Origin of the sequence: Skermanella sp. TT6 (assembly GCF_016653635.2) — a bacterium.
GTDB lineage: Bacteria > Pseudomonadota > Alphaproteobacteria > Azospirillales > Azospirillaceae > Skermanella > Skermanella cutis.
This window is the reverse complement of record NZ_CP067420.1, coordinates 175,172-229,888: the sequence shown is the minus strand read 5'-3', so window position 1 is coordinate 229,888 and position 54,717 is coordinate 175,172. Positions and strand designations below refer to the sequence as shown.

At 68.5% G+C, this 54,717-nt stretch carries 60 protein-coding genes and 3 pseudogenes (1 of these 63 running past the window's edge); 35 read left to right on the top strand and 28 right to left on the bottom strand.

Features of this window, described 5'->3' with window-relative positions; translation table 11 throughout:
- From IGS68_RS01080 to IGS68_RS01060, 5 genes are all read right to left on the bottom strand, one after another.
- On the bottom strand, nt 1-316 hold the 5' portion of the coding sequence (locus tag IGS68_RS01080; protein ID WP_201076691.1) for a TrbC/VirB2 family type IV secretion system protein. The gene continues 5 nt to the left of window position 1, outside the view; 316 of the gene's 321 nt are visible here — the first part of the coding sequence; it begins with the start codon at nt 314-316; the stop codon falls past the left edge of the window.
- 80 nt (nt 317-396) lie between these two features.
- On the bottom strand, nt 397-1,356 hold the full coding sequence (trbB, locus tag IGS68_RS01075; protein WP_201076689.1) for a P-type conjugative transfer ATPase TrbB: 960 nt from the start codon (nt 1,354-1,356) through the stop codon (nt 397-399).
- Nucleotides 1,353-1,709: a hypothetical protein gene (locus IGS68_RS01070; RefSeq protein ID WP_201076687.1), complete on the bottom strand. Its 357-nt coding sequence runs from the start codon at nt 1,707-1,709 to the stop codon at nt 1,353-1,355. The genes trbB and IGS68_RS01070 overlap by 4 nt, the downstream gene beginning before the upstream one ends.
- On the bottom strand, nt 1,706-3,700 hold the full coding sequence (locus IGS68_RS01065; protein ID WP_201076685.1) for a type IV secretory system conjugative DNA transfer family protein: 1,995 nt from the start codon (nt 3,698-3,700) through the stop codon (nt 1,706-1,708). Before IGS68_RS01065 ends, IGS68_RS01070 begins: the two co-directional genes overlap by 4 nt.
- Nucleotides 3,701-3,716: 16 nt before the next feature.
- On the bottom strand, nt 3,717-4,880 hold the full coding sequence (locus IGS68_RS01060) for a relaxase/mobilization nuclease domain-containing protein (RefSeq protein WP_201076683.1): 1,164 nt from the start codon (nt 4,878-4,880) through the stop codon (nt 3,717-3,719).
- Nucleotides 4,881-5,677: 797 nt separating this feature from the next.
- Between IGS68_RS01060 and IGS68_RS01055 the strand changes: the two genes are divergently transcribed.
- The 3 genes from IGS68_RS01055 to IGS68_RS35870 all read left to right on the top strand — a co-directional run bounded on the left by IGS68_RS01055 (nt 5,678) and on the right by IGS68_RS35870 (nt 7,243).
- Nucleotides 5,678-5,953, top strand: coding sequence for a type II toxin-antitoxin system Phd/YefM family antitoxin (locus IGS68_RS01055; RefSeq protein ID WP_201076681.1), 276 nt, complete (start codon nt 5,678-5,680; stop codon nt 5,951-5,953).
- 21 nt (nt 5,954-5,974) lie between these two features.
- Nucleotides 5,975-6,400 (top strand): PIN domain-containing protein, encoded by a 426-nt coding sequence (locus tag IGS68_RS01050; RefSeq protein WP_371821898.1) that lies wholly within the window; start codon nt 5,975-5,977, stop codon nt 6,398-6,400.
- Nucleotides 6,401-7,114: 714 nt separating this feature from the next.
- Nucleotides 7,115-7,243, top strand: coding sequence for a hypothetical protein (locus IGS68_RS35870; RefSeq protein WP_256445745.1), 129 nt, complete (start codon nt 7,115-7,117; stop codon nt 7,241-7,243).
- A gap of 15 nt (nt 7,244-7,258) precedes the next feature.
- On the opposite strand, the gene IGS68_RS01045 is transcribed toward IGS68_RS35870, so the two are convergent.
- The 3 genes from IGS68_RS01045 to IGS68_RS01035 are packed head-to-tail and all read right to left on the bottom strand — an operon-like array spanning nt 7,259 to nt 10,229.
- On the bottom strand, nt 7,259-7,633 hold the full coding sequence (locus tag IGS68_RS01045) for a response regulator (RefSeq protein ID WP_201076679.1): 375 nt from the start codon (nt 7,631-7,633) through the stop codon (nt 7,259-7,261).
- Nucleotides 7,630-9,822 (bottom strand): CHASE domain-containing protein, encoded by a 2,193-nt coding sequence (locus tag IGS68_RS01040; protein WP_201076677.1) that lies wholly within the window; start codon nt 9,820-9,822, stop codon nt 7,630-7,632. The genes IGS68_RS01045 and IGS68_RS01040 overlap by 4 nt, the downstream gene beginning before the upstream one ends.
- Nucleotides 9,816-10,229, bottom strand: coding sequence for a response regulator (locus tag IGS68_RS01035; RefSeq protein WP_201076675.1), 414 nt, complete (start codon nt 10,227-10,229; stop codon nt 9,816-9,818). Before IGS68_RS01035 ends, IGS68_RS01040 begins: the two co-directional genes overlap by 7 nt.
- 557 nt (nt 10,230-10,786) lie before the next feature.
- Between IGS68_RS01035 and IGS68_RS01030 the strand changes: the two genes are divergently transcribed.
- The 6 genes from IGS68_RS01030 to IGS68_RS01005 all read left to right on the top strand — a co-directional run bounded on the left by IGS68_RS01030 (nt 10,787) and on the right by IGS68_RS01005 (nt 14,713).
- Complete coding sequence (locus tag IGS68_RS01030) at nt 10,787-11,761, top strand: competence protein CoiA family protein (protein ID WP_201076673.1); 975 nt, start codon at nt 10,787-10,789, stop codon at nt 11,759-11,761.
- Nucleotides 11,762-11,926: 165 nt separating this feature from the next.
- Nucleotides 11,927-12,154: a dihydrofolate reductase family protein gene (locus tag IGS68_RS01025; RefSeq protein ID WP_201076671.1), complete on the top strand. Its 228-nt coding sequence runs from the start codon at nt 11,927-11,929 to the stop codon at nt 12,152-12,154.
- Nucleotides 12,151-12,462: a dihydrofolate reductase family protein gene (locus tag IGS68_RS01020; RefSeq protein WP_201080974.1), complete on the top strand. Its 312-nt coding sequence runs from the start codon at nt 12,151-12,153 to the stop codon at nt 12,460-12,462. Before IGS68_RS01025 ends, IGS68_RS01020 begins: the two co-directional genes overlap by 4 nt.
- Before the next feature lie 593 nt (nt 12,463-13,055).
- Entirely contained in the window at nt 13,056-13,424 is a 369-nt protein-coding gene (locus IGS68_RS01015) for a hypothetical protein (RefSeq protein WP_201076669.1), read from the top strand.
- Nucleotides 13,425-14,186: a hypothetical protein gene (locus IGS68_RS01010; protein WP_201076667.1), complete on the top strand. Its 762-nt coding sequence runs from the start codon at nt 13,425-13,427 to the stop codon at nt 14,184-14,186. It abuts the gene before it with no gap.
- Nucleotides 14,183-14,713, top strand: a complete 531-nt coding sequence (locus IGS68_RS01005; protein WP_201076665.1) for a hypothetical protein — start codon at nt 14,183-14,185, stop codon at nt 14,711-14,713. The genes IGS68_RS01010 and IGS68_RS01005 overlap by 4 nt, the downstream gene beginning before the upstream one ends.
- Before the next feature lie 103 nt (nt 14,714-14,816).
- On the opposite strand, the gene IGS68_RS01000 is transcribed toward IGS68_RS01005, so the two are convergent.
- A complete protein-coding gene (locus IGS68_RS01000; RefSeq protein WP_201076663.1) occupies nt 14,817-14,984 on the bottom strand; it encodes a hypothetical protein in 168 nt (55 codons plus the stop codon).
- 100 nt (nt 14,985-15,084) lie between these two features.
- Here IGS68_RS01000 and IGS68_RS00995 point away from each other — a divergent pair, with 100 nt between their 5' ends.
- The 9 genes from IGS68_RS00995 to IGS68_RS00955 all read left to right on the top strand — a co-directional run bounded on the left by IGS68_RS00995 (nt 15,085) and on the right by IGS68_RS00955 (nt 20,357).
- Nucleotides 15,085-15,438 carry a P-loop NTPase family protein gene (locus IGS68_RS00995; protein ID WP_201076661.1) on the top strand — a complete coding sequence of 118 codons (354 nt, stop codon included), beginning with the start codon at nt 15,085-15,087 and terminating at the stop codon, nt 15,436-15,438.
- A 71-nt stretch (nt 15,439-15,509) separates the two neighbouring features.
- A complete protein-coding gene (locus IGS68_RS00990; protein ID WP_201076659.1) occupies nt 15,510-16,391 on the top strand; it encodes a hypothetical protein in 882 nt (293 codons plus the stop codon).
- Between the two features lie 556 nt (nt 16,392-16,947).
- Nucleotides 16,948-17,286, top strand: coding sequence for a hypothetical protein (locus IGS68_RS00985; protein WP_201076657.1), 339 nt, complete (start codon nt 16,948-16,950; stop codon nt 17,284-17,286).
- 67 nt (nt 17,287-17,353) lie between these two features.
- A complete protein-coding gene (locus IGS68_RS00980) occupies nt 17,354-17,617 on the top strand; it encodes a hypothetical protein (protein WP_201076655.1) in 264 nt (87 codons plus the stop codon).
- Nucleotides 17,618-17,620: 3 nt separating this feature from the next.
- Nucleotides 17,621-17,848 carry a hypothetical protein gene (locus tag IGS68_RS00975; protein ID WP_201076653.1) on the top strand — a complete coding sequence of 76 codons (228 nt, stop codon included), beginning with the start codon at nt 17,621-17,623 and terminating at the stop codon, nt 17,846-17,848.
- On the top strand, nt 17,833-18,333 hold the full coding sequence (locus IGS68_RS00970) for a hypothetical protein (RefSeq protein ID WP_201076652.1): 501 nt from the start codon (nt 17,833-17,835) through the stop codon (nt 18,331-18,333). Before IGS68_RS00975 ends, IGS68_RS00970 begins: the two co-directional genes overlap by 16 nt.
- A gap of 5 nt (nt 18,334-18,338) precedes the next feature.
- Complete coding sequence (locus IGS68_RS00965) at nt 18,339-18,584, top strand: hypothetical protein (RefSeq protein ID WP_201076651.1); 246 nt, start codon at nt 18,339-18,341, stop codon at nt 18,582-18,584.
- Between the two features lie 62 nt (nt 18,585-18,646).
- Nucleotides 18,647-19,684 (top strand): hypothetical protein, encoded by a 1,038-nt coding sequence (locus tag IGS68_RS00960; protein ID WP_201076650.1) that lies wholly within the window; start codon nt 18,647-18,649, stop codon nt 19,682-19,684.
- Nucleotides 19,685-19,688: 4 nt separating this feature from the next.
- Entirely contained in the window at nt 19,689-20,357 is a 669-nt protein-coding gene (locus IGS68_RS00955) for a hypothetical protein (protein ID WP_201076649.1), read from the top strand.
- Between the two features lie 203 nt (nt 20,358-20,560).
- Here IGS68_RS00955 and IGS68_RS00950 read toward each other — a convergent pair.
- The 9 genes and pseudogenes from IGS68_RS00950 to IGS68_RS00910 form a co-directional block, all read right to left on the bottom strand.
- Nucleotides 20,561-20,713 (bottom strand): annotated as a pseudogene (locus IGS68_RS00950) (IS3 family transposase); the annotation flags it as partial.
- Between the two features lie 81 nt (nt 20,714-20,794).
- Nucleotides 20,795-22,430: pseudogene (locus IGS68_RS00945) on the bottom strand (ISL3 family transposase).
- A 59-nt stretch (nt 22,431-22,489) separates the two neighbouring features.
- Complete coding sequence (locus tag IGS68_RS00940) at nt 22,490-22,840, bottom strand: hypothetical protein (protein WP_371821897.1); 351 nt, start codon at nt 22,838-22,840, stop codon at nt 22,490-22,492.
- A 180-nt stretch (nt 22,841-23,020) separates the two neighbouring features.
- Nucleotides 23,021-23,125: a transposase gene (locus tag IGS68_RS00935; RefSeq protein WP_201076647.1), complete on the bottom strand. Its 105-nt coding sequence runs from the start codon at nt 23,123-23,125 to the stop codon at nt 23,021-23,023.
- Between the two features lie 228 nt (nt 23,126-23,353).
- Nucleotides 23,354-23,680: a hypothetical protein gene (locus tag IGS68_RS00930; protein ID WP_201076645.1), complete on the bottom strand. Its 327-nt coding sequence runs from the start codon at nt 23,678-23,680 to the stop codon at nt 23,354-23,356.
- A 65-nt stretch (nt 23,681-23,745) separates the two neighbouring features.
- On the bottom strand, nt 23,746-23,925 hold the full coding sequence (locus IGS68_RS00925) for a hypothetical protein (protein ID WP_201076643.1): 180 nt from the start codon (nt 23,923-23,925) through the stop codon (nt 23,746-23,748).
- Nucleotides 23,926-24,072: 147 nt separating this feature from the next.
- Nucleotides 24,073-24,713: pseudogene (locus IGS68_RS00920) on the bottom strand (IS6 family transposase).
- Nucleotides 24,714-24,894: 181 nt separating this feature from the next.
- Nucleotides 24,895-26,112 carry a hypothetical protein gene (locus tag IGS68_RS00915; protein WP_201076641.1) on the bottom strand — a complete coding sequence of 406 codons (1,218 nt, stop codon included), beginning with the start codon at nt 26,110-26,112 and terminating at the stop codon, nt 24,895-24,897.
- A 272-nt stretch (nt 26,113-26,384) separates the two neighbouring features.
- On the bottom strand, nt 26,385-27,284 hold the full coding sequence (locus tag IGS68_RS00910) for a 3'-5' exonuclease (protein WP_201076640.1): 900 nt from the start codon (nt 27,282-27,284) through the stop codon (nt 26,385-26,387).
- 448 nt (nt 27,285-27,732) lie between these two features.
- Between IGS68_RS00910 and IGS68_RS00905 the strand changes: the two genes are divergently transcribed.
- Complete coding sequence (locus tag IGS68_RS00905) at nt 27,733-28,068, top strand: hypothetical protein (protein WP_201076639.1); 336 nt, start codon at nt 27,733-27,735, stop codon at nt 28,066-28,068.
- 6 nt (nt 28,069-28,074) lie between these two features.
- Nucleotides 28,075-29,481, top strand: coding sequence for a DUF6745 domain-containing protein (locus IGS68_RS00900; protein ID WP_201076637.1), 1,407 nt, complete (start codon nt 28,075-28,077; stop codon nt 29,479-29,481).
- A 199-nt stretch (nt 29,482-29,680) separates the two neighbouring features.
- Here the strand turns inward: IGS68_RS00900 and IGS68_RS00895 are convergent, their stop codons facing one another.
- Entirely contained in the window at nt 29,681-30,088 is a 408-nt protein-coding gene (locus IGS68_RS00895; protein WP_201076635.1) for a hypothetical protein, read from the bottom strand.
- Nucleotides 30,089-30,509: 421 nt separating this feature from the next.
- Nucleotides 30,510-30,956, bottom strand: coding sequence for a hypothetical protein (locus IGS68_RS00890; RefSeq protein WP_201076633.1), 447 nt, complete (start codon nt 30,954-30,956; stop codon nt 30,510-30,512).
- An 824-nt stretch (nt 30,957-31,780) separates the two neighbouring features.
- Between IGS68_RS00890 and IGS68_RS00885 the strand changes: the two genes are divergently transcribed.
- Nucleotides 31,781-32,740 carry a hypothetical protein gene (locus tag IGS68_RS00885; protein WP_201076631.1) on the top strand — a complete coding sequence of 320 codons (960 nt, stop codon included), beginning with the start codon at nt 31,781-31,783 and terminating at the stop codon, nt 32,738-32,740.
- A 461-nt stretch (nt 32,741-33,201) separates the two neighbouring features.
- Here IGS68_RS00885 and IGS68_RS00880 read toward each other — a convergent pair whose 3' ends face one another.
- The 4 genes from IGS68_RS00880 to IGS68_RS00865 form a co-directional block, all read right to left on the bottom strand.
- Nucleotides 33,202-33,441, bottom strand: coding sequence for a hypothetical protein (locus IGS68_RS00880; RefSeq protein ID WP_201076629.1), 240 nt, complete (start codon nt 33,439-33,441; stop codon nt 33,202-33,204).
- The gene (locus IGS68_RS00875; RefSeq protein WP_201076627.1) at nt 33,438-33,995 is read right to left on the bottom strand and encodes a hypothetical protein; all 558 of its coding nucleotides are present in this window, start codon (nt 33,993-33,995) and stop codon (nt 33,438-33,440) included. Before IGS68_RS00875 ends, IGS68_RS00880 begins: the two co-directional genes overlap by 4 nt.
- Nucleotides 33,982-34,188, bottom strand: coding sequence for a hypothetical protein (locus IGS68_RS00870; RefSeq protein ID WP_201076624.1), 207 nt, complete (start codon nt 34,186-34,188; stop codon nt 33,982-33,984). Before IGS68_RS00870 ends, IGS68_RS00875 begins: the two co-directional genes overlap by 14 nt.
- Before the next feature lie 472 nt (nt 34,189-34,660).
- Nucleotides 34,661-35,077, bottom strand: coding sequence for a hypothetical protein (locus IGS68_RS00865; RefSeq protein ID WP_201076623.1), 417 nt, complete (start codon nt 35,075-35,077; stop codon nt 34,661-34,663).
- Between the two features lie 781 nt (nt 35,078-35,858).
- Between IGS68_RS00865 and IGS68_RS00860 the strand changes: the two genes are divergently transcribed.
- The 3 genes from IGS68_RS00860 to IGS68_RS00850 all read left to right on the top strand — a co-directional run bounded on the left by IGS68_RS00860 (nt 35,859) and on the right by IGS68_RS00850 (nt 37,857).
- The gene (locus tag IGS68_RS00860; RefSeq protein ID WP_201076622.1) at nt 35,859-36,095 is read left to right on the top strand and encodes a hypothetical protein; all 237 of its coding nucleotides are present in this window, start codon (nt 35,859-35,861) and stop codon (nt 36,093-36,095) included.
- 178 nt (nt 36,096-36,273) lie between these two features.
- Nucleotides 36,274-36,765, top strand: coding sequence for a hypothetical protein (locus IGS68_RS00855; protein ID WP_201076621.1), 492 nt, complete (start codon nt 36,274-36,276; stop codon nt 36,763-36,765).
- A gap of 111 nt (nt 36,766-36,876) precedes the next feature.
- Complete coding sequence (locus IGS68_RS00850) at nt 36,877-37,857, top strand: 5'-nucleotidase (protein ID WP_201076620.1); 981 nt, start codon at nt 36,877-36,879, stop codon at nt 37,855-37,857.
- Nucleotides 37,858-38,344: 487 nt separating this feature from the next.
- Here IGS68_RS00850 and IGS68_RS00845 read toward each other — a convergent pair whose 3' ends face one another.
- The gene (locus IGS68_RS00845) at nt 38,345-38,935 is read right to left on the bottom strand and encodes a hypothetical protein (RefSeq protein ID WP_201076619.1); all 591 of its coding nucleotides are present in this window, start codon (nt 38,933-38,935) and stop codon (nt 38,345-38,347) included.
- Between the two features lie 396 nt (nt 38,936-39,331).
- Here IGS68_RS00845 and IGS68_RS00840 point away from each other — a divergent pair, with 396 nt between their 5' ends.
- Nucleotides 39,332-39,622, top strand: a complete 291-nt coding sequence (locus IGS68_RS00840; RefSeq protein ID WP_201076618.1) for a hypothetical protein — start codon at nt 39,332-39,334, stop codon at nt 39,620-39,622.
- On the opposite strand, the gene IGS68_RS00835 is transcribed toward IGS68_RS00840, so the two are convergent.
- Complete coding sequence (locus tag IGS68_RS00835; RefSeq protein ID WP_247881117.1) at nt 39,562-39,708, bottom strand: hypothetical protein; 147 nt, start codon at nt 39,706-39,708, stop codon at nt 39,562-39,564. The genes IGS68_RS00840 and IGS68_RS00835 overlap by 61 nt on opposite strands.
- A gap of 471 nt (nt 39,709-40,179) precedes the next feature.
- On the opposite strand from IGS68_RS00835, the gene IGS68_RS00830 reads away from it, so the two are divergent.
- The 4 genes from IGS68_RS00830 to IGS68_RS00815 are packed head-to-tail and all read left to right on the top strand — an operon-like array spanning nt 40,180 to nt 45,326.
- Nucleotides 40,180-41,535: a 3' terminal RNA ribose 2'-O-methyltransferase Hen1 gene (locus IGS68_RS00830; protein WP_201076616.1), complete on the top strand. Its 1,356-nt coding sequence runs from the start codon at nt 40,180-40,182 to the stop codon at nt 41,533-41,535.
- Nucleotides 41,526-44,045 carry a polynucleotide kinase-phosphatase gene (locus IGS68_RS00825; RefSeq protein WP_201076614.1) on the top strand — a complete coding sequence of 840 codons (2,520 nt, stop codon included), beginning with the start codon at nt 41,526-41,528 and terminating at the stop codon, nt 44,043-44,045. Before IGS68_RS00830 ends, IGS68_RS00825 begins: the two co-directional genes overlap by 10 nt.
- 11 nt (nt 44,046-44,056) lie before the next feature.
- Complete coding sequence (locus IGS68_RS00820) at nt 44,057-44,452, top strand: hypothetical protein (protein ID WP_201076612.1); 396 nt, start codon at nt 44,057-44,059, stop codon at nt 44,450-44,452.
- Nucleotides 44,445-45,326, top strand: coding sequence for a hypothetical protein (locus IGS68_RS00815; RefSeq protein ID WP_201076610.1), 882 nt, complete (start codon nt 44,445-44,447; stop codon nt 45,324-45,326). Before IGS68_RS00820 ends, IGS68_RS00815 begins: the two co-directional genes overlap by 8 nt.
- Nucleotides 45,327-45,612: 286 nt before the next feature.
- Here the strand turns inward: IGS68_RS00815 and IGS68_RS00810 are convergent, their stop codons facing one another.
- Nucleotides 45,613-45,930: a hypothetical protein gene (locus tag IGS68_RS00810; RefSeq protein WP_201076608.1), complete on the bottom strand. Its 318-nt coding sequence runs from the start codon at nt 45,928-45,930 to the stop codon at nt 45,613-45,615.
- Between the two features lie 317 nt (nt 45,931-46,247).
- Here IGS68_RS00810 and IGS68_RS35290 point away from each other — a divergent pair, with 317 nt between their 5' ends.
- The 6 genes from IGS68_RS35290 (at nt 46,248) to IGS68_RS00785 (ending at nt 53,936) form a co-directional block, all read left to right on the top strand.
- The gene (locus IGS68_RS35290) at nt 46,248-47,462 is read left to right on the top strand and encodes an RNA ligase RtcB family protein (RefSeq protein ID WP_247881116.1); all 1,215 of its coding nucleotides are present in this window, start codon (nt 46,248-46,250) and stop codon (nt 47,460-47,462) included.
- Nucleotides 47,459-48,082: a peptide chain release factor H gene (gene prfH / locus IGS68_RS00805; RefSeq protein ID WP_256445744.1), complete on the top strand. Its 624-nt coding sequence runs from the start codon at nt 47,459-47,461 to the stop codon at nt 48,080-48,082. Before IGS68_RS35290 ends, prfH begins: the two co-directional genes overlap by 4 nt.
- 107 nt (nt 48,083-48,189) lie before the next feature.
- The gene (locus IGS68_RS00800) at nt 48,190-48,711 is read left to right on the top strand and encodes a hypothetical protein (RefSeq protein WP_201076604.1); all 522 of its coding nucleotides are present in this window, start codon (nt 48,190-48,192) and stop codon (nt 48,709-48,711) included.
- Between the two features lie 286 nt (nt 48,712-48,997).
- On the top strand, nt 48,998-52,426 hold the full coding sequence (locus IGS68_RS00795) for a TM0106 family RecB-like putative nuclease (RefSeq protein WP_201076602.1): 3,429 nt from the start codon (nt 48,998-49,000) through the stop codon (nt 52,424-52,426).
- Nucleotides 52,427-52,461: 35 nt separating this feature from the next.
- The gene (locus IGS68_RS00790; protein ID WP_201076600.1) at nt 52,462-53,013 is read left to right on the top strand and encodes a hypothetical protein; all 552 of its coding nucleotides are present in this window, start codon (nt 52,462-52,464) and stop codon (nt 53,011-53,013) included.
- A 566-nt stretch (nt 53,014-53,579) separates the two neighbouring features.
- Nucleotides 53,580-53,936, top strand: a complete 357-nt coding sequence (locus IGS68_RS00785; RefSeq protein WP_201076598.1) for a hypothetical protein — start codon at nt 53,580-53,582, stop codon at nt 53,934-53,936.
- A 118-nt stretch (nt 53,937-54,054) separates the two neighbouring features.
- Here IGS68_RS00785 and IGS68_RS00780 read toward each other — a convergent pair whose 3' ends face one another.
- Nucleotides 54,055-54,597, bottom strand: a complete 543-nt coding sequence (locus IGS68_RS00780; RefSeq protein ID WP_201076596.1) for a 3'-5' exonuclease — start codon at nt 54,595-54,597, stop codon at nt 54,055-54,057.
- Nucleotides 54,598-54,717: the final 120 nt, after the last annotated feature.

Here is a 54,717-nt window from a genome sequence, read left to right as displayed (position 1 = left end):
ACACCATCCCGGCGGTCAGGCCGAACAGGCCCATGAAGAACAGCAGGCCGACCCCGACGATCGATCCGGCGAAGATGATGCCGGCGAAGGTCCGCATGCCCTGGCCCGCGGCGAACGCCATCGTCAGACCCGATGCCACGATGGCGATGGCGATGATCGACCCCGCGACCGGACCGGTGATGGAGTTCGCGACCTGCGACAGCGGGTCTTCCCAGGGCATGCCGCCGCCAGCGGCCCGGGCGGGAGCCGAGGCCATCGAAGCCAGTCCCGACAGCGCGAAGGTCCTGGCGGTGAGAGCGATTTCGCGAAAGCCCATGTCCATCTCCTGTCTTGCCGCTGTGCCATATAGTGACATAGTGTCATAAAGTATCACAAACGGGCAGTCCCATCCAGCCCTCAGGAGATGAGCTCGGTCTGGAATTCCCCGTCCTTATACCCGGTCGGCTTTCGGATCTCGGTCACCCGCCGCACGCCTTCCTCTGTCCGCTCGATGAACACGGCCACCTTGACGGATCGCATGATCAGGCGGTGCTGGGGACAGGCGGTGACTTCTCCGACAAGCTCCTCCAGCCGGTTGAAGATCTCCGCGGCGCTGTCAGCATGGATGGATCCCAGGCCGCCGGGGTGGCCGGTGTTCCAAGCCTTCAGCATGGCCAGGCAGGGTGCCCCTTCCCGGACTTCCCCGATCACGATCCGGTCCGGGCGCAGGCGCATCTTGGCCTTGATGATGTCGTGCACGGTGACGACGGGATCCATCTCGCGCGCCAGCAGGGATGCCATGTCCGGCGCCGAGCACTGGAGCTCGTCCCGGTCCTGGCCGATCAGGATGCGGTGCCGGGTGAACCCGGGAAGCGCCAGCAGCGCGTTCAGCAGCGTCGTCTTCCCGCTGCCGGTCGACCCCCCGACGATGATGTTGATGCGCCGGTCGACGGCATCTTCCAGGACATCGGCCTGCCGCCGGGTCATGATGCCGTCCCGCACGTAGTCGGCCAGCGTGAACACGACCGGCGGCTTCTTCCGGATGGTGAACATCGGCGCCCGCGAGACCGGCGGCAGAATGGCCTGGAAACGCTCTCCCGTCTCGGGAAGGTCGGCCGACAAGAGCGGCCGGTTCCAGCCGATCCCGGTCTCGCCGACATGGTCGGCCACCAGGTCGATCACCTGGAGCGCGTCCTCCGGGTCCATCGTCTCGCCCGTGCACGCCCTGCCGCCGGTCAACCGGTCCACCCAGATCCTTCCATCCGGGTTCAGCATGACCTCGACCACGTTGGGGTCATCCATGGCGCCGCGGATCGTGCCACCCAGCGCGCGCCGGTAGGCCGCCAGCGTCCGGCCGGACGCGATCTCGTTCCTCATCCCGCGTCCTCCGCCAGTTCGGATTTCACCTTGTCGACGGCGGCCAGGAACGCGTCGAACTTCCCCTGGCTGCCGCATATCGTCTGCGCCAAGGTATCCAGGTAAGCCCGGACCTCCAGCAGCTCCCACATCATCCGGTCCTGTCCGACAGTCAGGGCCGCGACCCGCTCATGGATCGTCTCGACGCCGGCCTGGGTGTCTTCGGCGTAGATGAAGCGCTCGACCGCGGCGACCAGTACGGCGGTCCGGGTCGTGCCGGCCCTGGTGGCGATCTTCTGCACCTTCGTGTCCAGGTCGGCCGGCAGCCGAAGATCAAACCGGGCTTTGGGAGTGCCCGCCTTCTGCCGTTTCATGCGCCGTCTCCCTTGATCGCCAGGATTCTCTTCCGCCGCGGCCTGGTCACCGGCACGACGGTTTCAGCCGGCGGCGCTCCGGGTTCCGCCGCCCCGTCCTGCGGGTCCGGGAGATCCCGGGGCGCCGCCCGGGGCTCCTTCGTCCCCGGCCGCTTCCTTGTCGGTGCATCCTCCGGCGGCTTCTTCGGATCGGCCTTCCTGGGCATCGGCGGGCAGGACGCCTGCATGCCAAGCCATCCGATCCCGACCTTCCCGGGGAGGTCGGGGTAGTTGCCCGCGCCGTCGCCCACTTCGGCCGCCGGCAGCAGGCGGTCCCGGAACACCGGCTCCTCGTCGTACCGCACCTTCTTCGCCCTGAACTTCGGATAGCCGGTGACCAGCAGGTACTCGTCTCCCGGCTCCAGCTCGCGCACATCGCCGGGAGACACGATGTCCCGATGGACCTCGTTGGTGACGATGGACTTGTTGCCGAGCATCACCCCGAACCGGCTCCCCTGGAGGTTCTCCATCTGCCGGTACTCGGTGTCCTTCCCCAGCATCCCCGACAGCTGCTTCTGCGTCGTCGGATCGGCGGAGGCGAAGATCACGGTGACGTGGCAGTTCTCCCGGATCGTGTTGTAGCGGGTATAGGCAGCGTCGATGTCGTTGAAGCTCTGGACAGTCTTGAACGACTTCACCCCGTACTGGGCGAACCGTTTCATCAGCAGCTCGTAGCTTTTCATCCTCTTCAGCGCCGGGAACTCGTCCGCGACGATCAGGCAGTCGTGCTTCTTCTTGCGCCCCCGGTTGTCCCGGCTGAGATGGCGCATGTTCACGGTCAGGAACTGCTTCATCATGACCCGAAGCAGGACGATCAATGTCTCCTCGTCCGAAGCCGGCATGGACAGGTAGACCGAGACCGGGTGATCACTGCACATGACGTCGCCCATGGACCACTGCGACGTCTGGGTGGTCCATTCCACGACGGGGTTGTCGAACAGGCTCAGGTGCGAGTCCGCGGTCGCCAGGACCGACGAGAGGTAGCGATCATTCCCCTTCGCCCGCTCCAGCAGCGCCTGTGCCGCCCGCTCGACGACGGGATGCGGACGATCGCCCAGGTGCCGGGTATTCCGCATCTCCCAGGACAGGTGCTCCATCGGCCGGACGAGCTGCCGGCGGACGCCCGCCAGGGTCTTCTCCGGGTCCGGGGCGGCGTAGAGCTGATGCAGGATCAGGCCGGTATAGAATTCCCGGGTTGCCCGGTCCCAGATGTCCGGCTCGTCGCGAACCCCGGCAGGATCGGTCAGGATCGCCGCGATGGCCTGGGCATCCCCGACCTCGTCCTCACCCTTGCGGACTTCGAACAGCGGGTTGAACCGCGCCGACCGCCTGTCCAGGGGATTGAAGTAGATGCAGTGGGAGAAGGACTTGCGCCAGCCGCTGGTGCCCTCGAACCTGTACTCCTCGTTCTCCGTCCCGAAGAACAGCTCCTCCTTGGTGTCCAGGATGAACGCCGACCCCGGGTGCGACAGCAGGGTCGGAACCACCGTGCCGCGCCCCTTGCCCGACCGGGTGGCGCCCGACACCAGCACCGCTTCCGCCCCGTGATGGGTCAGCAGTCGGCCGTCCAGCTTGCCCAGGACCACGCCCCTGTCATCGAGGAGCCCGGCACGCTTCGCATCCTTCAGCGTGCCCCAGGTGCCGGCGCCGAATTCCGGCGGCTGTGATGCGCAACCACCCGCCCTTCCCAGGCGGGCCAGCAGCAGACTGAGCGTCAGCCCGGCCAGCATCGTCCCGCCGGCTATCGCGAAGGGCGTCTGGTGGACCTGGCCCCACTGGCCGGCCCAGGCCACCAACTGCCCGGGCCAGTACACCGGCACCCCGAACGGCTTCCAGCCGCCCAGCGCCGAATGGAAACCGAACCGCGACGCCAGCCAGTATGTCGGCCCCCAGGTAGCCGCGGCGATCCCCAGCACGCTGGCCGTGCCGACAAGCTTGTCCCTCAGTGTCATTTTATATCACTCCTCTTCAGTATCTGTGGCCCATCCCCCGCTGCAGCTCCCGAAGCTTCTCCAGCGCCCGGACCCGTTCCGATCCGGCGTAGAACGCGCCGTACCGCTCCATCAGCTTCGCGTCCGCCGCCGCGCGCAATCCATCACGCAGGGCGACCCGCTCCGCTCCCCGCAACCCGCGCAGGTCCCGCGCCGCGTTCCGCTCCAGCGGCAGGCCCTTCACCGTCCAGTGGGTGAAGTCCCGGTCCCCCTGCGGCTCGAAGGCGCCCCACACGGGCCCGGACAGACGCACGTCGTCGCGGGCGATCTTCCCTGTCGGGTCGCGGAGCCGCTCGCCGAAGGCCGCATCCAGCTCGCGCGCCACCCTGACCGCGTCGTCGTATGGGCCGACGCTGACCGTCAGGCGCTTCGCCTTGTCCGCCGCGAAGTGCATCTGGTACGGCAAGCCACGGTCGGCCAGATCGGCCAGGACGGCCTGGGTCGTCGGATGCCACCGCTCAGCCGGGACGTTCAGGTGAAGCTGCCAGCCGGCCGCCTTCCCAAGCCCCTCCGCCTGCCCGATACCGGCCTCCGGAGCGCGCCGGCGCTTCTCCGAAGACGCGGCGATTTCCTGCGCTGACCGCAAGCCCAGCTCCTTCGTCGCGACCTCCATCGCCCGCGTCCTCATGCCGTGCCGGATGTACTCCCGGTCGATTACCAGATCACCGCCCCGATCATCCCGCCCGCGGATCAGGACATGAGCATGGGGGCGTCCGGTGTCATAATGTATCACAGCGCACCATGTTAGTCTGGAGCCCAGATCCCGCTCGTACCGGGCCATCACGTCGCGGACGTAGCGCCGCATATCGAGCCGGTCGCCCCGTTCCGGCGAGATGATCGTTTGGAAATGATGCCGATCTTCCGACCACTCCTCGGCCAGGCCCTTCGGGTCGACATCATCCCCGGTCGCCGTGAAGCCGCGCGCGTCCTGGCCGTCAAGGCCCGCCGCTCGCTTCTCGAGGTACCGGGCATGGGCCGCCGCCTTCGCCGCCGGCTGGATCTTCGTCTTGACCGTCACGCGCTGCTGGGAAGCTGCCGCCGGCCGGACATAGGCCCACCGCCCGCGTCCCATGATCGTCGGGGCTTTCAGCCGGCTGGCACTCGCCTCCATCGCTCCATCGACCGGCTTTCGCATATGCATGCGAGGCTCGATCCCGTCCTCGTCACGCTTGAAGAAGTATCGCGACCTTCGGCTCATCGGCACCTCAAGACCTCCCCTGTCATATCTGGAACCCATCCGGATCAGTGTACGGATTTTTTCTGGACGGCCCGCCGTCACACAGGCGATCACCCGCGTGATCGCACGGTTTCCTGCTGTTTGGTCCGGATTGGCTTTCCTTCTTGCTTATGCTCCCTCATGCCCCCCGGGTTCCAGGTCCCCGCTCGACGGTTCCGGCCCGCCGGCCGCCGCGCCCTGCCCCGTTCCGGCGCGGCCACCGGACCGCCTGGCGTGCCCGGCACGGAACGTCCTGGTCGGATTATCGGCCCTGCGCCGCCGGCCGCAACTTTCTTGTCGGCCATGGAACGGATCTGGACCGCGATTCCGCATCGCCGTTCCCCGGGCTCGGCATGCCGGCGCTTTGGCTGGCCGGAGATCTCGCCGGCCCCGGGCCGGGCATCGCGGACCGATCGGGCGCCATGTGGCCGCATCCTGGACGTAGGTTCGACGGCACCGTCGCGTCTGTGTCACGCCCTTGTCGCGTCTGTGCCACGCCTTCGTGACGCTGTGGCGACGCTGCGTGTCGCATTACTGTAGCGCTTCCGCGACTTGATCGCTGGCAGCGGGCGGATGGGAACTGGTTTGGTGGGGATCAGGGTGGCCGGCCCCAGGACCTTGCCATTTCCCGCATCGGGACGAAGTCCCGCTCCCCGAACGCGCTTCCCTCTCCAAGGCGCAGGCCTTGATGTAGTGTAATCATCTACACTTTCGAGGCCGGCATGAAGACGATCACCGCGGCGGAGGCGAACCGCCGGTTTTCCCATCTGCTCCGCGAAGTCCGCGACGGGACATCCTATCTCGTGACCTCGCATGGCGCGCCGGTCGCGACGCTGGCACCGGCGGATGGCGAGTTGCGGACGAGGATGCGGGCGCGCGACGCCCTGCTGGCCCGTCCGCGGGGGCAGCCGGCAACCGACATCGGCCGCTGGAACCGGGACGAACTCTATGACGACGATGACGAAGGCGCGGCGCCTCCCGGCGGGACCGAAGCGTGAAGCTGGCCCTGGACACCGACCCTGGCCTACGCCGAGGGTGTCGACGGATCGGAAGCCCAGGCACGGGCCGCCGCCCTGGTCGCGGCGCTGCCGCTGGTCAACGTCGTCGTTCCCGTGCAGGTTCTGGGCGAACTGTTCCGGGTGCTGACCCGCAAGGCCAGGCGTCCGGCCATCGAGGCGCGGGCGTCGGTGCTGGCGTGGCGGAACGGTTTCGCGACGCACGACACCACGGCGGCGGCGCTGGCGTCGGCCATGGATCTGGCGGCGGACCACGGCGTTGCCGCGTGGGATGCCGTGATCCTGGCGGTCGCCGCGGACGCTGGCTGCCGCCTGCTGCTGTCGGAGGACCTGCACGACGGCTTCACGTGGCGCGGCGTCACGGTCACCGATCCCTTCTCCGCGCAGCGCCATCCGCTTCTGCTCGCCGTTCTCGACGCCGAACTCTGAACCGGCGTTCCATGGGTTTCACAGACACCGTGCCCGGGTGCTGAAGCCTGTTCCGAACTCTGCGGATCTGACAAGCCTGTCCCCTCGGGCATGGCGGCGTAGAGCTCGCGACACGCTCCAGAAATCCGACCTTAGCAGGTGCGATGCAGCCGTATGGCGTATGTCTGATGAGTCCCTGACGGTTCCCGGACACGTCCTTCTACATTGTTTCGACGCTGGCGAGACAGGTGACCGATGCCGCGGCGCGAGGATGCCATGGCCGAACTGCGGGCGGCGCTTCCCGCGGCGCCGGGGATCCGGTCGTCACTCCACCAGTGGATGCGCGCGCACTACGACGACGTGTCTACGCTTCTGGTTCTCCCGCGGTTTGCGTGGAAGGCCCTGAAGTGGGGCTGGAGTTCCTTCGGGAGGAGCAACATATAGTGGTACATGCATGAGCTCCTCCCAATCCCGGACTGCCGCATCGACAAGGTGAGGCAGGCTGGCCCGGCTGACCTTTGCGTTGCCGTTCAGGGAACGTGATCCGGTGCGTCGTGTCCGGACTGCCGCACCGCCAGCCAGGCTGTCCACAGATACCGTGTGATCGGGAACGGGATCACCGCTAGATCCAGCAGAAACTACACCGGACGATGCTTGTCCAAGCTTTCCCAGATCACGCGCACCGGCCCGGTCTGGACGGACAGATCCGCCGTAGTTGAGATAGGCGCTGCCAGGATGACGGCGCCGGCCTATGCAGTAGGCGACAATACGGTTCAGAGCGTCTCCGGTATCCATCTCCCGCTGGCCGACGACGGCGAGACGGTCGACATGATCTTCACCTTCGTCGCTTACCGGACGACCTGATGAGTATCTGCTCGTTCAGGAAGCTCGTCCGACCGCATTCGCCAGTGCTGCTGCGAGGGTAGCATCCAGATACGGCTTCTGAAGAACGGTGCTCAAGGGAAAGACACCGTCGATTCCGCCCATGCCATATCCGGTCGTGAACACGACCGGCACGCCTCGGGACGTCAACGCCTCGGCCACGGGAAACACGCGCTCGCCTGCAATGTTGACGTCGAGCACGGCCGCATCGAGTTCCGCTCCTACCAGCTCCATGGCACGCCGCACCCGCCCGACCGGTCCGACCACGACACACCCGAAGCGTTCCAGTGTTTCCTTGACGGCCATGGCGACCAGTACCTCGTCCTCGACGACAAGGACCCTGAGCGCCTGCAGGCTCTGCACTGCGGTCATCCCGTTGTGTTCCCCACGAAAGGGAAATCGATCACGCACCTGGCGCCCGTGGGTGGGAAATCCAGAATGACGTTGCCGTCCAACTGATTGGCCAACCCATCCCCGATGAGCTGCGATCCGAACCCTCGCCGCGCCGGCGGCGTGACCGGAGGTCCGCCAACCTCCTCCCACCTGACCCTGAGACGGCATTCTCCCGTTTCATCGACGATCGACCATCCGAGCCGCACCTGCCCGTCCGGTACGGATAAGGCTCCGTACTTGGCGGCATTGGTCGCCAGTTCATGGAAGGCCATGCCCAGGGCAACCGCATCCTGGGGCGGCAACCACACGGCGGGGCCGTCGATTACGGCACGGCTACGGCCATAGGGCGCCAGTTCGGCCTGGGCGAGTTCGACCAGCGGCGCACCCTCCCAGTTGCCGCGCGTGAGCAGGTTATGGGCATTCGACAGGGCCAGCAACCGCCCCTCGAAGGACTGGACGAACGCTGCTGGCGTGGAGCACGACCGCGAGGTCTGCCGGGCGATCGACTGTACCGCGGCCAGGGTGTTCTTGACCCGGTGGTTGAGCTCGTTGATCAGCAGCTTGCGGTGCTCGGCCTGCTTCTGCACCGTGCCGAACAGCCGGGCATTGTCAACCGCCACGGCCGCCTGGGCCGCAAGACCGACAACCAGCCGCTCGACGCGGGCCGTGAAGACACCGGGCTCGCCGTGTCCGAGGATGACGCCGCCCAGCGTCTCTCCCGACCGGGAGATCACGGGTACCGCCAGGTAACTGCGGACCGGGGGGTGACCAGGGGGCATGCCACGATGCGGCGCATTGCGCCCGTATCGCGGGTCCTGGGTGATGTCGTCGGATCGGACGGTCGTCTCGCCCCGGAAGGTCGGGGTGAACAAGGCTGTTTTGCGGGGCATGGGGTACCCGGCGAACATGGCGGTACCTGGGCCTGACAGGGCGTGCAGGGTGTAGGCCTCACCACGCTCGCCGACCACGTTGTAGAAGAAGGCTCCGATCTGGGCGCCGGCCAAGCGGGTGGCACCGTCGGTGACGGACTGAACCAGTTGGTCCAGATCCAGTTGCGCCGAAACCTCGGTCCCGACGGTGTTGATGGTCTCAAGCTCCTGGGCCCGCAGCCGCTCGGCTGCCGAGGCGCGCTCCGCATCCACGCGCGCCCGCGCCTGGGCCCAGGCGGCGGCGGATACCATGCCGGTCGCGAGAAGACCGCCGGCCGCGACGACCCACACCAGCTCACGTCCCGAGGTGCCGTCCAGGCCATCCCCTGCCGCGTAAGCCACGGTCCAGTGCCGGCCCGCGACTTCCAGCGGGCGCTCTGTCCGATACTGCGCCCCGCCATCAACGCTCCAGCCTTCGGAACGGTGCATCACGGCTCCCGCGGCCGGATCGCCGTCGTGGATCTCCAAGGCGACGCTGGGCTGTACCCCGCCAAGGAGTTTGCCGAGCAGGTCGTCGGCCCGAAACGGAGCATAGGCATGCCCGAGGAGAAGGCGCCGGCGCTCCTCGACGGTGTCCGGGACATCGCGTCCCCGGTACACCGGCACATAGATCAGGAAACCTGCCTGGGCATGCTGCCCGATCTCCTGTACCAGCCGGACCTTGCCGGAGGCGGCGGGTTCACCGGAGTCGCGTGCCAGTTCCATGGCCGCACGGCGCACCGGATCGGTCGCCATGTCAAAGCCGGTGGCCGCCTTGTTCCGGCTGTCGAGCGGCTCCAGGAACACGATCGAGTGGATCTCGCTCCGCGGAGCGGCAGGCCAGATGCGAAACCCCTCAAGCCCCTGCCGCTGCATATCCGCTTCCAGACGCTCGACTTCATCCGGCGACACATGCGCACTGAAGCCGAGGCCCTGAATTCCGGGGTAGCGCTCCGGAAGGTTCAGCCGCGTCGCGAAGGCAGCGAACTCGGTCCGGGTCACGTCGTCGCTCGCCGCGAACAGGGCAGCCGTGGCCCGAAGGACCGCAACGTAGGTTTCCATGCGGTCTTGGATGGCGGCGTGGGTTTGCTCAACCTCCTGGAGAAAGCGATCCTGGCCCTCGAGGTCCATCGCGCGCCAGGATCCAGCTGCCGCGACAGCCGTGGCGAGGCTCCCCATGGCCATGACCATCACCGGCCAGGTATGGCGCCTCCGCATCAGTCCTCGCAGCGCTGAAGCGACGACAGAAGCGGTCAGCATTGTCGTCCTGGCTGCAGGACGGAAGCCACGGCTTCCAGGATGACTCCATCGGAAACAGGCTTGATCAGGATGTCCGCCGCGAACTCCCTGCCGTCAAGGCAGGCCCGCTGGTAATCGCCCGTCAGGAAAATCACGGGCACTGCCCGCGATGCGAGTTCGGCCGCGACCGATATGCCGTCGATCGCTCCCCGAAGACCGATGTCGACAAGCGCCAGATCGGGTGGATGGTGATCCGCTTCCACCAAAGCTTCCGTGCCGGTACAGACAGGCCCGACAACGACGTAGCCGCTGGTCTCCAGGACTGCCTGGAAGTGCAGGGCAACTACCGCGTCATCCTGACAAAGCAGAATGCGTGAGCTGCCTGCGGTGGACGACATCGCCAGGGGATCCTCAGCCAGGTACATCATGTTCCTTGATCACGAAGAAGCTGGGGAACATACGGTGCATATGGTTAATAAATAGTTAAAATTTATAACCTGGTGTACTTAGGGGGTCCGGGGGGCCGCCCGCCACGCAGCGATGGTGTCCTCGGTGAACCGGATCGTCAGCGAGCCGCGCTGCCACGTAAACAACGTTTGCGCTGACAGCGTCAGGCGGAGCGAAGCTCCGCTGAGAGCTGCCAGAGCCCGCCCTTCATGAGCTTGCCAGTCGGGAACCATGTAGCGGCGCTTCGGGACCCGGTGGCGGCGGTCGGCAGTGTACGTGTGCGGCATGGGCAGGCGGTTGATCAGCACGGGACCCGCCCTCTATCCCGCATCCTTTCCGAGGGCGATCGCAGTATCCGTGCCCCAAGCCACCGTCGGCATGGTAGTGTGGCCGACGGCAAAGTCATCGCATGCCGTGCCAGTAACCCTGATGCCTACCGGAAATCATTTACCCGCCTGATGTCATGCCGCTGCTTGCTTATGGAGTTGACGAAGCCGCTTATCACGCTTGGGCAATGTCGCCCTCTGCTTGGGAGGAATTGAAGGCCAGCTATCGGGATCTGGGGCTCACTACCCCATGCTGCGGGGCGGCAGTCATCCCCGTCCGCTCACCGACCGGCTGGCAATTCTTCCGCCATAAGCCGAACACGGTCTGCACCATTCGCGAGAGCTTGGCGCACATCGCCTGCAAATCGATCATGGCGCGTGCGGCAGCCCGGCTCGGTCTGGACGTCACCACGGAGGCGCGTGCGGACGACGGAACCTGGGTCGCCGATGTGCTCGTGCGGCATCCGGATTGGACGGTGGCTCTCGAAGCCCAACTCTCCCGCATTCCGTTGGCGGCCATTGAGGATCGCCAGGAGCGTTACCGGGAAGCCGGTATTCGCGGCGCGTGGCTGGTCGGCTACGACATCGCCAGGCTTGGGGCCCGGCGCGACCTTCCTCTGTTCCGCCTGGAGGTGAAGCAGGCCGAGCGCCTCGCACCGGCGGTGATCGAGTCCGCGCCGGATAGGGCACCAGCACGAACTGATCTGGCGACGTTCACTGAGAAACTGCTGACCGGGCGCGTCCGCTTCAAGGGACCACCTTCCCGGGCCGGTGCTCCATCGGTAGCGACCGTGCCATCGGTATGCTGGAAATGCTGCCGCGACATTGATCTGGTCGTGGCCCTCGTCAATTTTCCGGCGCATACCGTTTTCGCGCCGCACGGCATCCTGCCGGCGTGCGATCTTGGCAAGCTTCCCGAGGCGCTGGCCGTCTACCAGAGAGCCATTTCCACGCTGCATGGAGCGTGCGAGTCGCTCACCCCGCTGCGCCGTCCGCCGCCCTCCCGCATCGCGACCGGCATGCGCGCGCACTGTCCTTGGTGTGATGCAGCCATTTCCCTGCAGAGGGTTCCCGAAACAACCCTGGCATCTTGCAGATGGCATCTCTGCTGGACACTCGCCGGCAAACCCTGGGCACCGTCGAAGCTGCACTCCTCACGCTGGACCTGGAACGGGTCAGCGGACTGAGGCAGGATGATCCGGGTTTTTCTCGGTTGCCGGCCGTGCGCCGCTTCGGCAAGAGCGGCTCGATGCGGGTCCATTCGCAGTCGGTCAGCACATGACGCGTCATGGGAGCTCCCCGCCAGATTCGCCCTGGAGTCTTCAAGTGGATGTGCAATGGAGGGCAGTTTCATGGATCGCACGATCTGGCATTGCCACATCGCCATCTCCCTGGACGGCAAGATCGCCCGCCCCGATGGGTCTGTCGACGACTGGCTGGCGGCGGATTACCCGGCTGAGCACTTCGGTTTCGACGCCTTTCTCGCTGGCGTCGACGCGATCCTGATGGGCCGTGGAACGTACGGCGCCCTCCGTCGCTTCGGGGCTGGCCGTACCCCGGCAAGCCCGCAGTTGTCCTGACGACACGGCCGCTGGACGACCCGCTACCGGCCGGCGTTGAAACCCGCTCCGGTGACATAGCCGCCGTCGCCGCCGAGTTGGAGGCCTGGGGCTATCGCCGCGTCTGGATCGAAGGCGACGGCCAGGTCGTTCGGTCCGTGATCGGGATCGGCAGGATTGACGTGCTCGAGATGGCTGTGATCCCCGTCATTCTGGGAAACGGCATTCCGCTCTTTCCGCAGGGCACCGGCGAGCTGAAACTTCGGCTCGTCAAGTGCGAGACCAGGGCAAAGAGCGCCCTGCATCTGGTCTACGAGCGCGCGGACTGACCCAACATAGAAGCGACTTTGAAACCGGGGTCTGGGACGGCCGTGGTCACGTGGCTGGGACTGGTGGCGGTGGCACTGGTCCTCACGGATCGGATCGCCGCGCTGACCGACGGGGACTGTGGGAGATCAGCGTCATCCGCTTCTGGTCTCCGTTCTCGACGCCGAACTCTGAACCCGCGTTCGATGAGTATCACCGACACTGTGTCCTGGCACTGAAACCTGTTCCAGATTCCGCTGATGGCGGGATTGCCTGTCACCAGTCCGTGCCGTCACCCGAGTACCCTGGAGGCGCCGGTGGCAACGGGTCCTTCAGCGACGACGGCGCGGAGCTGGGTGGCGGCCGACACCGGTTCGGACGGGAGAGGCCGTTGGGGTTCAGGCCGGTCAGTGCCGGTTTCCGGGATCTCCTGGACGCGGTGGAAGACTGACGAGCATTCTCTTGCGGATAGGGAGTGCTGTAGCGCTCGCGACACGATCCCGTGACGCAACCTCGACAGGTGCGATGCAGCCGTATGGCGTATGTCTGATGAGTCCCTGACGGTTCCCGGACACGTGCCTCTACACTGTTTCGACGCTGGCGAGACAGGTGACCGATGCCCCGGCGCGACGATGCCATGGCCGAACTGCGCGCGGCGCTTTCCGGGGCGCCGGGGACCCGGTCGTCACTCCATCAGTGGATGCGCGAGAACCACGACGACATGTCGGTGCTTCTGCAGGAGGTCCGGCCCAACTGGCGGAGGCTGGCCGACGCATTCACCCGCATGGGTTTGACCGACGGAAGCGGCAAGCCGCCCCGGCCGCAGACCGCGCGCCAGACCTGGTGGCGCGTCCGGCGGGCGACGGCGCAGGGACGGCCCGCGCCGCGCGCGGAGGCGCGGGGTTCTCCGGCGGCATCCGATGCCGGTGACGTCCTGGCACGGCTGGTGGCCGAAATGAACGAGCGGAGCGGAAGGAGGAACTGAATGGCGAACGGCGATGATCAGGGAACCGCCCCCACTCCCGTCCCGGTCCTCGCGGTGGGTCTGGGCCGCGGGTTCGGCGGCAAGTCCACCGGGCTCGCCGAGCTGGTCTGGCGCGCGCGGCATCAGGGCCGCGACGTGATCGTGGCCGACGGCGACGTGCGGTCGAGGACGCTGGCCGGCCTGTTCCCGGACGAGGCGCTGGCCCCGCCCACCGGGGAACTGCCCGACATCAAGGCCTGGCTGACCCGGATGCTGAACCGGATGATCCGCGAAAAGCGCTCGGCCGTGCTCGATCTCGGCGGCGGCGACCGGGTTCTGCAGGAGTACGGGCGCGACCTGCGGCTGGTCGAGTTCTGCGCCCGGCGCGGCATCGAGCCGCTGGCGCTGTATTTCCTGGGGCCGGAGGAGGAGGATCTGCGGCACGTCCTGTCGATCTGGGAGGCGGGCTACTTCCGTCCCGCGCGGTGTCTGCTGGTGCTGAACGAGGGCGTGATCCGGGAAGGCCGGACGGTGGCGGGCGCGTTCGAGCGGACGGTCGGCGATCCCGGCTTCAAGGCGATGGTCGGCGCCGGCGCCGTGCCGCTGCTGATGACCCGGCTGGCGTGCATGGACGCGCTGAGGACGCTCGGCGCCGGCTTCTACCGGGCGGCGGCGGGCGACGGGATCGAGATCGATCCGGTCGAGCAGTTCATGGTCGAGGACTGGCTGGCCGACCTGGAGGCCAAGCGCGCCCGGGTGGGCGCCTCGGCCTGGCTGCCGTGACCGGCGGCGCCGTCGGGCACGTCGAGGAGTATTGCGCCCGGGCGGGAATGCGGCCGGACAGCCCGCTCCGCCTGGCGCTGCTGACCGCGACGCGGACGGCGGAAGCGGCGCGGGAGGCGGTCGGCGGGGCGCGCGGGCTGACGCCGGAGGGCGAGGCCGAACTGATCCGCCGGGTCTGCGAGGCCTCGGCGGCGAGCACCGCCGCCGAGGCCGGCCGGATCGTCCGGCGCCTCGACCTTGGCATGGTGCTCGGGGCGGCCGGACTGCTGGTGATCTGTGCGCTGCTCGCCTTCGCCGGCGGGTACTGGGCGGGGCGGGGCGAAACGGCGGCTCTTGGGGCGGAGATTTCGGTGATCCTGCGCAATGACGCGGACGCGGCGAAGGCGTGGCTCCCCCTGATGCGGAACAATGACGTGAAAGCCGCTTTGGAGAAATGCCGCGGTGCAGCGCTCTGGGTCAGCAATGGTCGAAACGCCTGCCTCGTGCCGCTCTGGCTCGATGGACCGGGCGCGGCTCCCAAACATTGACCGACACGTTGGTCGTGATGGCCCATAGCTACAGGGTAGAAACCAATAAGATCTCAGCCAGCACATTTGCAGCTTCAGAAAGAAAAATCCGTAAGCCGAGAGCCTATTTAGGAAGGTAGCCCTTTTCTTTAAGATCGGCCAGCAGGACCCGCTCGACGTAATGAGCCATTGGCCGTCCATCATCAGCGGATGCTTTTTCAAGAGCGTCGCGAACTTCCTGTGAAAGCCTGAGTGTAATTCCCGGCCCCTTCGGCGCCGATGCTTTTGGCATATATCCTCCGAGATGCTTATAGATGCTATAAGATGCTGACAGATGCTGTATAATGGCTACATCATCTCGCGGCGTTTCATCGTTTGCAAAGGAAGGCAATGTGCAGCACATCGTCAACCTCGAAGCAGAGCCCATCGATGCTCCGCTGGCTTCCATTGGTGAAGACAACCGATACGTGGCCTTCGATTTCCACATGCTAAACTCCGGCCTGGTCGAACTCCGCGCCGTTTACAACGATTACTCACCCGATACCGGCCGTTACGGCTACGAGGAGATCGACCGCAAGGTCGTCGATCCCGAGGACGCCATCGACTTCGCGGTTGACATGGAGCGCGACGCCGTCGGTTTCCTCGCCGAAATGAACATCGGCAGCCACGCCGACGGCCGTTTCGCCGAGGGTGTCGAAAATGCTCTCCGTCGCCTGATGTCGGCCTCCCTCACCGCCGCCGCCTGAACCATCGAACCCGGCACCGGGGAGTGGGTCAAGCACTCTCCCGGCTTTCGCCTGACACCGGAGTTCCCGCGATGACCCGCAAGGAACATGACATCATCTATCGCCTGGGCAGCGTCGGCGCAACAGCGAGGACAGGAGCACCAACGGTCCTGGAGGAGGCAACCTCTGGACCGGCGGGTATCGGCCCATCCGGACTGCCGCCCACAATCGCCAGTGCCATCTTCGAGATCACCGCCTGGGTAAGATTGCAATACAGTTCCCAACCCAATGCGGTTGCCGGCTACCGGTTGGCCGGCATCGACGCCGTCGTGACCGCAACAGGTCCCCTATACAGTGAAGCCGGAATGATTAAGGCGGGGAATGTGGAGGCGGCCGAACCGGGCGACCCTGGCGGCAGGAAGTCGTTGCGTCCAGCCTCCGGCTTCGACTTGGAGCGCGGCCCTGACACGTTGCATCGGCGCGTCCTGTACCGTATTGGTGTGCTGCCGATGGAGGACGCGCGGGCATTCGGGACTGAGCCAGGCCTTGCGCCCCGACGGATCGTCGCCGCACCCTTCAAGGCCACCGTGGCAACCTCCCCGTCGACACCGCGTGAGGACTCGGTCGATGGTGCCGCTGCGGAGACCCGGCTGGCGATGGTTGCCGATGCCGATGGCCACCCGCTGATCGGTGCCTGGACCCGGTTGGCCGTCGCCGAACTGACGGCCTTGCCGACGGCGGAGGCGCGCGAGTGTTGGCTTGCCTGCCACGGGGCGGAACTGCGACAGGTCCGGGAGGCCGATCCGGGACACGCCGCGGCCATCGAGCGCACGGCTGCTGCCGGGAAGCTCCGGCCGCCTTTGGCCCGTGCTGCACCCGACGACGGCCGCCTCGACCCCGGCGACGCAGACCGGCGATACATCAAGGCGGCTCGCGCTGAACTGGACCGACTCCTGAACCGGCTTCCCCCATAGCCTGCCGCGAACGTTGAGGCTGAAAGCCGGTATCGGGATCCCGCGACATGCCGGCTGACGACCGTGCTCTCCCGCCCTCACCGGGGCACTCGGCGGCGCTGGCCTTCGAAGCCCCCTTGATCGACCACTTGGCGCGCCGGCCAAGCCGGGCCCGGAATCAACTCGGGGTGATGGAAGCGACATCGGACGGCGCGGCCCGTACCGAAGCCCTGTCCGCCCACGAGGACACGGCCATGCAAGTGCCGTTGCTTGGCAAGGCGTCCGTCATCGGCGTCGACATCGCGGACAGTGAGGAGCGCCAACGGGCCAAAGCCCTGGTCATGCGCTTGATCGCCACCGGTCCGACGCGCCTGCCCGAGGCCGGCGACGTGTGGGCGGACCCGACGCCACTGGAGGCGATGTTCCCAACCGATCTCGGGCGCAGGCCTGAGGGAGGCTCTCGGTGGGGGCGGCCAATGGTTTCGGCAGGCTGGACAGGGCACCGACGCCGCCCCCCGCGGAGAAACCGTATTGGCAGAGTCAATCAAAGAGACTAGTATTCACAAAGATCACGAAGATGAGTACAAATAAATACGCCTATGTACGCCCGGCTAACCTCATGCATGACGTTCCAGAAAGTACTTTTCTGAGTTTTGTCATGATGCAGATCCTCAACTATGGTGGCGGGTCCTGCATGGAGATGACAATGAACGGCATCGACAGTACAGGCAGCTTCGATACATCCATCGGTTCTCCCATTGCCCGCGGGAACGGCGTCGCGCCGCCCGCGGGCCGGCGGGGTGAGAGGATCGCCGCGGTTTCGGAGCAAACCGTCCGTTCGGCTCATGAGGTCCGGGTCGCCGGAGAGGAGGCCATCGACACCGCCCGCACGGCACCCCGCGTCCCAGCCGCATGATCGACCGGCCGGTGCGGGATGTGCTGCGAACACACCCCGCTCCGGTCTTCCAACCGGAGTTCCCCACGTGCTCAACGCGATGAACACTCCCAGGTACCGCACACGCCCGTTCCTGTCCAGGCCGTGCCGCCCGCCCGGCGGCAGCCTCACGGGGACCGCCGCCGATCCTCCGGCCCTCAGTGTCGTCTACGTCCCCGTCGCACCCGGCAGCCGCTGGGACGAGGTCGCCGCTGACCTGCGCGCCGCAGGTTTCGATGTCCGCCCCGCTCCGATGCCCGCGGTTCGAAAGGCCCCTCCCCTGCCCGTGATCCTCCATTCCAGGGAGGGGTGACCCATGGTCCGACCCGACTTCGGCACGACCGTGCCGGCATCGGCAGGGTCCGGCCGCCAGGGGCAGGGAGAGCGACGCTGTCTCTCGTGCGGCCATCCGTTCGCCAGTACCGGCCCCGCCAACCGCATCTGCCGGAAATGCAAGGACCGCGACATGTGGAAATCCGGCGTCCGCGATTTCGTCGCCGACGGGACGTCCTGGCCGGAGGATTCGCCATGGCACATCGCCTGACTTGCGCGCAGCGCCGCCTCCTGGCCGACGGCGTGCGTGCCGGGCTGGTCGGCTGGCTGCTGACCTGCCCGGTCGCGGGCCGGCACTGTCTCGTGCTCCGGGCCCGCTCCACCACCATCCTCGGGTTCTCCTTCAGCCGGTTCGTGACCGCGGCCGCGAACCACTTCGGCCGGGACTACCACCCCCGCTCGCCGGGAGCGGCCGGCACCTTTCCCCTGTCCATCGAGGAGGCGTGCGCGCTGGCCAACGATGTCGAGTTGGAGCTGGCGACCGGCGACGAGATCCAGGCGGCGGCGCTGGTCGTGGCGCACGCGCCGTTCGCCCAGCCCGGGATCGGGGGACCGGACTGGCATCCCTACACCACCATGCTGGACCGGCTCGGCATCGACATCCTGGACGGCGATCCGGCCTGGAAGAACCGGGTCAGGGACCGCCTGCGCGCTTTCCGGCGGCATGTCGCCGCCGTTCACGCCGCCGCGGAGTGACGACGATGGAGAACATGTATCCCCTGCTGAACGTCGGCGGCAAGGCCCGGATGGGCTGCTACGCGGCGTTCCCCGGCACCGGCCCGCAGGGCGCCCGCTGTTCCGGCTGCGCCCACCGGTCTCCCGACGGGTCCCGCTTCGTCTGCGCGAAGTACAGGGCGCTGACCGGGCGCAAGGGCAGCCCGATCGATCCCGGCTCGCCGGCCTGCCGCTATTTCGCCGCCCGGCCGGCGTCCGGCGCCCGGCGATGAGTTCCCCACCGCGCGCCCGCCCGGATCCCGCGCGGCAGTCCCCGAACCGCACGGAGGTCACCATGCCGACCGACCACGCCGACATCTCCGCCCCGGCCGCTGCCGGACGTTTCGCCCGGGTGCCCGCACGGTGGCTCGAGGACCCCGGCGTCGGCGTCGACGAACTGGCGGTGCTGACAGTCCTCGCCGTGCATGCCGGCCCGGACGGCGTGTGCGTCGTGCGCCAGCGCACGCTGGCCGGCCTGCTCCGGCGCTCGCGCGAGTGGGTGTGCCGCGTGCTCGCCCGGCTGTGCGGGCCCGGCGGGCCGGTCGAGAAGGAGTACCGGGCCGACCGCGACGGCTGGAACCTGGCCTGCCGCTACCGCCTGCCCGACCTCGCCGCCTTGGAGGACGGTGCAGCCGATATCTCCGGCGAGCCGAGTCCCGGTCCCTCCACCGGCGGCGCGCGGGGTGCTGCGCGCGATGGCGGCCAGGACGCGGCCGTGGCGGACGATCCGCCACCGCCCGGGCCCCCGCCGGCGGAACCCGCGGCGCCTGAAGTGACCGGGCCGATTAAGCCCGCACCGGCGGCTGTGATCGTTCCGACACCAGCCGGTGTGACGGAGGACACACACCGGGAACAGACTCTCCTGAACAAGGATTCCTCCAGCGACGCCAACTTGCGGTGCGCGGGCTGTCACTGCCGGGAGCGGACACCGGGCAGCGTCACGGTGCCGAACGGCGGCGACGACCGGAACTGTCCGGTGCCGGCCGACTGGCAGCCGGGCGACGGCGACCTCACATGGCTGGCGGCGCACCGGCCCGACCTGGACGCCCGGTACATGACCGAGGTGTTCGTCTGCGGATCGCGGGCGCGGGGCCTGCGTTATGCCGATCCCTCGGCGGCGTGGCGCCGCTGGGCGCTGGCCGAGCGCGCGCCGGGCCGCCGTCCAGTCGCCTCGGCCGTGCCGCCCCGCGAAACCCGGGCGCCGCCGCTGCGGTCGGCGCCGCGCGGCTACTACGCGGAGCAGCGGGAGCGCAACGCTTCGCTCGGCCGCGAGGTGCTGGCCAGCATGATGGCGCGCCGGGGCGACGCCGTGGATGGCTGGATGGAGGGCTGACGCGGTGGGCGATGTGATCCCCCTTGCCCCTGGCACGGCGCCGGCCGGCGATGCCGGCGCACCACCGGCGGAGGACGTGGACGCGTTCGCCGCGCGGACCGCGCGGGAACCGTTCTGGCTCGACACCGTGGCGATCCCGGAGACGTTCCGGGAAGCACTCGGGGTGGCCGTGGCGGAGGCGCGCCGGGACCTGGAGCCGGGCCGCCCGGCCGAGATCGTGGATGCCCTGGTGACCCTGGCTGACCGCCACCGGCTCGATCTGCTGGACCGGCGCGCGCTGGAACTGGACGCCGAGGTCATGGCGGCGTGGCCGCGCGACCTGTGGATGCGGGCGTACCGGACGATCTGGGAGCGCTGGGCGTGGCGGCGGATGCCGACCGTCGGCGATTTCCGCGGCCCTCTCGGCGACGCGATCGAGCGGCGGCGCCGACGCTACGACCTGCTGACGACGCTGGACGCCAGGCTGCGCGCCCGGGCCGGACCAGGATCGCTGCCGGAGTGCATCGCGGCGCTGGAGCGGGCAGGACCGGGTGTGCGGCAGACCTGGTTTCGGGCGGCGCTGCGGCGCGATCCCGGCCTCACCCCCGCGGACCGCCACGACCTGAACCGCTGGGTGCCGGTCGTCGCCCGGCGCATTGCCGAGGTCGGGCTGTTCGGGTCTCCGGAAGCGTGACCGGGCATCGGCGTCAGTCCGGGCTATACCAATCCCCGGTCCCGCAGCACCCAGACCTAACCTATACGAAAGGACCCTTGGTCTCCGCGAGTTCCTCAAGCGGCGCCAGTCGCTTGTGCAACTCCCTGCCGGCTATCACGCTTTGATCGAGGGCACTGCTATAGTGAACCGCGCCGGGTTTACCGGAGGCCGGGTTGGTTGAGTCACGCCGCCATGGCGACGTCCTCGGTTTGAGCATAGTAGCGCGCTTCGGCCTCGGCGGGCGGGATATTGCCAATGGGCTCGAGCAGGCGCCGGTGGTTGAACCAGTCGACCCATTCCAGGGTGGCGAACTCGACGGCCTCCAGGGTGCGCCATGTGTCAGGCGTCATGGAAAACTGGGTTCTTCGTTCTTTTGTGTGCACAGCCTATGGAGGAAGTCCAGGGTATATTTTCACCTAAGCAGCTGCCATGACGCGGCTGCGTAGGAGATCGAAACTGGCGCGGCCGTACATGGTGCGCTTTACGACTTTCAGCCGGTTGATCTGGCCCTCCGGTGCTCCAGGGTAGCGTCAAGGCGGCGTGGACGGCTTCGACATCCTGACGGAGGCTCCGGGCAAAGCCTTTGAAGCCGCCTTCTTCGGCGGCGCTGATCCAGCCGTCGAGCTGGCCGGCCAGACCCTGCTTGATCATAGTCGAGAATGCCTTCGCCAGATCGACCGCCTGGGCGATCGGCGGCGACAGCTCAAGCAGCGCCGTCGTGAACCGGCGCTCCTCCGCATCCAGCTTGTCCGGTTCGCTCATCAGCATCCGCGCGGCTTTGCGCGTCGTGGGCGGCGGTGCCGGCTTCGCCGAGGACTTGGCGGGAGAAGTCCGTTTGGCAAGCTGATCCTCCCGGCGGCGCCGGGCGGCCCATTGCTTGACGACACCGTCCTGTCCGGCGAAGCCCCGATCGCGGATCTCCCGCCATAGCCCGGCGCCGTTGCGGTATCCGGCATCCCAGCGCGTCTCCAAGTAATCCCGGAACGGGTCGAGAATGCTCCGGCCCCGGTCGGCGTGGAGCCAGGTCGGAGCCCGCCCGGCGCGCAGCCAGCGCCGGACCGTCTTGCGCTCGACGCCGAGCATTCTGGCCACCGCCTTGATCGACATCCCCTGCGCGCGCAGCCGAACCGCTTCCTCGAAGCGGGCCTCTCGCCGGCCACGCGCCTCCAGTGACCGACGTTCAGCTTTGTTGGGAGACGACATCCCGACTCCATCCGCGCCATCGGCACAATTGTCGTTGGCGACCGTCTCGACCGGAGCCGACATTGCCGCGACGCGGGCGGCTTCGGTCAGATGACGGTGATGGTGATCGAGCACTCCGCGCAGAGCATCACCGCTGTTGCGCAGGAGATGCCACCGGTCCGCAACCTGAACGGCCCGAGGCGCTCCTTGACGAGCCCCGTCGGCATAGGCGCCGGCGCGGTCGCGCACGATGATCTCGACGCCGGGGTGGCGCCGCAGCCAAGCCGCCAGGGTCACCGCCTTGCGGTCAGGCAGCAGGTCGATGACGCGGCTCCGTTCCAGATCGCACAGGATCGTGCCGTAGCTCTGGCCTTTGCGCCAAGCCCAGTCATCGACGCCGAGAACACGGACTTCCGGCGCCGGATCGGGAACCGCCTCGCGGATGCGGCGCAGCAGCGTCGTGGCGCCGACGGGGATCGCCATCGTACCCGTCATGCGCGCTCCGGCATTGCCGCCCAGCGCCAGGGCGACGGCATAGTGCAGGGCACGCAGGCGATCAGTGTGGCGAGCCCTGGGGCGGGCAATCACCGCCAGACGCTCGGCGAACGTCTGTTAGCGGCAGGCGGCGTTGACGCAGCGGAAGCGGCGGATGCGCACCAGCAGAATGAGCGGACGTCCGAAACAGGGGACGTCGGCGAGACTGCGCCAGTAATGGCTGTGGTTCCGCGCCGACCGGGCGCCACATGCCGGACAGGCGGCGTCCACATGGTCCAGTTGCACCCGGAGCGTCATTCGGGGGCGGTGAGGATCGATCCGATCGATGATGTGGAGGCTTGGAAAGAACTCGGAAAAGTCGAGGGTAATCAACAGAAAACAGCGTCATTGTTGAGAGTGCCATCTTCATATAAGACGGCCAGTGCACCATGGCATCAGCCCCTGCTAGTTCGCTGGCTTAAGCCGTTGATACAACTCCAGGACGTGCACACAAAAGAACGAAGAACCCAGTTTCCCATGACGCCTGACAAACCCGAGGTGCCGGCGATCCGGCGGACGATGATCAGTGTCAGGTCGAGCAGGAAGCAGGCGAGCAGAACCGGCAGTCGGTTGTAGATGCTGTGGGCGAAGATCGCCTTGAGCCAACGGTACTGACCCTTGATCCGCGTCAGCAGATCGCCGGCGTTGTCGGCATCCTGGATATTGGCGGCATGGACGAGAACACCGAGCAGGAAGCCGGAGGTATCGACCGCGACGTGACGCATCGATCGCGGGGCTTCAACGATCCATCCCTTGATCCTCTTGGCCGCATCGTAGCCGCGCGGCCCCCCTTTTCCGTCGTCCTGACGGTTCGTGTATCGAGGATGGGCACCGCCGAGCTTGGCTCCCGCCCCTCCTCCCGCGGCAGTGTCAGCAGATGATGGCGCATGGTCTCCCAGACGCCGGCCTGCAGGAAAGCGCGGAAACTAGAGATACACCGTAGGCCATGGCGGAAAACTGGGCGGCGGCCGATGCCGCCACTGGCAGCCGGTCCGCACGACGTAGAACAGGCCGTCCAGTAACTGCCGCATGTCATCGTTCGAGGCCGCCCGCCCGGCTTCGCAGGCGGAATGAACGCCTCAAGCAGGCGATACTGGTCACAGCTCAAGGCTTGGCCGGAGCCAAAATCCCCAACCAGCGCGCGATCTTCGGGCGTCCACATCGGCAGCCTCCACCATCAGGATTGCCCTCGTGAACAGTCGTACCGCAACCCCATCGCCGACGCTCGCAGACCTGCGCCTTACTTTCGAAACGGGCAGTCAGCCATCTGCTTGGCCCAGCCCTGCTGGAGCGCCGCCGAAATACAGGTCGAGGGCTGCCAGGATTATCGGCGTTCGCCGTAGTCCGGTCACGGCGCTGATCCGGTCGATCGCTTCAACCGTTTCCGGCGTCAGCCACAGCTTCTTGGATACCCCCACCTTCAGCGTCGGCCGGTAATGGATGTCCCGGCCGGCGCTTCGTGCTTCGACCAGCATCGGAATCGCCTTTTCCACGATGGCCCCCGGCTGATCCTTTATCCGCTCCCAGCAGGCCGGCGAGATCCGCCCAAAATGGATACCGACATCTCTCTCGCCGCGTTGGGGCATTTCCGCTTATCTCCCCGGTCCTGAACTCGTCCATCAGCACGTGCTGCGCGAGAACGATGCTGATCTCACGCGGCGGCACCGGTATCCCCACCCAGCTGCACCTTCCCGCGATGCTCGGCCTTCGGTTTCCCAAGGCCGGGCAGGTAAACCCGACCCGCCGACGACCCGCCGGCCTTCGGCGCCGACCTGAGCCACTGCTCGATCAGCGCATCCTTGGCCTTCGCCAATGGCACCTTGAAAGCCACTTCCACCCCCTCGCGAAACAGACTACTGTTCCGCTGAAGTCTACCCCACGTTAGGGACACGCACCAGCAGCTGGGGACACCGAAATGGCATTGTCACGTTAACTCGGATTTGCCGTGCGAAGACGTCAGCGGTCGGTAAGTCGGCCTTTATGCCGTCATCCGGACGCAGGTTTCCTGCTTCCAGACCTCGAACGCGTTGGTACGGTAGGCGCGGTACTCGGCAGCACTCATAAGATGCCGACGGGGATGGCTGTGCTGGTGAATGGGACCGTGGGCGGACAGGAATTGCTGGGCCTGCCGGGGTGACTTGAACCGCTTCATCCGCCGTTCGCGCTGGCGGGTCAGCTGATGCGAGTTCTCGGCGCGATTGTTCAGGTAGCGGCTTTGCCGGTGTTCAACGTGTGGGATGACCTGGCGCTTGGCCGCGGCGTCGCTTTTCAGCTGATCGGTGACCACCACCCGCGGCACATAGCGCAAGCCCTCAGCAGCTTCTTGAAGAAGCGCTTGGCCGCCCTGGTGTTGCGCCGGCTCTGCACCAGCACGTCGGGCGCCACGCCGTCCTGATCGACGGCACGCCAGAGGTAGTGCTGGACGCCGTTGATCCGGATGAACACCTCATCCGAATGCCAGTGATCGCCCGGCCTTGGTCGGCGCCGCCGCAGTCGGTCGGCGAAAGTCCGGGCGAACTTCCGACACCAGCGCCGGATCGTTTCGTAGGAGACTACTACGCCCCGCTCCGCCAGCATCAGCTCGATGTCCCGGAAGCTGAGACAGAACGTGTGGTACAGCCAAACGGCGTGACTGATGATTTCGGCTGGGAAGCGGTGACGATGATGAGGATCAAGGACGCGTTTCATTCCGCCACCGTGCCCCACCCGAACATCAAATGCCACCTCAGTCCGTTAACGTGACGATGCCGGGTTAAGAGCCGGCGACGCACCTGTTGATGAGCCAAATCGCTGATGGCGCTCAGAGGACGGGAACCGTCAGCGCCCGTGCGGCTCGGTCAAGCAATGCCATCAGCTCATCCAGTTGATCGCGACCGGAATGAAGATCGAGCCGGCTGAGCATTACCGAGTCCGTCGAGGAGGCAATCTGGTCGGGGCCGAAGCCGCACTGCCGGCATGCCGCGACATCGGCAAGAACCTCGCACCTCAGCCGCTGGCTCCGCGGCTGCCATTTCATGGTCAACAGCGTCCGTGCCCTGCGGTCCGGCACGCTGTACCTGATCCGCAAATCGGCTCCTCCCGCCGCCGTGAAGTAGACCTCCAAATCATCCGACCGGGTATCGCAACACTCGCGCAGTTGACCAACGAACCCTCTGGCCCACGGATCAAGAACGTCAAGGAAACGCTCCTCATTGCGGTCAAAATCGTCAGGACTGATACTCATCCCCTCCGAGGACGGATGATTGCCGCCGTCTCGACCGCCTTCCGGCCTCAACCGTCCCGCGGACTCCGGATCTTCACCCCTGAGAAGTGCTTTCCGCAAAACCTCCTGAATGCGACCGGCTACAAGACTGGCCGGAATGGCTTCATATGGATAGGTTCTGTCGCTCTCATTGTTACAAACCGGAAGAAATTCCCGGATGAGCGTCGTTTCCGCAGCGGACACAGCCGCACGGATCTCCTCCGTGTTTCCAGCCGACAGGTCGGGGCTCGGAAGCACCCGCACATAGACGGCCGTAAACCGGGCAAGCGTCTCTTTGCCCAACCGGGAAAACGCCTGCCAGTTTTCGAGTGCGAAGCGCACCCGCTTGAACCCCGCCACCATACCGCGATCCCGCTCGATCGTCTCGGGGGCGCCCCGGCCGATCTGATCGATCAGGTCACCACTGAAGGTGGCCAGTACCCGCTCGAGCACGGTCGGCGGCAATGATACGTTGCGGCCGCGCATCGTGAAGGTACCAAGATGCTTGTCCCACCGGAACCGCGACACATCGCCGGAAAAGGGATTGTTTTTCCTCCCACGATACTTCCCGATATAGATCAGGCCCTCATCGAAGAACAAAGCATAGATGCCGGGACCCGCAAACGAGGCAGTATCATCAAGGTGCTTGAACCGGATAACCGAATCGAACGGCGAGGGGTTGCCGGGCCAGGGCTTCTTTTCTACCAGATCGAAGAGATCGGTCCAGGAATAGTTTTGTACCTGAAGCATATGTTTCCCCAGCTTGGACGCGGCCATCTTGGGTATCACGACGCATTACGGACACCATGGCTGAGAAATAGTTGAGTCGAAGTTAATGGCTTGACCAGGAACCGGGTCCTAGACTTCCTTCGAACGTCCGGGGTGGAGAGGCTCCGCCGATGGATCCAGGCTCGCTGTCGAAGTGGTTCAAGCGGCCCCCATTCATCCGGCCGGCGTGGCCGGGCGGGTGCACCGACAAGAAAGAGGATTGGCCGCTTCCGCCCGCCGGCAGGCTGGGACCATTGCGCCGCGCTCGATTGCCTCCTCGATCAGGGGATCAGCATCGCCCTCGCGGCATGGCGGTCCCGCGCCGTCAGCCGGACCGGAACGCCTGTGCAGCCGGCATTCGCTCTCAGCCACTCCAGTTCGGCATCCGCACCATCCTCCTGCAGGTCGCGGAACCATGTCCTGGCGCTGCCCGGGATCGATCCGTCGTTCCACCGGTATCCGCGCCGCTTCAGCGCATCCTTGGCGTCGAACGGGCTGCCGATCGCCCACACCCTTGAGGTCGGCGTCCGTGCCCGCGCCAGCAGGCTCGCCATCGCGAGCGTTCCCGTCACCGCCAGCGTCCGGCTCAGAACCTCGACGCCCGCCAGGCAGTCGACCTCGCCGCGGTGGGCCCCGGCGAAGATGAAGCCCATGCGGAAGGCGACATAATCGAGTTTCGCCGAGCCGATGCCTTCGGCCTTCCAGTCGATCTCGGCCGCCGTGCAGGCCCAGGGCTTCGCCGCGAAAGCCGGCAGCCGCGCCTCGAGCTTCGGGCGGTCGAAGGACGCGTTGTGCGAGACCACCAGGTTCGACGCGGCCAGCAGGTCCAGCACGGCCGCGTCGTCGATCCGCTGCCCGGCGACCATGTCCGTGGTGATGCCGGTCAGCGCGGTCACTTCCGCCGGCACTTCGGCGCCGCCGGCCGGCTGCTCCAGCCACGAACGGGCGGCCAGGATCCTGCCGAGCCTGCCGGTCGACGGGTCGTATTCCACCTGCACGGCCGCCAGTTCGATGATCTCGGCGTCGTGCTCGAGGCCGGTCGTCTCCGTGTCGATGTAGAGCAGCCGGCAGACCGTCGCATCCGGCGGCAGGTCGCCGTACCCGTCCGTCTGCCGGTAGACGTCGAAGACGCGGTAGCGGCCGGTGTCCTCCAGGGCGGCGGCCATTTCGGCCGGGGTCATGGCAGCGCTCCTCTCTGTGCCGGCTCACGGGCCGGATGCATCCGGCCGTCGTTCAACCAGCAACCAATACACGACCGAACATCGCATATGGAGCATGAATACTTGGTTGAACCCGCGCCGTCCAGGGCAAGCCGGCGGGGTCTGCGCCGAGCCGGCGCTCTCACGTCCCGTCCGGCTGTCCTGCGACGCCTGCCGCTCTCCCCTTGCCCACAGGCTTCCGTTCCCCGAATATCGGATTCGCCGTCCCCAGCGGAACGCCGCCGTCCCCGAGTCGCCCGCCGCACCTGACCGGTCAGCCATCCGGCCGGCTGGTCACGGGACATCGACACCAGGTTCCAACTGCCGTGCCGGCCCGGCCTGCTCCGGCCCGCCTATACGATCGATACCTCGCGGCGATCGGACGGCCGGCGGTAGGATGATCGGCCAGGACTCCGGGAAAGGATGCCGCATGCAGTTCCGACAGGGTGACGTGCTTCTTGAACGCGTCGATGCCGTGCCGGCGAACGCCATGCCAAAAAGGTCGCCGGCCGGGCGGCCGCTGCTCGTGGCACCCGGCCGCGGTGGAACCCGGTCGCACGTCCTGGCCCCGGGTTCCGATGTCGCCGCCTGGAGCCTCGCCGCCGTGCCGGACGAAACCCCGGATTATCTCGTGGTCGGGCTCCACGGCGCGCGCCTCGTCCACGAGGAGCACGCGCCCATCGATCTTCCGCAGGGAACCTACCGGGTCGTGCGTCAGCGCGAGTTCGACCCGGGCCTCGCTGCCGTCCGTCCCGTGCTGGACTGAACGGCCTTGGCACTCCTGATGGACGGCACCCGATCGGCGGCCGGAGCGCCTGACGACGCGGTTCGGCGCCTTTACGCGGCATGCCACCTGAAGCCTCCCGTCGTCGTGACCGCCCGCAACGCCGCCGAGTTCAGCGTGGTCTGCGCCGCCGCGACCGCGCGCACCGGTCCGCGGCGAAGCCTGGCGATCGTTCATCTGTTCGCGCTGTGCTTCATGTTCGCGGTCACGGCCGCCCTCGCGGCGACGGCTTTCTCCGGCCCGGAGGAGAGGATCGGCCATGTTCTCGATGGCGGCACTCTCCTGATGTCCCTGCCGATGCTGATCTTCATCGCCCTGATGCCGGTGCAGACCGAACACAGGAGGACCGAAGCGACGCCCGGCATCGCCTGGCGCCTTGCCGCCCTGCTCCTCTGCCTCGGTGCGACCGTGCCGCCGTCGCTCGCCTTCGTGCCGGGGCCGGTCACCGCGGCCCTGGCGGTCGCCGCCATGGCAAGCCAGGCGATCGTGATCGTGGTTCTCCTCGGCATCGTGCTCTGGCCGTGCTGGCGCCGTCGCGAGATCGCCGCCGATCTCGGCGCTCCGGTGCCGCTGCGCGGCGGCGAGCCGGTTCTCGGCATGGTGGAGCATCGGCTGGCCTCGGCCCTGGTCTCCGTCGACACTGCCGCTCCGCCGCCGCGGCGTGCCGGCCCGGAAGCGCTCGCCCCCACCAGGCGCGCGGAGGCCGCCCACCTCATCCAGCGCGAGGGAACCCGTGCCGCCGAGTTCTGGCACGATGTCCGCCCCGTGCTGGGTCGCGCCGTGGCCCGGTTCGGGCCGGGCTGGGAGGTCGCCCGGCTCGGCGTTGAGAACAGGGCGGAGGTCGAACTGCCCGAGGTCCTGAACGCCGCCGTCATGATCGACCGGACGGCGGACGCCCTGTGCGTGCTCGACGGCATCGCGGTGGTGCTTCCCGCCAATGCGCCGCTGACGTTCCCGACGGAGCACGGCGCGCCGGGGCCCGGCCGCCATGCCCGCGGCGCCGTGTTCGACTGGCTCGGATACCGGGGAGTCCTCGCGGTGGTCCTGCGTCTCCTGCCGGCCCGGGCCGGCGACCGGCTGCTCGCGCGCTACCTGACCCGGATACCCGATGCGCCCCGCCGCACGGGAGCCATCAAGGCCTTCGGGACGGCGCGGTTCTTCGAGGTGCTCCGCTCCCGCCCGGTGCAGCAGGACCGCTTCGGACGGCTCCACGTCCTCGGCCGGAGGGAGGACCCCAGCGTTTTCGTCGAGGTGGAGGATCCCGCCATTCTCCCGGACGGCTCCCGGCGGCGCTACTGGCTCGCCGTTCCGCCACACGTCGCGACGGCGCACGAGGCGGTCGCCGCGACGTTCGGGAGGACGGCGGGAGCCTACCATCCTGCCGTCGAAAGCTAGAACGCCGACGTCCCCCCGAGAACACCCGGGTCGGTCAGGTCGGCGGACGCCTGTCGGCAGCGTCAGGGGGCTTCTCCCGCGGCGGCGTCATCCGGCCGACGGGATGGAAAGCTGTCCCGAACCGCACCCGGGCCGATCAGCCCGCCGGCATCATGCCTGCGCATCACTTCCCGCCCGCACAAGGCTCGGGCCGCGGAGTTCACTCCTCCTCAAACAACATCCGGTGGATATCATCCTCCGTTATGTCGTCGGTGATCGTGTAGCAAGCCACCCGCGGTTCCCTGGCGGCCCGGAGGAGATCGGCGGGTGTCACCCGCACGCCGCCGGTCAGGCTGGTGTCGTCGGGATCGAGGATACAGCCCCGCCGTTCGCCGGCGGCCTTGATCCGCGCGCGACCGGAGCCGGCGGCGTCCTGCGGCCGCGTAAATTCCACGGCGGCGGTGGCGACGACTGGGCTCGGTCGGGTGAACTCCGCCTTATGCGCCGCGTCCCGCCGGTGCGCATGAGCAATGGTCCCGCCCGTTCCCTCCGGCGGTCCGTCCTCGTCCGCCCCCGGATCGGCCGCGGGGCCCGCCCGGGCCGGTTCCGTTCGCCGAACGTGATCCATCACGCGCTCCCCTTCCGAAGTTTCGCCGAGCTTATCGTCGGCGCCGCGTCAGAACCGGACGCGGCGATACCCCGCGGTCCAGGCAAAGAGCCGGGAACGACCCCTGCAGTCCGCCGGTCGACGATCACGTCACCGGCCCGGCCACGGCGACGCGGCCATCACGCCGTCTTCGGGTACGCCGCCCTGTCCGATGCGGAAGGGAGAGCAGCCGCGACCCACTCCGGCGACAGGACGGACCGACGGCACCCTGCGGCGTCGAGCCCTTCGCCGGGTTCGGCGTCACCGGCCGCCAGCCAGGTTCATCGCATCGAAGAACGCCGCCGGCTCCCGCGCCGGAAGAAGCAGGGGTGCCCTGCGGGAGAAGGGGCCGCGGGACTCCGCCGGCCATGCCCTGTGTCGGATGCACCGGGCGCCCGACGCTTCATGATCCGGGCGACGGCTCCAGCCCGGCTTCGCCGGGATCGGCGGCTTCGCCGCGCGCGGCCCGCCGGAGCTTCAAGTCGGCCCTCCTGCGCCGGAAGTGCGGCTCGTAGAGCTCGTATCGGCGCGGTGTCGGTCCGGGATCCGGCCACAGCTCGGCAAACGACCGGGCGGCGGGCCCGATCGTCGGCCAGCGCGCCTCGAAGTCCCGCGCCTCGGCCTCCGACGCGAAGCGAACGCTTAAGATCACGTCGTAGTGATCGAAAACGATCCCGGCGAGAGGCCCGAACGTCAGGTAATCGAACTCGGTGATGCCGACACGGGCCCCGGGATGGGTGTCCGCCATCCAGCGGTCGAATGCCTCGAGGCTTCGCGACCAGCCGAGCACGGCGAGGAAGACGTCGCTCCCGAGGCGGACGAGAGCATGATCGCGAAAGACATGGTGCATCGTCTTACCGGCCGACAGCCGGCTGCTGGGCAGGATCCTGCCTGTCAGGGCCGGCCGCCATCGGCCGCGCCACGGTTCCCTGCTTGGCCGAGCCATCCTCACCGGTGCGACCGCCGCTGTAAACATCGTTGTTCCTTCCGGCAAGTCGCGGAGATCCGATCGCGACATCATCGGTGCCGGTCCGCGAAACGCTTCGGGCGTTGAAGCGGGGGGCCCGGTCTTCCGGGAGCATCCGGCGTCGCGGGCCACCTGTCCCTGATCGACTCGGCCGCGGCACCGGTCGGGCGCCTGTCTCGCCGCCGGCCTGCGCCCTGGACCCACACCTGAACTCCGGTCCCGAACCCGGAAAGCGTCGGAACCGATCACGGCGCCCCTGTTCCTTGCCCGCCGGCCGGCAGGACCCGGCTCCGCCGCGACGAACCCGAGCGCCATGACCCTGGATCGGTGGAGGGTTTGCCCGGCGAGCCTGACAGGATCCGAGCGGCGGCCTGACCATTCCGGCTTCCGGGGCCTCCCGGGGGAACTCGGCGCCCGGACGGCCTCATCCGGCGGGTTTCCGCGCCTTCGCGTTGGCCGGCCCGTCAGTTTCTGACGGCTCGGCAGGCGATGATGGACCGGCCGAACCCGACCGTCGGGACAGGCCCACGGCGGTCCGCAGGGTGCCGGCCGGAACCTCCGGCACGCCTGCCGCCGAGTTTCCGGCAAAGGCACGGGCATCGACAGGAACCTCCGGCACGCCTGCCGCCGAGTTTCCGGCAAAGGCACGGGCATCGACAGGATCCGGCCGTCTGCAGGAACCCGGAGCCACCCTGGGGAATACCGCCATGCTGCTGGACCTGAAGGATCTTGGATTCCGGTGGTGGAGACCGGCCGCTGCCGATGACGATGGGCAAGCAGTTCCCCAGCCCGCGCTCGGCTTCGGCATCCCGCTGGCCGAACTGGGATGTCCCGTACCCGACCCGAATGAAGATCCGGCCGAAACCGCCAGGTTCGAGGACGCTGTGCGCAAGTGCTGGGCGGGGAAGTCATCCGACGATCGCCTGGTCATCCTGTCAGCCTTCGGCACCGCGCGCCCGATCGAACCCGTGGATGAGTATGCACCCTTGGACGATCCCGACCTCTACAGGGAGTTCGCCGCCCTGACCCCGACAGCCGAGGCGGTGCGCGCGTTCGCCGGCAGGAGAGGACGGCTGGCGTTCGACGAGTTGATCGTCGCCGTGGACGCCGGCGGCACCCCGATCGTTTCAGCCGAGGCGGACAGGGCTGTGGACGTGCGGGGAACCGGCCGCGGAGCGCTGGTCTACGGCGAGCCGGTGTCGCTTTGGCGGGACGAAGTTTTCGCGCTGCGCCTGTGCCTGGAAATCGATGCGGTCCTCCGCGCACGGGATGTCGGGGCCATGCGGCAGTTCGTCGAAATCGGAGGGGACACCTTCAGCTGGCTCCTGTCCGAGGAAGACCATCGGAGACTGCTGAGGGGGCCTGCGGACAAGACTGCCTTCCTCCTGCCGGAAACGCGGCGGCGACGGATTTTCGGCTCGAGCCGCGAGGTGCCGCCGGCAGCGCGCACGCACGGCAACGAGGTCAGGGCCCTGGAGCGCATGCTGCGCGGTCTCGTCCGGAGCGCGGTCTGCGCCCGCGTGCAGGATTGCGCACTGGGTCTCCAGCCGCGCTTCGAACCTGCCGCGCCGGTTCGGGGAGCGTCAGGAAGCCTCAGCCTGGAGTGCGGGTGTCTCCTGACGGCGATCTGGGCCCAGGCAGCCGCCGCCATGGCCCGGCGCCCCTGAAAGACGCACCGAAGCGGCCGGCCCGGCGATGCCGGCAGGCCCCGCGCTGCAATCGAGCGCAGACGCCCTGCATGACGAAGGCGCCTTGTCCCGAAACGGTGGGGACAGCAGCCTGAGGTTCGATGACGGACCGGCCGGCGGGGCTTGGCCCATGGGATAGCCGATGCGGCGGCGCGAGGTCGTCGTGCAACCCGACATCGGGGCCCTGGTGCCGGCGCGGACAGCAGCCTGTATTCGGGGATGCGGAGTTTGTAAGCCGGAAAGTTGTTCGGCGTGCGAAGTTGGGTCCTTCGTTCTTTTGTATGCACGTTTCATGGTTGAGTGATTGGATCAAGCCGGCGGTCTGCCGGGAGTGCTGCCATGGCGTGTCAGGCGTCTTATATGAGGAGAGCATTTTCGACAGCGACGCCGACTTTCATTGATCACCCTCGACCCTTTAGAGTTCTTACCAAGTCTCCACATCATCGATCGGATCGATCATCGAAATCCCCGCCTGACACTCCAAATCCAACTGAACCAGCGTCATCAGGAGGAACCCAGACCACGGCCTGGATCTCGCGCGCCATGACAGTATCGACCCGCGGCGGATCGCTGAACTCGACCGCGTACGCCTCGCCATTGCCGTGGATGTGGACTGTCGTCCCCTGCTGATCGAATACCCTGACGATCGACAGTTCGGGAACGGGTGCAGCCAGGGTCATGCCGGGATCCTCTGCAATGACTTTTTCAAGATCTCAACCTTTAGTTGAGGTATGTGTTCGCCTTCCTGCACCAACCGAGCCTCTGTCGCTCCGTCATAGTCGATGAAGGCAATGCCGGCCGACGCCGCAAGCTTCTCCAACCAGTCGCGGAAGGGTTCCAACGTGTGTCCGATCCACACGGCTTCGGGCGACGCATAGGACGCCGGTTTGGGGTAAAGTCCCTGTTGCCAGGCATCGATGCACAAGCCGCAACCCCAGCCGTTGTCGAACTCCTGCAGTGAAATGTCGGAGTCCCAGATGATGTCCCAGCACTCTCCACCACGCACGGCATAGATTTCGATTCCGCGGTGGTTGAGAGAGCATCGAAGGCAGTCCCAACCCTCGATACTGAATCTGACCTGGTTGGGATCGATGTCGGCGACCTTCAGCGGCAACCGAGTGCGTTCGAGCCAAGCCAGAAAGATTGCCGAGACATCGATCATCGCGATTTCCTCGATGCTGATGTCGTAAGCAGCTTGTGGCCTGAGAATCCAGTGATGGTCATTCATCATCATCCACGAAAGGTTCTGACGTGCTGACTCGAATCGAGTATCCCGCTGGAGTGCGACGCACCCGGTAATCCACTACTGCCTTGCCATCGACAAGGAATTCATCAGCCTGATGGAGAACTTCGTCGGCGAGCTGACACTGTTCATCGGCCGGCAAGGCGATGAACAGGACCACAAGAGATCGGTAATCTATATCCATCGGTTTATCACCTTTTGATGTTTCGTTAGATTCCCAGGCGTGAAGATGATTGCGACGTCATCGATCATTTCAGAACGATCAGGGTTGTCAAATTCATGGCCGAGAAGGCGTGCGTCGCGAGAATTCGACCCTGCCAGCGGTCTCGCGTTCCTCCACAGCGACAAGGCCACGATGAGGTCCGAGACGTAGACCAGCATTCACCCGGTCAAAGGGCCAGCCCTCCCGGCGATTTCTGCTCTGGCCTCCGATCCGGTGGCGCACCCGCGATGGGCCGACATGGAAAGGGCGGTCAATCCGGCATCCGTTTCCGCTTCCCTGACGCTCTCCCCGGCGGTGCACCGGAAAGAGCGGAGGCCGCCGAAGCCATGCCCCGGCATGGCTGGAACGATGCCGGAAGCGCCGATGTCATGAAGGCAAGTGCGGATTTCAGCCGCACGGAAGCTCGTGATATCCGGAGCGGCCGATTCCTGCCTCAGGCGGGATCACTGTCATCGGAGGCCTTCTTCCGTCGCCTCTCCATTTCCGCGATGCGGCGCAGAAGTTCCGGCCGGAACGGCACCAGCGCCGGCGGTGTCGGGCCGCGGTCGGGCCACAATGATGCATAGGGCCCGGCCGCGAGGCCACGCGTCGGCCAGAGCGCCTCAAATTTCAACGCTCCGTCTTCCGTCGGGAAGCGGATCCGGAGGATCACGTCATAATTGTCAAATACGATTTCTGCCAGCGGACCGAACGGCAGATAGTCGAATCGGGTCATCTCGACACCGGCTTCGGGATGAGCATCGGCAATCCAGTGGTTGAAAGCCTCCAGGCGTGCCGACCAACCGATGACGGCTAAAAGGATGTCGCACTCGCGGCGAACAACCGCATGATCGGGGAAGATGTGGTGCATTGCTTTTCCGGCCTGATGCCGGTGATCCGGTTGAACCCAGGATTCACGCTTCGACAGGAAAGCGCAGCACCGAGATAGCACGCTTTGCTCGAGAGCGGGAGCCCGGCGGCACGGACACTGCGTCAGATCCTGGCGCACCGTCGGTTGACGTCCGTAGCCTCCGTGGCAGCATGGACACCTGCGGCACCGAGAGGAGCCCTCCGATGCAACGACCGAGCCCCCTCGCCGCATCCGCGGCAGGACAGACGATCCACCCTGCCGGACCACGTTCCCGACAGCGATGCGGCGCGACCTCTTCCGGACGGCCGACCCGCCCTCATGCCGCAGCCCGGTCATCGAGCACGGAGGATCCCACACAGGCTGCCAACATCGCGCAAAGGCTCTCCGACACCATGAGCCGGACCATCGTCACCGCCGTGGTAACCGGCACCGGCAGCCGGTGCAGCCCCAGCATGGGCAGCGCCGCACAAGTCCGGCGGCTGCGCCCCGCCAGCACCCGACCTGCCGCGGATCCGGCGCGACCTGATATCCCTCTGCGCCACGGACCGTCTGCGTCACGGACCGTCTGCTCCGCGAGGCTCCGGGCTGGACTTGACCGCGCTCCGATACCTGCCACACTGCCGGCCGGGGCTGCCGCGGCCCCGGGTTCGCGAAACGTTTCGGACGTTTGAGCGGGGGACCCGGCTCGCCGGGGTGCATCCGGCGTCGCGGCCCGCCCGGCGGGATCGGGTCCCGCCGGGAGAATATTCCGAAACAACATCAGAGCGGAGTTGCCGTTTCCATGATCGAAAACGCATGCAGAATGTGTGGGCGCCTGCTGGATCAGCCGTCCGACCCACTCTCCCCCGACTGCGGCGGCGACTGCTGGGGGTGCATCGGCGAGATCGAGGCGGTCGGCGGATATAACCCCAGCCTGCGCGCGGTTCGGGCGGAGATCGCCGCGGGCATCCGCAAACCGATAGCCGACCTTCCTGACGACGGCGGCCTGGACGATGATGACTGGGACGACGGCTCGTGAGCTTTTTCACGCTTCACATCCGCCAGCGGGAGTGCAGCAACGAAAAAGAGCTCCGGTTCAGCCTCACCCGCAAAGGATACGCGGCACTCCTGGTCTGGATAGCCCGGGGCGACTGTGTCCCTTCCATGTCGACTGGACGTCCTTCAGCGAGTGCGAAACGTCCCACGACGTTGACGTAATGTTCTTTGTCGTCCGGAACAACGTCAGGGAAGCGGTCCGCCCCCTGAACAGTCTCGGCCTGAACATGAAAAGCCACGGCGAGGTCAGCTACGGTCAGATCGGCCCCGGCGAAACGCTTGCCATGCAGGAAGAGGCTGAGGACACGGAGCCTTGCGCGAACGATGGAGGCAGGATCGGCAGGACGACTCCCCATGTCGCCGCGAACGACGGCGGCGACATGGTCATCCGGTTCCGCCTGCCTCGGCAAGACAATGCGGCCTTGACGGCATGGCTGGCATCGCCGTCCCACCCGCCGGTGGAGTGGTGGACCGCCGGCAACCGAGCGACCGCCGGCGGCTTCGATGTGACGCTGCATGTCGGATCGGCGGACGGAACCGCCGTCCTGGAGGCGCTGGACGGCCTGGCCTTGAAGATGACGCCCCACTTCGATGTTGTGTTCGACCAGGTCCGGAGCGGCAAGGACGCCGATGAGGAAACCCGCGGTCCGTGAGACAGGCGGGCGGATCCCGCCGGGTATGGCGCGGCCCGGAGCAAACCGCCCGTTAACGTCCTGATAAACGCAGGGGATCTATGCTCGGTCTCTTCGCAGGAGGCTTCCCGCATGCCGGCCGATCTCTCGAACATGCTGTCCGTCGCGGTGTCCGCCCGCGCGCTCTTCGACCTGGAAGAGGATCACCTGTTCTTCGAACGCAACGGCGTCGACGCCTACCGCGCTTACCAGAAGGCGCGCTTCGACGCGCCTCCCGGGCCGGGGACGGCGTTCCCGCTGATCAAGGCCCTGCTCGGCCTCAACGCGACCATCGGGCGCGAGGTCGTGACCGTCACGCTGGTGTCGCGGAACTCGCCGGATCTCGGCCACCGGCTGACGCGCGCCGCCGCTTTCCACGGGATCGCCATCAGCCGCTGGGCGTTCACCAGCGGCGAATCCGTCGGCCGGTACCTGCGGGCCTTCCAGGCCGACATGTTCCTGTCCCGCGAGGCGGACGCCGTCGAGCAGGCGCTCGAGGCCGGAATCGCCGCGGGCGTGGTCTACCCGGCGGCCCGTGCCTACGAGGTGTCGGATGCGATCACCTTCGCCTTCGACGGCGACGCCGTGCTGTTCGACGGCGAGAGCGAGAGGATCTATCGGGAGCAGGGCCTCGAGGCGTTCCAGGCCAACGAGTCGCTGTTGGCCAGGACGCCCATGGGCGCCGGCCCGTTCGGCCGGCTGCTCAAAACGATCTCCAGCCTGCAGAAGCTGATCCCGGCGCACGATCCGCCGATCCGGGTAGCGCTGGTGACGGCGCGCAACGCGCCGGCCCATGAGCGGGTGCTGCACACGCTGGACGCCTGGGACGTCCGGGTCGACCAGATGTTCATGCTCGGCGGCCTCGAGAAGAGCTCCTTCCTGGCGGTCCTCAGGCCGCATATCTTCTTCGACGACCAGGACCATCACGCCGGCCCCGCCGCCGCTCACGTCCCCTCCGTGCGGGTGCCCTACCGCGCGGGCGCCTCGGCGCCGGATCTTGCAGGCGCCAAGATCCTGGGCGCGCCGGCTCCGGTGCCCCTGATTGCTGAAGCGGCCTCCCGTCCGGCATCCTGACCGGCCCCTTTTCCGCCGGTCGAAGTCCGCGGCAACAGGGCGGAAGCGGAGCACTCCGCTGAGCGGACGGTCAGGTCGACGACGCCGATATGATGGCGGACGCACGGGATCGCTCAGGCGGCGCGCACTACCTCACCTTGGGGTGGACCAGATCCATCCGGCTCACCCGCCCCCTGGCGAAGGTGTGGATCTCTACGTAGTTAAGGAAAAATTTGGCGACGTCCGGCGACGGCATGTTCTTGGGCGGCGAAAAGCCCCACTCGTCGCCACCGTTCAGGGTGCCGGAACTGTTCAGCACTGCACATGTTCACGAAGCCGACCGGCATTGATCCGGCCAATCCTCCGATGCCACCGAATACGAAGTTGGAGCCGTTTCGACCCTATCTGAAACGATGCATCAGGGAGTTTGAGGTCAGACGGGCAGCAAGAACGGCTGGAGCCAGGACGCCTGAGTGATCTCAATCGGGCATTTCAGACTCGTACTCGATCACCGCATGTGCGGCGGTAACTCGTAGACCATGCCCTTGAACCTGCGGTGCGGCACCAAGCCGGCCTCTTCGTAGATCGGTGTCGGGTCGGGGGAGTCGATGCCGATCCGCTGGGTGATCCAGACCATGGAGACGCCGTCGTCGGGGTCGCCCGGTTCGATCCAGGTCAGGGCCGCTCCGTTGCGGCGGAGTTCCTGGAGATAGCCGAGGGCCAGTTTGAGATCTCCCAGTGTCGTGAAGATCTTGATCCCTTCCTCGATGTCGTACCATAACTCGCCGCCCGGCACCCGTTTGAGAAACGCGTAGTCCCAATCGCCATTGGGCTCCCAAGTGCTGACGATCTTACCCCGGAGGCGAGGCTTCCAGCCCTCGCGTCGAATGCGTTCCCAATACTCCTTGTCATCGCTGTAGTAGATCGGCAGCTCGATGTCGAGGCCGGCGGCCCAGGCAATGGGGTTCGGGTCACCGTGGATGCTGATCGTCAGGGGGAAGAGTTCCGGATGGGCCAGGTAATCTCCGTTGGTACAGTCAAGAAAATACGGACTTTCCGGATTGCTCGGGTTGTCGGGCGTGTCGATGCCGTCAGTCATGGCGTTCTCCGATCCGCTGGGACGGAGATGGTCTCCCGCCTGTCACCGGGTATCAAGCCCAATCTGAATTACCAAACGGGCTCTCAGGACCTTCGAGGTCGGCCTCATACCCACTGGTTACAGCAAGCTGTACCAGGTCATCACTCGGGAGAAGAAGCAGGAGATTGGCACGATTGCAATAGAGGAACTGTGCCAGTTCATCGACCATCATGACCACCGGATCGTCCTGTCGCCAGGCCAGCGGGACATTGGGCACAGCACTTCGTCACGGTCGCGTCTCGTCCGGTTCTATAGGATGCTCGGCTTCATCGAGAACAAGGGTCGGAACAAGGATTTCACCCTCTCGGAGGGAATGTACCGGGAGCGTGGGCCAAATACCGGCTGAGGAGTTCCGTTATGGCCGATATCCGCCGCTACATCGATTCTGTCGACTGCTCCGCCATTCTCCTGAAGGGCATGCAGCATCTCGACGGTCTCGCCCTGAGCGTAACCCCTGGCCGCGTGCGGACCTTCGTCGTCCTTTACGATCCCTCCAAGACCCTGCCGGGCTGCATCCTCCCGCTCTGCACCATGATGCCGTTCAAGAAGGATCTCTCGATGGTCGGCAGTGTGCCGGCGACGCACGACTACAGTCCCCTGCTCTCAATCCTCATCCGCCCCCGTAATCCGCCGGGACGGCATCCATGAAGGCCCGGTCCTCGTCGTCGTGCGGGACTTCGGGAAACCGGCGGCGACTGGCGCCGCGCTTCCGCCGCGAACCCCGGAGCCCGCACATCCGGCGCCCCCGTTGTGACGGGACGCAGCCCCTGCTCCCTGAGGCGATTCCGGCCCGGCCGGATCGTGTAACGCTTCCCGTCCCTCCATCACGGCGATCCCTCGCAAACCGACACGCGGCCGGGCGTGCCGGACCGGTGCCGGACCGGTGCCGGACCGGTGCCGGATGATCGCGGTCCCGGCCGCGGCCGGCAAGGGGCTCCCCCCGCTTTCCGCCCGAGGCACCCCGCCCCTTACGTCAGATCCTGACGCCCGGCCGCTTGACGGCCGCAGCGATCGTGACAGCATGGGATCGACGGCGGGCAAGTGCGGCGCCCGCCGGAGAATCGATCCCGCCGTTCCGGAGCCCATCCTGACACACGCAAGCCCCTGCGCACCGAGCATCATCGAAACCGGGTTTTCCCGATCGCGCGCCCTGAACCGTCCAGGCAGGAGCCGGAACGCGACCGGCGCGGCGGGGAGCTGAGCGCATGCTGCTGACCCTGAGCACGACCCACCGGCCGGCGACCGACCTGGGATTCCTGCTGCACAAGCACCCCGACAGGGCGCAGCAGGAAAGCCTGAGCTTCGGCACGGCGCACCTGTTCTACCCGGATGCCGGCGAGGAGCGCTGCACCTTCGCCCTGCTGCTGGAGGTCGATCCGGTGGCGCTGGTGCGCGGCCGCGACGGCGCCGGGCCGCTCGACCAGTATGTCAGCGACCGGCCCTACGTCGCATCCTCGTTCCTCAGCGTCGCCCTGTCCCGGACCCTGGGCACGGCGCTGGGCGGGCGCTGCGCCCACAGGCCCGGCCTCGCGGCCTCGACCCTGCCGTTGGAGGCGCGGATCGTGCCGCTATCGTGCCGCGGCGGCGCCGATATCGTCCGCCGGCTGTTCGAGCCGCTCGGCTACGACGTCGGGGCCGAGCCGCTGCCCCTCGACCCGGTCCACCCGGAGTGGGGTCCGGGCTGCCTTTACGCCGTGACCCTGAGGGCAGACTGCCGGCTGGCCGACCTGCTCACCCACTTGGCGGTCCTGGTCCCGGTGCTCGACGACGCCAAGCACTACTATGTCGGCGCCGACGAGGTCGACAAGCTGCTGCGCCGGGGCGAGGGCTGGCTGGCCGGCCACCCGGAGCGGGACCTGATCGCGCGGCGCTACCTGCGCCACCAGCACGGCCTCGCTGCGGCCGCCCTGCTGCGGCTCGACGCGGACGAGGCGCCGGTCCGGGCCGGCGACGGCGAGGACGCGCTCGAGGCGCCGATCCGCCTCAACGACCTGCGCCTGGATGCCGTGGCCGCCGAACTGGCGGCCTGCGGCGCCGCCACCGTGCTCGACCTCGGCTGCGGCGAGGGCCGGCTGCTCCAGCGTCTCGCGGACCAGGGCCGGTATGCCTCGCTCGTCGGCGTCGACGCCTCGCCGGTCGCCCTCGAGCGCGCCGGCCGAAGGCTCGGCGCGCGGACCGGGGTCAGGCTCCAGCAGGGCGCGCTGACTTACCGGGACCGCCGCCTCGCCGGCTTCGACGCGGCGGCGGTGGTCGAGGTCGTCGAGCACATCGACCCGGAGAGGCTGCCCGCGTTCGAGGAGGCCGTCTTCCGGACCGCCCGCCCCGGCACGGTCGTCCTGACGACGCCGAACCGGGACTACAACGGCCGGTTCGCGACCCTGGCCGCCGGCACGATGCGGCACCCGGACCACCGCTTCGAGTGGAGCCGGGACGAGTTCCGCGCCTGGACGGACGGGGTTTGCGCCCGCTTCGGCTACACCGTGCGCCTCAGTCCGGTCGGCGAGCCCGATCCGGTGCTCGGGCCGCCGACCCAGATGGGAGTCTTCACCCGATGCAGCTGAGTATCCCGGACTTCTCCCTGGTGCTCCTGGTCGGGCCGTCGGGCTCGGGCAAGTCGACCTTCGCGCGCCGCTGCTTCGCCACGACCGAGGTCGTCTCCTCCGACGCCTGCCGCGCCCTGGTCGCCGACGACGAGACCGACCAGGCGGCCACGCCCGCCGCGTTCGAGGTTCTCCGCCTGATCGCGGCCAAGCGCCTCGAGGCGCGCCGCCTGACCGTGATCGACGCCACCAATGTCCGGGCCGAGGACCGGCGGGGCCTGGTCGAGCTGGCCAGGGCCCACCACGCGCTCGCCGTCGCGATCGTGTTCGACGTCGGCGAAGAGGTCTGCCATGCGCGCAACCGCGACCGCCCCGACCGCCGGTTCGGCCCGCACGTCGTGCGCAACCAGGCGGCGGCGCTGCGCCGGTCGCTCAAGGGCCTTGGACGGGAAGGATTCCGCTTCGTCCACCGGCTGGCTTCCGCGCAGGAGGCCGACGCGGCCGAAATCGAGCGCCGGCCGCTGTGGACCGACCGGCGCTCCGAGACCGGGCCCTTCGACATCATCGGCGACGTCCACGGCTGCCACGACGAACTGGTCCGGCTGCTGCGCGACCTCGGCTACGCGGTCGAGGACGGCCCCGAGCCCCGAGTGGTGCCGCCGTCCGGGCGCAAGGCCGTGTTCCTCGGCGACCTCGTCGACCGCGGCCCCGCGGCACCCGCGGTGCTGCGCCTCGTGATGGGCATGGTCGGGGCCGGCGACGCGCTGTGCGTGCCCGGCAACCACGAGGCCAAGCTGCTGCGCGCGCTCAAAGGCGGCACCGTCAAGCCGACCCACGGGCTGGCCGAGACCCTGGCGCAGTTCGAGGCGGAGCCGCCGGAGTTCGCGAGGCGGGCCGCGGCCTTCATCGACGGCCTGGTCAGCCACTACGTGCTCGACGGCGGCCGGCTGGTGGTCGCCCATGCCGGGATGAAGGAGTCGATGCAGAACCGGGCGTCGGGCGCCGTCCGCGCCTTCGCCCTGTTCGGCGAGACCAGCGGCGAGAGCGACGAGTTCGGCCTGCCGGTGCGCCACGACTGGGCGCGGGACTACCGGGGTGCGGCATCGGTGGTCTACGGCCACACCCCCGTGGCGGAGGCGCGCTGGGTCAACCGCACGATCTGCATCGACACCGGCTGCGTCTTCGGCGGCCGCCTGACGGCGCTGCGCTGGCCCGAGCGCCAGCTGGTCTCGGTGCCGGCGGCCCGGACCTGGTGCGAGCCCGTCCGGCCGCTCGACCGCGGCGATGCCGACGGCGGCACGCTCGACATCGGCGACGTGCTGGGCAAGCGCATCATCGAAACCCGCCTGCACCGGACCGTCACGATCCGCGAGGACAACGCCGCGGCGGCGCTGGAGACCATGAGCCGGTTCGCGGCCGATCCCCGGTGGCTGATCTACCTGCCGCCGACCATGTCGCCCTCCGAGACCTCGCGGGACACGGCGCTGCTCGAGCACCCGGCCGAGGCCTTCGCGTACTACCGAAGTACCGGCATCGGCCGCGTGGTCTGCGAGGAGAAGCACATGGGCTCGCGCGCCGTCGTGATCGCCTGCCGCGACGCCGATGCCGCGCGGCGGCGGTTCGGCGCCGGCGGCGGTACGGGAATCGTCCACACCCGCACCGGCCGGCCGTTCTTCGCCGATGCGTCCCTCCAGGAGGCGCTGCTCGACCGGGTGCGCGCAGCCCTCGGGCGTACCAGGTTCTGGGACCGGTTCGGGACCGACTGGGTGTGCCTGGATGCCGAGCTGATGCCGTGGTCCGCCAAGGCGCAGGCGCTGCTCGCCGGGCAGTACGCCCCGGTCGGCGCCGCCGCCCGGGCCGGCCTCAGGGAGGCCGAAGCGCTGCTCGCCCGGACGGCGGCCCGCGGCGTCGACGTCGCGGCGCTGGCCGACCGGACCGGACGGCGGGCGGCGGCGGCGCGGGCCTTCACCGACGCCTATCGCCGCTACTGCTGGCCGGTCGGGTCGGTGGAGGATCTCCGGCTGGCGCCCTTCCACCTGCTGGCGACCGAGGGCCGAACCCATGTCGACCGGGACCATGCCTGGCACATGGAGACGCTCGGCGACATCGCCGCGACTGGGACGCCGTTCGCGCCGACCGCCTGGCGTTCGGTTGACCTCGATGACGCGGCGTCCTGCGCCGCCGCGGTGTCCTGGTGGGAGGCGCTGACGGCCGCCGGCGGCGAGGGCATGGTGGTCAAGCCCGCCGCCTTCGTCGCCGCGGGTGCGCAGGGGCCGGTGCAGCCGGCGCTGAAATGCCGGGGCCGCGAGTACCTGCGCCTGATCTACGGGCCGGAATACGACTTCCCGGAAAACCTGGAGCGGCTGCGCGCCCGCGGCCTGGGCGCCAAGCGCTCGCTAGCGCTGCGGGAGTTCGCGCTGGGCGTCGAGGGACTGGAGCGCTTCGTCGCGGGCGACCCGCCCGCGCGCGTCCATGAATGCGTCTTCGGCGTGCTCGCGCTGGAGAGCGAGCCGGTCGACCCGCGGCTTTGAGGAGGAGAAGAGTGGGTTTCGTCTATCTGCAGGTCAAGGCGCGCCGCTACGTCAAGGTCGGCCCGGAAACCTACCGGCGCCATGACGCGTTGGGGCGTCCGGACGCCGACATGGACGAGGAGGATCTGGCCGTCCTGATGCATGGCATGAAGCAACTGGCGGACGGCGCCGGCGGGAAGCCGGATAGGCCGCTCACCGGCATCGGCATCCGCGGCTTCAACGACCTGAGGCACACGCTTCACCTCGAGTTCGACGCCCAGGCCATCGTCGGCGAGACCGGGACGGAGTTCCTCGACCTCATGCGCTGCCGCCACGTCGTCACGGAGGAGGTGATCGAGCTGTACAACCTCGTGCCCAGGCCGATCCTCCGCGATACCATAGGCGCATCGGGTGCGATTGATGACTGAACTCGGCCGCCGGACAGTCCTTGGATGGCTTGCGGCGGGCGGCGGTGCTGCCAGCCTTGGTGCGGGCACCCTGCCCCGGCCATTCCCTGGGGACCGTCACTTCCTGGAGGCGACCGAATGGCTGCAGCGCATCCCGCTGTCCGGCTTCGGCGAGGCGGCGTCCCGTGCCGCCCGCGCCGTCGCGGTCTCGCCGCTCGCCGTCCCGTGGGAGGAAATCAGCAATACTCCGGGCTTTGTCCCGGACGACCGCGATGAAGAGTGGGTGCGGCCGGCCCTTGCGGTGTTCGCGGTCGACAGCACCGGCTGGTACGCCCTGCCCGAAGTCATCGACCGCGCCCGGGCAGCGGCGGCAGCCGGTGCGCGTGCCGCCGTCTTCGCCGCGTCGGACCGGGGCGGCCTGTCCTGGCCGGGGCCGGCGGCGCTCCGGCTTGCCCGGATCTGCGTTCCCTGCCAGGCAGGAGGCGACGAGGCCGCCCTGGCGGCCGCCATGCTCGCCCTCATCGGGCCCGCGCGCGGCGTCGGCTGCATCGGGATCGACATGGCCGACCTTGATGACGTCGTGTTCCCGGGAGGGGACGGCTTCGCGCTCGGCGCCACCGTGGCTCCCGGCCTGGCGGGGGATGCCGGCGGGCTGATCGCGGAGCAGGCGCAAGCACTCGGCATCGGGCTTGGAAGAACGAGCCGCGCCCTGATCAGCGCCGTCATGACGGAGGACTGCACCCTCCGGCACCTCGATGCCGCCATCGGATCGGTCAGGGACGTCATCGGGGACGTTGCCGGTCGCGAGGACATCTCCGTCGCCTGCTCCGCACAGTTCTTCACCCACGCGCACTCCCGGCTGGCAGCGACGCTGCTGGCGTTCGTCGACCGATGACAGGCGGAGAGCATTTGGACACCTCATGCCCGCTGCCGGACGGATGCGCCAGACAATCCCGGAAAGCGCCGGCGACGATTCCGGTCCCGGCCTCAGGAACGCCGTGGCGGTCCGGTTCCGAACCGCAGCCGGTGCTGCGGTCCGCCCGGTGATGAGCCGGGGCGAACGACATCGTCTCCGACGGCCGGCCGATGCCGCTTGCCGTCGCGGTGCGGCCTCCCGGATGCCCGTGACATGCCGGCCCGAGGCCTCGCCCGGGCACCGGGCGCGCGGCACGCTGCCGGTTTCAGGGAGTGTTCCCGCCCGGACCTGCGGACGCTTCGGGAAACGAGGCGCCGATGCCCGGCCCGTTCAGGATGCGCCTCTGGTCGTCGCGGGCCGGCGCACCTGTCAGGCCGAGCGGGACGGTTTCGCCCGGGCTGAGGCGACCGACGGTTTCATGCGCCGCCCGCAGCCCGAGGCCCCAGCCGGACAGCGTCCTGATCAGGGTGACCGGTTCGGGAACCTCGCCGCCGAGACGCAGGATCACATCACCGGCAATCTCCGGCGTCCGGGGAGCGGACTCGGTATCCCGCATGCCGTCGCGTCCAGCATCCGTCGTCATTCGCCCCTCCTGTTCACGTCGGCCGCTCCCCGACGCCGGGAACGCCCGGCTGTCATCATGACGCGCGGGCTGCTCCGGGTAGAGCGGGCGCCCTGGTCACCCCCAGTGAAGGCCCAACTCCCTCAGCCGCGGCAGCCGCAGGACCAGGGCGGTCGGCCGGGGCAGGCACTTCGCGGCGCCTGTCCCGCCGGCTCGGAGCCGGAACTGCGTAGCCTCGCATCGAGCCCGGCAAGAGGGGCCATAGTCAACCGCAGCACCGGCGAAGCGGGCATCGCGCCTGGCCGCCGGCAGCACCAATCCCTGCCTGGAGGGGAAGCATGAATAATCCAGTCATCACCGAGCGCGGACCTGCGGTCCGCCTGATCGCGTCCCCGTCCACCTGGATCGAGGGCGAAGCCCTGCGCCAGCTGGACGAGGTCGCGAAGTTCCCCGGCATGCGCCTCAGCGTCGGCATGCCCGACCTCCATCCCGGCAAGGGATCGCCGGTCGGGGCCGCGTTCCTGTCGGAAGGAGCCATCTACCCGTCGCTGGTCGGCTCCGACATCGGCTGCGGCATATCGCTGTGGGCGACCGACCTGCCCACCCGCAAGGCCCGGCCGGAGCGCCTGGCCGGCCGGCTCGACGGCATCGACCGGCCCTGGGAGGGCGACACCGCCGCCTGGCTCGCCGAGCGCGGGCTGGAGCCGACCGAGCACGACGCGGCACTCGGCACGCCCGGCCGCGGCAACCACTTCATCGAGATCCAGCAGGTCCATGAGGCCCGCGACCGCGACGCCCTGGCGGCGCTCGGCCTCACGGAGGACCGGCTGTGCGTGCTCGCCCACTCGGGCTCGCGCGGCCTCGGCGAAGCCGTCCTGCGCCGCCATGCCGCCCGCTTCGGGGCGGCGGGTGCTGCGCCCGGCTCGCCCGAGGGCGCGGAGTACCTGACGGCGCACGACCGCGCCGTCCGCTGGGCCGAGGCGAACCGCGACCTGTGCGCCCGCCGGGCGCTGGACGCGATCGGCGCCGGGGGAGTCCGCGTCCTCGACGTCTGCCACAACAGCGTGACGGCGGCGCTGATCGACGGCTGCGCGTGCTGGCTTCATCGCAAGGGAGCCGCCCCGGCGGACCGGGGGCCGGTGGTCATCCCGGGCTCGCGCGGCGACCTCAGCTTCCTGGTCCGGCCGGACCCGGGCCGGGAGGATGCGCTGCGGTCGCTGGCGCACGGGGCGGGCCGCAAGCTTGCCCGCCACGAGGCGAAAGGCAAGCTCAGGGGCCTCTACCGGCGCGAGGACCTGGAGCGCAACCCGTTCGGCGGGCGCGTCGTCTGCGGCGACGAGCTGCTGCTCTGGGAGGAGGCGCCGGAATGCTACAAGGACGCCTCGTCGGTGGTCGGCGACCTCGAGGCGGCGGGCCTGCTCTCCGTCATCGCCGCGTTCCGGCCGGTGGTCACGTTCAAGACCTCGCAGGGTGCCCGCGACGAGACCCGCGGGAACCGCGGCGGCTGGAAGCGGGAGCGCCGGGAGGCCCGCGACGCCGGGCGGCGGCGATGACCTGGCTGCTGCTGACGGCCGGGCGGGGGCCGGCCGAGTGCCGGATGGCGGTGGCGGGCCTGTCCAGGATCCTGCTCGCCGAGGCCGACGAGGCCGGCGTCGAGGCCGAATTGGTCGCGGCGGAGACGGCGCCGCACGGCCTGATGTCGGCGCTCGTCGCGCTGCGGGGAGACGGCGCCGAGACCCTGGCGCGCTCCTGGGAGGGCACCGTCCAGTGGATCTGTCCGAGCCCGCTCCGGCCGGGCTGGGCACGCAAGAATTGGTTCGTCGGGGTCTCCAGGCTCTCGCCGCCACCCCCTTCCCCGGATCTCAGCGACCGGGACCTCCGGATCGAGACCATGCGGTCGTCCGGACCCGGCGGCCAGCACGTGAACACGACCGAGTCGGCGGTCCGGATCACGCACCTGCCGACCGGAACGGTGGCGCTCGCCCGCGAGGAGCGCAGCCAGCACCGCAACCGCGCGCTGGCGCTGGCACGGCTGGCGGCGGCGCTGGATGGGCTGGAACGCGAGGCCGACCGGGTCGCCGGGCACCGGCGCTGGTCCCGCCACGACGCGCTGGAACGCGGCAACCCGGTCCGGATCTACGTGGGCGAGCGCTTCACGCGGCGGGCGCCATGAGGCGTGGGACAGCCATTCGGCGCTTCCGGTCGGGTCGAGCCTGCAGGACCGGCCTGCACGGCCCCGGTCGGAAGGAAATATGGATATGCCAACACGGGAGATCAGGCTTGGACAAGCTGACGGTCGCCGCGGTCCTGGACCGCATCGTCTTCGCGGAGCCCGACACGTTCGACCCGGCCGACGGCAGGCTGCTGGCCGCCCTGATCCCGGAGCGCCGGCGTCACCTGTTCGGCGCCAGCATCGCGGCGAAGATGCCGGGAGGCACGACCTCGGGCAGTGCGGCCGGTGTCGGCAGCGTCGACCTGAAGAACGACGACCGGGAGTTCACGGCCGAGGTCGGGGCCGACGACTTCGTCCGCGTCGGCCAGTACAAGCTCCTGCGCGACCGCGACGGCATCGAGATCTGGCAGGTCATGAGCGATACGCTGGACGACGAGCCGAAGGGCGCGCTGCTCAGACTCGACTCCGCCGGCGAGCCGATCGCCCTGCTGATGTTCGCGCCGAGACGCCTGCGCCTCCCCTTCCTGATCGGCAACCTCATCCTCCAGCGCGCAGGATGGAGAGACTGGAAGCGCCCGGTCCGGGCCGGCGCAGCCGGTGGCGTCGGTGCCGGGCGGACCCCGGGTTGACGGGGTGCCCCACGGCCGGGTTCACGGGCCCGCGGCGCTCGCCTGCAGCAACCGCGCGGTGATGCCGGCCGGGACACGGCGGCGCTCGCGGGCCCGCGGTTCCGGCGCCTGTGCCGGAGGATCCCGGCGGCATCCGGACGTCGGTACCAGACGCCGCCGTCCTGCCGGGCGCCTTAGCACAAAGGTAACCCGATTGCCCGACCATGCCGGGAGCGGCCCCTTCCGCATCGGACGGGGGACGCACAAGCAATGGCACGCAGCACCGGCGTCGAAACAGGAGAAGGTCATGCGGCGGTACCGGGGAAACATCCTGCTCTCGGCAGGCGATCTGGTGACCTTCGTCGGGTGCCGGCACGCCAGCGCCCTCGACCGCCGCGCCCTCGACGAGGATCTCGAGCGCACCGCCGACGACGCCGCGCTGAGACTCCTCCAGGAGCGCGGGATCGAACATGAACGGGCGTTCCGTGACGACTTGGTCCGCCGGGGCCTGCGGGTGGTCGAGATCCCCGCCGGCCCCGACCTCGCCGAGCGTGTCCGGCTGACGCTCGCCGCCCTGCGCTCCGGCGCCGACGTCGTCTACCAGGGCGCCCTGCTCGACGGCGGCTGGCACGGCTTCGCCGACTTCCTGATCCGCACGGATGACGGCGTGGCGGGCGGCTACGGCTACGAGGTCGCCGACACCAAGCTCGCCAGGACCGCCAAGCCCCGGCACGTCGTCCAGCTCGCGGTCTACACCGAGCTGCTGGCGCGCGTCGCGGGTGCAACTCCCCGGCTGATGCGGGTCCGCCTCGGCAGCGGCGAGGAGGCCGTGGTGCCGTTCCTGGACGTCGCGGCCTATGTGCGCCACGCCCGGGCAAGGCTCGAGGACTTCCTGTCCGGCGGGACGCCGGCCGGCACCACGGCCGAGCCCTGCGCCCAGTGCGACGTCTGCCACTGGCGCGGGACCTGCCTGGACGCGTGGGACGGCGCCGACCACCTGAGCCTGGTCGCCAACATCCGCCGAACCCAGATCCGCAGGCTGTCCGCGGCCGGCATCGGCACCGTGGCGGCACTCGCGGCATTGCCCGAAACCGCCGCGGTTCCCGGCATGACGGAAGAGGCGCTGCGGCGGCTGCGCTCGCAGGCCGCCCTGCAGGTTTCGGTGCGCGGGCGGGACGACCGGCGGTGGGAACCGCTGCCGGCAGGCCCCGGGCGCGGCTTCGGCCGCCTGCCGGCGCCGACCGCGCACGACCTCTTCTTCGACATGGAAGGCGACCCGCTGTATCCCGGCGGCCTCGAATACCTGTTCGGCGTCCAGGCCGGCGACACCGCGACCGGACGGTTCCACGCGTTCTGGGGCCACGACCGGGCCGGCGAGAAGCGGGCGTTCGAGGCGTTCATGGACTTCGCCGAAGACCACCTCGCCCGTCACCCGGACGCCTTCATCTACCACTACAACCACTACGAGGTGACGGCGCTGAAGCGCCTCGCGATGAGCCACGGCAGCCGCGAGGCGGCGCTCGACGGGATGCTGCGCCGGCACCGCTTCGTCGACCTCTACGCGGTGGTGCGCGAGGCGATCCGCACCTCGGAGCCGGGATATTCGCTCAAGAACATCGAGCGCTTCTATCTGGGGCCGCGCGGCGGCGACGTCGCCAACGCCGCCGACAGCATCGTGGCCTACGAGGAGTGGCGGCGGGGTGGCGACGACTCCCTGCTGAGGCGGATCGAGGACTACAACGCGGTGGACTGCCGGTCGACGGCCGGGCTGCGCGACTGGCTGGTGTCGATCCGTCCGGCAGGGCTTGGGTGGTTCGACGCGGAACCGGACGGTGCGGACGCGGCGGCGCTGGAAAGGCAGCGGGCGGCGGAGGCCGAGCGGCAGGCGCTGGATGCCCTGCTCCTCGGCGGCGCGCCTGACGGGGAGCTGCCGGTCCGCCGGCTGATCGCCGACCTCGCGGAGTTTCACCGGCGCGCCCAGAAGCCGGACTGGTGGGCCCTGTTCGACCGCCAGACGCGCGCCGAGGACGAACTGGTCGACGATGCCGAGTGCCTGGGCGCACTCATTCTCGACGGCCGCCCGGCCCCCGCGGGCCGCTCCCTTCTCTATACATACCGCTTTCCGCCGCAGGACACGAAGCTGCGCGCCGGCGCCAAGCCGACGGTCGCCGCCACCGGGCGCCCGGCCGGGACGATCGAAAGCCTGGATCTCCGCGGCGGCACGGTGGTGATCCGGCGCGGAACCCGGCAGGAGCCGCTGCCGTCCGACCTCTGCCTCGGGCCGCCGCTCCCCGTCGAGGACACGGTGCTGCGCGCCGCGATCCGGCGCTTCGCCGGCAGCGTCGCGGCCGGCGACGGCCGGTTCGCGGCGCTGGAGGCGATCCTCCGGCGCGAGCCGCCCCGGTTAGCCGGCCGCGCGCCGGGAGCCCCGGTGGTTGCCGCCGGTTCCGGCCTGCTCGAGGGCAGCGTCGCGGCCATTGCGGCGCTGGACGGGAGCTACCTGGTCGTCCAGGGCCCGCCCGGCACCGGCAAGACCTACACGGCGAGCCACGCCATCCTCGACCTGCTCCGGCGCGGCCGGCGCGTCGGCGTGTCATCGAATTCGCACAAGGCGATCAATAACCTACTGGCCGCCGTCGAGAGGCTCGCGGCCGACACCGGCTTCACTTTCCGCGGCGTCAAGAAGTCCGCGCCCGACGACGGCTCCGCCCTGAACGGCAGGCTGATCGAGGACGTCTTCAACAACGCCGAGGTCGATGATGCCATCGACGCCGGCGCCCGGCTGGTCGCCGGCACGGCGTGGCTGCTGGCGCGCCCGGAGCTGGAGGGCAGGATCGACACGCTGTTCGTCGACGAGGCGGGACAGGTGTCGCTCGCCAACCTCGTCGCCATGGGGACCAGTGCGAGCAACATCGTGCTGGTCGGCGACCAGATGCAGCTGAGCCAGCCGGTCCAGGGCACGCATCCGGGAGGATCGGGGGCCGGCGTCCTCGAGCACCTGCTCGGCGGCCGGGCAACGGTGCCGCCCGACCGCGGCGTCTTCCTGGACGCCAGCCACCGCATGCACCCCGCCGTGTGCGGCTGGGTCTCGGAAACGATCTACGACGGCCGGCTGAATGCCGCACCGGGAACCGCGTTCCAGGTCCTGGAACTCGGACCCGGCGCCCACCCTGCCCTGGCGCCTGCGGGCGTGCGCTTTGTGCCAGCCGCGCACGAGGGGCGGACGCAGCGCTCGCCCGAGGAGGCCGAGCTGGTGCGGTCGGTCTGGACGAGCCTGATGGGGCAGCGCTACCGCGACCGCCACGGCCGCATCCACGCCTTCGGGCCGGACAACGTGCTCGTGGTGGCCCCCTACAACGTGCAGGTCAACCATCTGGCGGAGATCCTGCCGTCCGGCGCCCGGGTCGGCACGGTCGACCGCTTCCAGGGCCAAGAGGCCGAGGTGGTGATCGTCTCGATGACGACGTCGAGCGGCGACGACCTGCCGCGCGACATCGAGTTCCTGTTCTCGCGCAACCGCCTGAACGTCGCGCTGTCGCGCGCCCGCAGCCTCGCCGTCGTCGTCGCCAGTCCGCGCCTGCTGGAGGTCCAGTGCGCCACGATCGAGCAGATGCGCCTGGTGAACACGCTGTGCCGGGCCTACGAATGGTCGCTCGGCCTCGATCCGGCGCAGGCGCGCCGGCGGGCAGCGCTTCCCGACCCGCTGCGTGGAGAGGCTTTGGCCGCCGCCGGCTGAGTCCGGACGCGGCACGACGGAGAGGAGATGATCGCTTGGCGGTGCGTCCCAGGATCCGGCGCGCGTTCCTCGCCTGGTACGCACAGGCCCGCTTCCGGTTTCCGGCGCCGCTCGGGATCGCGCGCCGGACGGACCGCCGGATCGACCTGGTGTTCCCGACCTCGTCGCCGGACCTGTCGGCGGTGCTGACCCGCGCGGCCATCGTGGTTTTTGCCGAACCGGCAGGCGCCGGCCGGAAGGTCGTCAGGATCTTCGAAGCGGAGCCCGTCAGGGTGCCCGGAGGCTACGCCTGCCGCAGCGCCGCGCGGGAGCCCGGGCGGCTGTTCCCGAACCGGGACGCGCTCTGGACGGAGCTGTTGTTCGAGGCGTTCCTCGCCTGGACCCATGGGGACGCGGCGGGGGAACACGGGGTCCGCTTCGACCGGAGTAGCGGTGCCGCGGCCTGCGCCAGGCTCCTGACGGACGATCAGGGGCAGGAGGAACGCCCCCGGGCGGGAACGCTGCCGAAGGGCAAGCGGCGGCTCTCGAGGGCGCAGATCGCGATGATGACACCGGACGACCTGCTCCGCTGGCTGGGCGGCAGATGACCGATCAAGGGTGTCGCCCCGGTGGCGGCGGCGAGCACTTCGCACCTCTCCGCCGCTTGACCATCCCGGGCCTTCGGTTGCCGTCCCTGGAGGGGAGCGGAGCGACGGGGCAGGATACGATGCCGTGCCCCGGCCGGGAACTCCCCGCGCAGCGGTTCAGGTTTTTCTTCGGCCTTGAGCCGCCGCGCGATCTCGCGGGCTCGGGAGGACTGACCTGCGCGGATTACGCCGTCGTCCGGCGCCGCATGGAATTCCAAGGAGACGCAGCGGATGCGCCATCCCTGTGCCGGTGGCTGGGTGAGGAACTGGCGCTTCGGGACGACCCGCCCTGCCGGATCGGCTATGTTTGAGAGAGGAGGCGGAAATGCGCGCCGATGCTTTCCCGGAAGTGACCGGCACCTGCAGGGCACCCACGCGCGATCGCCGTTCTTCAAGGGACAGGTTACCGTCGGGTGTGCCGGGGTGACGGGAACAAGCAACGATCGGGCTCTCGTCACCCCCGGCGGTCGGCCGGCCGGAGCGGGAACGGCGGCGGATCCGCGCATCGACAGCACCGAACGGTCACGATGCTCCTGATCCGCAATCCGGACAGCCCTGACGGAATGCCTCCGGGCGACGGTCCGATCCGCTGCGTCGCGCGGCCGGACCAGCTCATCTGCTGGCGCGGAGTAAAGCCGGGCCACGCCGAGGTCATGGCAGCCACCGGCGTCGAGGGCGTGCGCATCGTTCTGCCGAGACGAGGATTGGTCGCCGTGAACATGGACGTGATCGAGCAGACTGACCGTCTGGACTGGTTGTTTGAACCGGAGCATCGCGGGGCCGATCCACCGGATCTGCAGGAGATCGTCGAAGCGTGGCTGCGCGCCCATCCCCGTCTCCAGCGGCTCGTGCCGCCGGCCTTCAGCCTGGTCTGGTATTTTTGATGGAAAGACGGACTTCGCCTTGAGGGTCGGAAGCATCGTGCACCCTGCCGTTCTCCCTGCATCGGTTCGGCTCCTCGGGCGTCGTGCAAGCAGGCCTTGAGCCGAAGGTGGGCACCAGTCACATCGCCGCGGCGTCGGTCTTGCCGAACGGCCGGTCGAGCAGCAGGCTGATCGCACAGGCGATCCGCCGCGCATCCGGTGCGGCCCGGTGCCGCGCCGGATGGCGCCGGTACGCTTCGGCCAGCGCCCGTTCGCGCTCCCGGGGAGACGCGAGCGGTTCCGACCACTGCCAGAAATCGGTCAGGTGGAACGGTGGCGGACGGATGCGGGCAGCCGCGCAGAGGACGCCGAGCCAGTAGCTGTCTGCGGCGATGTTGTCGGATAGCACCCGTCGGCCGCGCACGGCCGCGGCGACCTGTTCGACCACGTCGCCGGGCGACTCGCCTTGACCCTGCAGCATTGCCCTGGAAAGGCCGTGGAGACCCTCCGCAGCGGGATCCCACGTCCCGTCGCGCAGCCAGACCGGCGCCGGCCGGATGAGCCAGGCTGATACGCTCGCGTCCGGAAATGCGACGGCGATCTCTATCGGATAGCTTCGTGGCGGCAAGGCGCTCGCCTCGAGGTCGAGAACGGCCCAATCCTGATCGGGAACGCAGGTCATGAAGGTTCTCCCCGGCGAAAGAATCGCTGTGCGGGATGTCGCAAGAGCAGGGGGCCTGGGATAGAGGGGACCCGCTGTCCCTCCGGACCGCGGTAGGTGGTCAGGTCCGCAGCCGCCGTG

Coding starts and splice junctions, on each gene's coding strand:
- IGS68_RS00845 (WP_201076619.1), bottom strand. CDS start 38,935: ATGACTGACGGCATCGACACGCCCGACAACCCGAGCAATCCGGAAAGT.
- IGS68_RS00985 (WP_201076657.1), top strand. CDS start 16,948: ATGAGTACAAATAAATACGCCTATGTACGCCCGGCTAACCTCATGCAT.
- IGS68_RS00780 (WP_201076596.1), bottom strand. CDS start 54,597: ATGACCTGCGTTCCCGATCAGGATTGGGCCGTTCTCGACCTCGAGGCG.
- IGS68_RS00970 (WP_201076652.1), top strand. CDS start 17,833: ATGGCACATCGCCTGACTTGCGCGCAGCGCCGCCTCCTGGCCGACGGC.
- IGS68_RS00930 (WP_201076645.1), bottom strand. CDS start 23,680: ATGCCCCAACGCGGCGAGAGAGATGTCGGTATCCATTTTGGGCGGATC.
- IGS68_RS00865 (WP_201076623.1), bottom strand. CDS start 35,077: ATGCACCACATCTTCCCCGATCATGCGGTTGTTCGCCGCGAGTGCGAC.
- IGS68_RS00785 (WP_201076598.1), top strand. CDS start 53,580: ATGCTCCTGATCCGCAATCCGGACAGCCCTGACGGAATGCCTCCGGGC.
- IGS68_RS00915 (WP_201076641.1), bottom strand. CDS start 26,112: ATGGCCGCGTCCAAGCTGGGGAAACATATGCTTCAGGTACAAAACTAT.
- IGS68_RS00830 (WP_201076616.1), top strand. CDS start 40,180: ATGCTGCTGACCCTGAGCACGACCCACCGGCCGGCGACCGACCTGGGA.
- IGS68_RS00840 (WP_201076618.1), top strand. CDS start 39,332: ATGGCCGATATCCGCCGCTACATCGATTCTGTCGACTGCTCCGCCATT.
- IGS68_RS00855 (WP_201076621.1), top strand. CDS start 36,274: ATGTTCTTTGTCGTCCGGAACAACGTCAGGGAAGCGGTCCGCCCCCTG.
- IGS68_RS01045 (WP_201076679.1), bottom strand. CDS start 7,633: ATGACCGCAGTGCAGAGCCTGCAGGCGCTCAGGGTCCTTGTCGTCGAG.
- IGS68_RS01025 (WP_201076671.1), top strand. CDS start 11,927: ATGGATCGCACGATCTGGCATTGCCACATCGCCATCTCCCTGGACGGC.
- IGS68_RS01055 (WP_201076681.1), top strand. CDS start 5,678: ATGAAGACGATCACCGCGGCGGAGGCGAACCGCCGGTTTTCCCATCTG.
- prfH (WP_256445744.1), top strand. CDS start 47,459: ATGACCTGGCTGCTGCTGACGGCCGGGCGGGGGCCGGCCGAGTGCCGG.
- IGS68_RS00910 (WP_201076640.1), bottom strand. CDS start 27,284: ATGACCCCGGCCGAAATGGCCGCCGCCCTGGAGGACACCGGCCGCTAC.
- IGS68_RS00975 (WP_201076653.1), top strand. CDS start 17,621: ATGGTCCGACCCGACTTCGGCACGACCGTGCCGGCATCGGCAGGGTCC.
- IGS68_RS01010 (WP_201076667.1), top strand. CDS start 13,425: ATGGCGAACGGCGATGATCAGGGAACCGCCCCCACTCCCGTCCCGGTC.
- IGS68_RS01015 (WP_201076669.1), top strand. CDS start 13,056: ATGCCCCGGCGCGACGATGCCATGGCCGAACTGCGCGCGGCGCTTTCC.
- IGS68_RS00870 (WP_201076624.1), bottom strand. CDS start 34,188: ATGGATATAGATTACCGATCTCTTGTGGTCCTGTTCATCGCCTTGCCG.
- IGS68_RS00905 (WP_201076639.1), top strand. CDS start 27,733: ATGCAGTTCCGACAGGGTGACGTGCTTCTTGAACGCGTCGATGCCGTG.
- IGS68_RS35870 (WP_256445745.1), top strand. CDS start 7,115: ATGACGGCGCCGGCCTATGCAGTAGGCGACAATACGGTTCAGAGCGTC.
- IGS68_RS00990 (WP_201076659.1), top strand. CDS start 15,510: ATGACCCGCAAGGAACATGACATCATCTATCGCCTGGGCAGCGTCGGC.
- IGS68_RS35290 (WP_247881116.1), top strand. CDS start 46,248: ATGAATAATCCAGTCATCACCGAGCGCGGACCTGCGGTCCGCCTGATC.
- IGS68_RS01070 (WP_201076687.1), bottom strand. CDS start 1,709: ATGAAACGGCAGAAGGCGGGCACTCCCAAAGCCCGGTTTGATCTTCGG.
- IGS68_RS01000 (WP_201076663.1), bottom strand. CDS start 14,984: ATGCCAAAAGCATCGGCGCCGAAGGGGCCGGGAATTACACTCAGGCTT.
- IGS68_RS00885 (WP_201076631.1), top strand. CDS start 31,781: ATGCTGCTGGACCTGAAGGATCTTGGATTCCGGTGGTGGAGACCGGCC.
- IGS68_RS01035 (WP_201076675.1), bottom strand. CDS start 10,229: ATGATGTACCTGGCTGAGGATCCCCTGGCGATGTCGTCCACCGCAGGC.
- IGS68_RS01065 (WP_201076685.1), bottom strand. CDS start 3,700: ATGACACTGAGGGACAAGCTTGTCGGCACGGCCAGCGTGCTGGGGATC.
- IGS68_RS01040 (WP_201076677.1), bottom strand. CDS start 9,822: ATGCTGACCGCTTCTGTCGTCGCTTCAGCGCTGCGAGGACTGATGCGG.
- trbB (WP_201076689.1), bottom strand. CDS start 1,356: ATGAGGAACGAGATCGCGTCCGGCCGGACGCTGGCGGCCTACCGGCGC.
- IGS68_RS01060 (WP_201076683.1), bottom strand. CDS start 4,880: ATGCATATGCGAAAGCCGGTCGATGGAGCGATGGAGGCGAGTGCCAGC.
- IGS68_RS00810 (WP_201076608.1), bottom strand. CDS start 45,930: ATGACGACGGATGCTGGACGCGACGGCATGCGGGATACCGAGTCCGCT.
- IGS68_RS00895 (WP_201076635.1), bottom strand. CDS start 30,088: ATGGATCACGTTCGGCGAACGGAACCGGCCCGGGCGGGCCCCGCGGCC.
- IGS68_RS00890 (WP_201076633.1), bottom strand. CDS start 30,956: ATGCACCATGTCTTTCGCGATCATGCTCTCGTCCGCCTCGGGAGCGAC.
- IGS68_RS00825 (WP_201076614.1), top strand. CDS start 41,526: ATGCAGCTGAGTATCCCGGACTTCTCCCTGGTGCTCCTGGTCGGGCCG.
- IGS68_RS00795 (WP_201076602.1), top strand. CDS start 48,998: ATGCGGCGGTACCGGGGAAACATCCTGCTCTCGGCAGGCGATCTGGTG.
- IGS68_RS00875 (WP_201076627.1), bottom strand. CDS start 33,995: ATGATGATGAATGACCATCACTGGATTCTCAGGCCACAAGCTGCTTAC.
- IGS68_RS00965 (WP_201076651.1), top strand. CDS start 18,339: ATGGAGAACATGTATCCCCTGCTGAACGTCGGCGGCAAGGCCCGGATG.
- IGS68_RS00860 (WP_201076622.1), top strand. CDS start 35,859: ATGATCGAAAACGCATGCAGAATGTGTGGGCGCCTGCTGGATCAGCCG.
- IGS68_RS00880 (WP_201076629.1), bottom strand. CDS start 33,441: ATGACCCTGGCTGCACCCGTTCCCGAACTGTCGATCGTCAGGGTATTC.
- IGS68_RS00935 (WP_201076647.1), bottom strand. CDS start 23,125: ATGCGGCAGTTACTGGACGGCCTGTTCTACGTCGTGCGGACCGGCTGC.
- IGS68_RS00815 (WP_201076610.1), top strand. CDS start 44,445: ATGACTGAACTCGGCCGCCGGACAGTCCTTGGATGGCTTGCGGCGGGC.
- IGS68_RS00960 (WP_201076650.1), top strand. CDS start 18,647: ATGCCGACCGACCACGCCGACATCTCCGCCCCGGCCGCTGCCGGACGT.
- IGS68_RS00850 (WP_201076620.1), top strand. CDS start 36,877: ATGCCGGCCGATCTCTCGAACATGCTGTCCGTCGCGGTGTCCGCCCGC.